Below are 51,825 nucleotides of genomic sequence, written 5' to 3'. Positions count from 1 at the left end.
CAATTATTGATTCTAATTATATAATTCTTGACTCTAATTCTGCAATACGTTTTTTGTCGGAGTTCAATTTATAATGCTTTGATACAAAGGAAACAAACACAATTTAAAAGCACTAAAAATCAAACATATAATTGTTACCTAGTAACTAACAAATGTTAACAAGAACGTTCTTTTTCCTAAAAGCAAAGATAGAATTGTTAATAACTAGCTCTTTTTTGAAATCTAGGCTGAATAGTTACGATTATAGTTGATAAAAGCAGCAAAATCAAGAAAAAGAGAAAGTCTGTTAGATAGTTTAAATTGTGGCGTAAAACCTATGCTTAAATGAGTAATAAGGTCACCACCGTTATCAGTAGGCTCAATTACATTTAAAGAAGAAAATCCTCCACCTACGTGTACTAAAACGTTAAAACGATCTGTCCAGTTTTGAAAATCTAAAACATTACCTAAATTCACCACACCTTCTATAGAAGCTCTATAAAGATTTGATTGAAAAGGTAAACTAGTACCTGTTTCAGAAAAACTATTGTAGCCTAAACCTAAACGCAAACCAAATTTTTCATTAAACATATAGCGAACGCCAAAACTAGCTTGAAACAAAATATCGGCATTATAACCATCACTTAAGGGCGCACCTATTTCATAAATTCCTGCACCTAAATCTATTGACCAATGGTCAAAATTCTCTTTTCCTGTATTGTTTTCCTGTGCATTTAGTTGGTAAGAATAACAACATACCAGTACTAATCCTAAAAGTAATTTCTTCATAATTTTCATTCCCCAATGAGTTTTACTAATCTATAACAGATTAACGATATTTTTAGAATATAATAACGAAAGATTATTCCAATAGTTTCTTTTACTCGTTAAAAAGTAATAGGTGGTAGTTGTATTGTTTTTTTAATTCAGTTCTGTAAAATACTTGTAAAAGTAAGGAATAGTTTCGATACCTTTTAAATAATTCCAAACTCCAAAATGTTCGTTTGGAGAGTGTATCGCGTCAGAATTTAATCCAAATCCCATTAAAATAGTTTTACTTTTTAATTCTTGTTCAAAAAGAGCTACTATAGGAATACTACCTCCACTTCTTTGTGGAATTGGTGTTTTGCCAAACGTAGTTTCATAAGCCTTACTTGCCGCTTGATAGGCAATAGTATCAATTGGGGTAACATATCCTTGCCCTCCGTGATGCGGTGTTACTTTTACTTTTACAGATTTTGGTGCAATATTCTCAAAATGAGTTTTAAATAATTCTGTAATTTCTCTCCAATCTTGATGAGGTACCAAACGCATAGAAATTTTTGCGTAGGCTGTGCTTGCAATTACTGTTTTTGCACCTTCTCCGATATAACCTCCCCAAATTCCGTTTACATCTAAAGTGGGTCTTATAGAATTGCGTTCATTTGTAGAGTATCCTTTTTCGCCAGCTTCTGCATCAATATCTAGTGCTTTTTTATAATTTTCTAAATTAAAAGGAGCTTTTGCCATTTCTGCTCTTTCTTCTTTTGATAATTCTTGAACTGCATCGTAAAAACCAGGAATCGTAATATGATTATTTTCATCGTGCAAAGAAGCAATCATTTTTGATAAAATATTGATAGGATTTGCAACTGTGCCCCCATACAAGCCAGAATGTAAATCTCTATTGGGTCCTGTAACCTCTACCTCAACATAACTTAAACCACGCAAACCAGTTGTAATTGACGGAATGTCATTGGCAATCATACCAGTATCTGAAATTAAGATGACATCATTTGCCAGTTTTTCTTTATTTCTAGGTACAAACCAAGCTAAACTTTCTGAACCAACTTCTTCTTCACCTTCAATCATAAACTTTACGTTACAAGGTAAATTTCCGGTGGATGTCATATATTCAAGCGCTTTTAAATGCATGTACATTTGTCCTTTATCATCACAAGAACCACGGGCAAAAATTGCGCCTTCAGGATGAATATCTGTTTTTTTAATGATCGGTTCAAACGGAGGTGAAGTCCATAATTCTATAGGATCGGCGGGTTGCACATCATAATGCCCGTATACTAAAATTGTAGGCAGATTTTTATCGATTATTTTTTCTCCATAAATAATTGGGTATCCTGGAGTTTCGCACATTTCAACTTTATCACATCCTGCTTTTTTAAGACTTTCTAAAACAAAATCTGCCGTTAATAAGACCTCTTTTTTAAAAGCTTTGTCTGCACTAACAGACGGAATTTTTAATAATTCTATTAATTCGTCTAAAAATCGTTGCTTATGTTCTCTTATGTACGTTTTTATGGTATTCATGGGTTGTTTTTTAATTTACATCAAAAATAGAAAAATAATAATGAACTGCTTTGTAGTTTCTGATGATTGTTTATATTTGCAAACCAAAAAGACAGAGTTATCTGTTAATTAAGCAGGCGTGGTGGAATTGGTAGACACGCTAGACTTAGGATCTAGTGCCGCGAGGTGTGAGAGTTCGAGTCTCTCCGCCTGTACAAAAAGCTTCTCATCACAGAGAAGCTTTTTTTTTCTCATAAATTCGCTTATCTTGTTAAAAATTACGTTTATGAAAGCTATTGTTTGCAACAAATTCGGGACACCAGATACTTTACAATATCAAGAAATAGAAAATCCAGCACCTAAAAAAGAAGACGTTTTAATTGCTGTAAAAGCTTGCAGTGTAAATTTTCCGGACACCTTAATAGTTCAAGGGAAATATCAGTTTAAACCAGCATTTCCTTTTTCTCCAGGGAGTGATGTTGCAGGAATCGTAGAAAAGGTTGGCGAAGCTGTAAAACATTTTAAAGTAGGTGATGAAGTTGTAGGCTTTATTCCTTTTGGAGGTTTTGCAGAAAAAGCGATTGTAAAAGCGAAAGACTGTTTTCCTAAACCTAAAGGAATGTCTATGGTCAACGCCTCTGCTTTTTTATTGGCGTATGGCACTTCTTATCATGCTTTAAAAGACAGAGCCAATTTACAAAAAGGAGAAACAATTTTAATTTTAGGCGCTTCTGGTGGTGTTGGTTTAACCGCTTTAGAGTTATCAAAATTAATGGGTGCAAAAGTAATCGCTGCTGCATCAACAAAAGAGAAACTAGATTTGTGTAAACAATTCGGTGCCGATGAGGTGATCAATTATACCGAAGAAAATTTAAAAGATAAAGTTAAGGAATTGACGAATGGTAACGGTGTCGATGTTATTTACGACCCTGTTGGTGGTCATTTTTCTGAATTAGCTTTAAGAGCAATTGGCTGGAAAGGTAGGCATTTAGTGATTGGTTTTGCAAATGGCGAAATTCCTAAAATACCCATTAATTTAACCTTGTTAAAAGGAGCAAGTATTGTGGGTGTTTTTTGGGGCGCATTTGCTCAAAAAGAGCCGAAAAAGAGCTTCGATAACATACAGCAATTATTAACTTGGTTTGCAAAAGGTGATTTAAAACCACATATCGATACAATTTACGCGCTAAAAGACGCACCAAAAGCGCTAGAAGCGATGATGAATAGAAAAACGAAAGGCAAAATTGTAATTAATATGGAACTTTAACTTTTAGATTTTAGAATAATTTTCTCAAAATCGACTGTTTTTTCGGCATTTAAAAATAAGTTTTGAGCTTCTACAGGCGGTATTGTTAGTTTTCTTTTTGTTAAATCTATCCAAGCTCCATACACTTTTATAATCGCAGCTAACTTTCCTGCTTCATTAAAAACTTCATGTGTAATTTTCCAACGTTCATTATTTGCAGAAAGTCCGGATAGTTTCATGTTTACGCTAATGTTTTCTCCTAAGTGAATTTCTTTTCTAAAAGACGTTTCTTCCGTAAAAAGAATCGGTCCAAGATTATGTTTGGTCAACTCAACAATAGAAAAGTTTTGTTCGGCAAAATAGCGCACTCTTACTTCGGCAGCATATTCATTATATGCCGTGTGGCGCATGTGTCTGTTTGGGTCAAAATCTGACCATTTTGTAGGGAATGTTATTTGGTAGCTCATGGTGTAAAATTAAAAAAAGCCTGCTATATTTAAAAAATATAGTAGGCTTTTATTGATGTTTATAAGTAAACTTTAATTTTTAATCATTTTAGATTTTTCTCTTAACTTTAGTTCACTTAAAACAGCTAAAGCTTCAGAAACGTACATATCTTTCGATAGGTTTTTATGCCAAGCAACTCTTTTGTCTTCTAAATCTTTATTACTAGAAAATAAAGATTGCTCGTATTTAGGAGATTCAAACGTTAAGCTTGATTTGTAATCGAACACAGATTTAAATTTATCTGCTTCTTTTTCTCTTTCATCACTTTGCTTTAAAAACTTTTTATAATTTAAAGAGTAAGAAGTGTCTTCTTGATTCTTTTTTAACCATTTTGCATATTCATTTACCAATTTAAAGTTGGTATCAGCCGCAATTCTTTCTTTACTCTTGTAAATAACGTCGTTAAAGTTCGCATACGAATTAGTCTGAGTATATTTTGCTTGAGGTACTTTATCCCAAGCCAAAGCGCCTTCTAAATCGCGTTCACCAAACTTCATATAACTAAACCTACTTGGCATTGCAATATCAGAATAAACGCCTTCTTTTTGTGTAGAACCACCATTTACTCTATAAAATTTTTGAATGGTCATTTTTAAATATCCTAAATCTTGCTCGTACTTCGGATAAAACTGATTGATTGGTAAAATATTTTGCACAGTTCCTTTTCCGTAGGTTTGATTACCGCCTAAAATAACCGCTCTATTATAATCTTGCATTGCTGCTGCAAAAATTTCTGATGCAGAAGCAGAAAATTCATTCACCAAAACCACAACAGATCCTTCCCATTGCACTTGCGGATCAATATCATTTTTAACAACCGGATTTTCGCCTCTATATTTTACTTGTACAATTGGGCCTTGATTGATAAACAATCCTGATATTTCGATAGCCGTTTTTAAAGAGCCGCCACCATTATTTCTTAAATCAACAATTAAACCAACAACACCCTCACTTTTTAATCGTTCAATTTCTTTCTCCATGTCTTTGGCAGAATCTCGATAATTATTATCGGTAAAATCGATATAAAAACTAGGTAAATCGATGATTGCATATTTTTTGCCATTCTTTTCAACAATACTAGATTTTACAAAAGTTTCATCTAGCTGAACTACATCTCTTATAATAGAAATTATTTTTGTAGAACCATCCATTTTTTTCTTTACGGTTAATCTTACTTCCGTACCTTTTTTTCCTTTGATAAATTTAATAGCATCTGTTAAGCGCATTCCTACAATATCTAAAGGTTCTTCATCTCCTTGTGCCACTCTTAAAATAATGTCACCAGCTTCTAATTCTCCTTGTTTAGATGCAGGACCGCCGGCTACCAAATCAGAAACATGCGTGTAAATTCCTTTTTCTTGTAAACGTGCGCCAATTCCCTCTAGTTTTCCAGACATGGTTTGGTCAAAATTCTCTTTTTTTGTAGGATCCATATACATGGTATGAGGATCAAAAGCACCTACCACAGAATTTAAAAAGGTAGAAAACCAATCATCATTTTCTAGTCTTTCTATTCTCATATACAATTCATTCATGTTCTCTAGCACCTCTTTTCTAGCTGCTATTTCAAGAGCTGTAAAAGATTTAACTTTATATTTTTTATCTTTTTTAAGTTTTTCTTCTTGCAAATCAGTTTGCTCTTGTATTCTTCCTAGCGTTTGTAATTTTAGTTGTTTTCTCCAATAATCAATCAACTCGCTATCGTTTTTTGCAAAAGGCAATTTTGTGTAATCTATATTAACGGATTCATCCTTATCAAATTGAAAAGGTTGCGCTAATAAATCTCCATAATATGATTTTGCATTTCTAATTTTACTTAAAAATCGATTATAAACCAATTGATAAAAAGATAAATCGTCTTGTAATAATTGATTATCAATTTGATATTTATATTGCGAAAACTTTTTTAAATCTTCTTGTGTAAAATAGCGCTTACTCGGGTCTAAAGCATCAATAAAAGAAGTGTAAACTAATTCAGAAAAATCATCATTTAAATCTTTTGCAACATAATGACCTCTGGTTAAAATGTTTTTTAAAACATATACTAATACTTTATCTTTTTCAGGATCAATGTTTGGGTTATCCTTTTGGTTTTGTGCATTAAAACTAAAACTCGTTAACAATAAAACAATTGCTAAAAAACTGATACTAAACTTATAGTTTGTTTTCATAAATTTACTGTTGTTATTTGTATTTTATAATAACCAATGGGCTAAAATTGTGCCATAAATTAAATTCTTACAATTTTACGAATAATTAGTCTTTTTTATTCTTTACAAAATGTTAAAAAGAAAATCGCATAAAATAAATTATATTTGCTTTAAAGATATAAAATTCATTCTTAAAATTGAATATTTGAGCTAAATTGATGCTAAAAATCAATTTTAGGATGTAAACTTAAATTTAAAAATCGAATGCAAGAAAGACCTTTAATTTTAGTGACAAATGACGATGGCATTACAGCTCCAGGAATCAGAGCGCTTATTAAAATAATGAATAAAATTGGAGATGTCGTTGTGGTAGCTCCCGATAGTCCGCAAAGCGGAATGGGGCACGCAATTACAGTAGATAATGTGTTAACATGCAATCCTATAACTATTGACGACGGACCTCAATTAGAGTATACCTGTTCTGGAACGCCAGCAGATTGTGTAAAAATGGCAATTAGTGAAATTTTAAATAAAAGACCAGATTTATGCGTTTCTGGTATTAATCATGGAGCAAATTCATCTATTAATGTAATTTATTCCGGAACTATGAGTGCCGCAATTGAGGCAGGTATAGAAGGGATTCCTGCAATTGGTTTTTCGTTATTAGATTTTAAATGGCACGCAGATTTTAAGCCCTCTGAAGATTTTATAAAAAAAATTACTTTAAATACCTTATCCAATGGTTTGCCAGAAGGGATTGTTTTGAACGTAAACATTCCTAATCTAAAAAAAGAAGAAATTAAAGGAACTAAAATTTGTAGACAAGCCATGGGCGTTTGGAAAGAGATTTTCGATAAACGTAAAAGTCCTTTTGGTAAGGAGTATTATTGGCTTTCTGGTGAGTTTGTAAACAACGATAAAGGGCAAGATACAGATGTATATGCGTTAGAAAATGGTTACATTTCTATTGTGCCGGTTCAGTTTGATTTAACGGCGCATCATATGATTCAAAAATTGAATTCTTGGGAACTGTAAAAAAAGATATTTTAATAGGCATTTTAATTTCCTTATTTGCAACTGCGGCTGGTTGTTTTTTATATGTAGAGTACTTTTCTAGATTCGGATTTAGGGAAACCATACAAATGATAGAAGACGGAGACTTGTATGGTAAGATTTTATCTATTGCTGCAATTCCTAATTTATTTGTATTTTTTATTTTTATCAAAAAAAAACAAGATAATAGAGCAAAAGGAGTCTTATTAATGACGATTGCAATTGCTTTAACAACCTTAATTTTAAAGTTTATTTAATGAAATATTACATTATTGCAGGTGAAGCTTCTGGAGATTTACATGGTTCTAATTTAATGAAAGCGCTTTATAAAGAAGATGCAGCCTCAGATATTCGTTTTTGGGGTGGAGATTTAATGCAGAAAGCAGGCGGTACGCTTGTAAGTCATTATAAAGATAGAGCTTTTATGGGCTTTTTTGAGGTTTTACGAAACTTGAATAAGGTTTTGGTGTTTATTAAATTTTGTAAAAAAGATATCGAACAATTTCAGCCAGATGTTGTTATTTTTATCGATAACTCTGGTTTTAATTTACGCATTGCAAAATGGGCAAAGCAAAAAGGATTTTCAACTAATTATTATATTTCTCCGCAAGTTTGGGCCAGTAGGCCAGGTAGATTAAAAGGGATTAAAAGAGATGTTGATAAAATGTTTGTAATTCTTCCTTTTGAAAAAGAATTTTATGAAAAATATGAATACGAAGTAACTTTTGTAGGGCATCCTTTAATTGATGCCATTGCTGATAGAAAACAAGTAGGCGAATATAAATTTCGAGAGGAGTTTAAGTTAGGTAAGCAACCTATAATTGCATTATTACCGGGAAGTAGAAAACAAGAAATTATAAAAATGCTTTCTGTAATGTTGTCTCTCGTTGATGATTTTTCAGCATATAAGTTTGTAATCGCAGGTGCGCCAAGTCAAGATTTTTCTTTTTATGAACGCATTATTGGTGATAAAAAAGTGAATTTTATTGATAACAGAACGTATGACTTATTGTCGGTTTCAACAGCTGCCTTGGTAACTTCTGGCACGGCAACTTTAGAAGCTGCTTTGTTTAAAATACCGCAGGTTGTTTGTTATAAAGCAGGCTCGATCTCGTATCAAATAGCAAAAAGAATTATTACGCTAAAATTTATTTCTTTGGTTAACTTAATTCTGGATCGGGAAGTGGTTACCGAGTTAATTCAGAATGATTTTAACAGATCGACGTTAAAAGAAGAACTCACTAAAATTTTGGATGATACCCATCGAAAAAAAATGTTTTTAGCTTATTTTGAGTTAGAGAAAAAGTTAGGAGGAAAAGGAGCCTCCCAAAAAACAGCAAAATTAATTGTGAAAGGGGTAACGGAGTAAAGGGTATGAAAAAAGGTTTGGTGATCTTGTTTTTTTCTTTGATTTTAGGTGGCTGTGCTTCCTCTAAAGAAAGGAGCAACAAACAGGTTTCTAAAACAGATAAAATCGTTGCAAACGCATTAAAATACAAAGGCGTAAAATATAAATTTGGTGGCACAACCAAAAGAGGAATGGATTGTTCTGGGGTAATCTTTGTTGCCTTTGGCAAAGAAAATGTTCTATTGCCAAGAGTTTCTAGAGACATGGCAAAAAGAGGAAAAAAAGTCTCTTTGCGCAAAGCTAAAAAAGGCGATTTATTATTTTTTAAAACTCAAAAAAGTAAACGAAAAATTAATCATGTGGGTTTAATTATGGCGGTAAAAAACGGACAGATTTGGTTTATACATGCCACGAGTTCTAAAGGCGTAATTGTTTCTTCTCTGTCACAGAAATACTGGAAAAAAGCGTTTGTAAAAGCAACTTCGATTCTTTAAAAAGTTTTATTTTATTTGAGTATCTTTAGCTGGCTATGAAAAAGTTACTCGAATATTTGCCACTGCATTTAGTTGTATTTTTAATTGTAGGAATTCTGCTGCAGTTTTATGCAAGTTTTTGGCAGTTTGGTTTTTTAAATTTATTACTATTATTGCTATCAATAACCTTCTTGTTATGGTGGGTTCCGAGTAAAATCATCAGAACTTTATTGTCTTTTTTATTGTTTTTTTTTGTAGGGATTTCCGCCGTTTTTGTAAACAATAATGCAAACTATAAAAATCATTATAAAGTCTATTTACATGATACTGCTAGTGTTACTTTAAAAGTAATAAAGGTTTTAAAATCGGGTGCTTATAACGATAAATTTCAGGCTGATGTTATACAAGTTGATGGTGTAAAAACAAGAGGCAGCATCTTATTAAATATTTATAAAGATAGTATTTCTAATCATCTTAAGGTTGATGAAATTTTGTACACAAAATCACTTTTTACAGAATTAAGTCCGCCATTAAATCCGCATCAATTCGATTATAAACTTTATTTAGCAAAGCAAGGAATACATCAACAAGTCTTTTTAGAAAAAAGAGACTATAAAAGTTTAGGATTTAATCGTTTTTCTTTGGTTGGTTTTTCAGCTAAATTTAGAGATAAAATTGAAGAAGCACTTTTAAAATATCATTTTAAAACAAATGAACTGGCCGTAATTAATGCATTGTTATTAGGGCAGAGACAAGATATATCTAAAGACTTAATTAATGATTATTCTAAAGCAGGCGCCATTCATATTTTAGCCGTTTCAGGCTTGCATGTTGGTATTATCTTACTCATTTTATCTTTTATATTTAAGCCAGTAGAGCGTTTTAAGCACGGAAAATTTATAAAATCGATTTTAATTATTTTAATTCTTTGGATGTTTGCTTTTATTGCCGGCTTGTCTGCCTCTGTGGTTCGGGCAGTTACCATGTTTACTTTTTTAGCAATCGGCAACGCCTTTCAACGAAAAAAAGTAACAGAATTTTCTTTGATTGCTTCGATGTTTTTGCTTTTATTAATAAAGCCTCTATTTTTATTTGATGTTGGTTTTCAAATGAGTTATTTGGCTGTTTTTGGTATTGTTTGGATACAACCAAAACTGTATAAAATATATACGCCTACCTATAAAATTGAAAATAAAATTTGGCAATTAATAACGGTTTCTATCGCTGCGCAGATGGGTGTTGTACCTTTAAGTTTGTATTATTTTCATCAGTTTCCGGGGTTGTTTATGCTTTCTAATTTAATTATAATTCCTTGTTTGGGAACTATTTTAATTGGCGGAATTCTGATAATTTTTATGGCATTATTAGGAGTTTTACCGCAATTTTTAGCTTCAATGTATGGGTTTGTTATTTCGGTAATGAACGGTTTTGTCAGTTGGATTTCTAGACAAGAATATTTTTTATTCAAAGATATTTCTGTGTCCTTTTTAATGATGATGGCAGCTTATGTACTGATTGTTTTAGGGGTAAGTTTTTGGATAAAAATGTCTCCTAAAAAAGGAATCTACTTTTTAGGAGCTGTGTTGCTTTTTCAAGGCGTTTTTCTATTTGAAAATTATCAAAAAAACACTAAAAAAGAGTTTGTTGTTTTTCATAAAGGTATTGCTTCTGTTTTTGGCTTCAGAAATGGAGCCGCTGTAAAAATCTATCATAATTTAGATATTATAAAAACAAAGCATTTACATATAATTCAAACCTATGCAGTTGGCGAAAATGTAAAGCCAAATTTTGTTGCAGAAATTCCAGCTTTTTTTAGGGTTAGAAAAAAGAATATTTTGGTGATTGATAGCTTGGGTGTGTATCCTGTTCATGGTTTAGAAAAACCAATCGTTATTTTACAGCATTCTCCTAAAATAAATTTAGAACGATTGATTAAAACACTAAATCCAAGTCAAATTATTGCAGACGGTTCTAATTACAAAAGCTATGTAAAAAGATGGGAAATAGGATCTAAAAAACTAAAAGTCCCTTTTCACTATACTGGTGAAAAGGGATCGTTTAGGTATTAAATATTTTGAAAACTAACTTTTAAATTTCGGCTCAAACGTTTTATAATAGGCATCAAAGGTTTCTTGAGTTTTTAACTCTTTATGTTTGTCTGTGAAAAATAATTTAAGGTAAAACTCTAATTGCTGGGGTTCATAAAAACCTTTTAACGGAATTATAAAGTCTCCTGTTTCACTTAAAAAAGCAATGGTTGGGTATGCGTTTACGCCCATATAGTTTGCAAATTCGTGTGCACTATTTCTAGTTTGTGCTTTTGCTGCATCGTAATTAGGATTCTTAAAAGTTTTTTCTTGATAATGTACAGTTTCATTCCCTTCACCATTAAATTTAACGGCGTAATAATGCTCATTAACATAGCTAGCTACATCGTTATTCTGAAACGTTTTTTTATCTAATAATTTACACGGTCCACACCAATTTGTGTAAATATCGATCATTATTTTTTTAGGATTTTCTTTTTGAAGTTCTAAAGCCTCGTTTAAAGAAACCCAATTAATTTTTTGTGCCGTTATGTTGCTGCTTAAAAAAGCTAAAATTGCCAGTGCTATAAAAGTTCTCTTCATGTTATATGGAGTACAAATGATGTGCCAAATTTATAAATTATTGGATGGCGCGCATTAATTCGGTATCAAACGGAAAAAACAAAACCCCATAAATTTAAGTTTATGAGGTTTGGTTTGATGTTGTTTAATGTACTTTGCCCATTAGTTTTTTCATTAAAGGCGAGAATATAATAATGATTAATCCAGCACCCACCGCATATTTCGAAATAAGTAAGAAACCATCTGTGTAAATAGCTAAGGTATCTAAACCACCAACATTGGCATCCGTACTTTCTACAGCTAGTTGTTTGCCTATGAAACCTACAATTTGAAAAGCATATGCAGATGATAAGAACCAAATTCCCATCATAAATGCGACTATTTTTTTAGGTGATAAATCTGTGATTTTTGACAAACCAACGGGCGACATAAATAACTCTCCGATAGACAAAATTAAATACATAACTAATAAGTATGCAAAAGGAACCATACCGTTTTCATCGGCATTACCTTTACTTAAAGCTAAAATATAAAAACTAGCTCCTGCTAATAATAAACCTAACCCAAATTTGTAGGGCGTTCTAGGGTTTAAGTTTTTCTTTGATAAATATCCCCATAACAATGAAATAGGAATTGCAAGAATGATGATAAACATCGAGTTTAACGAGTTTGTTTGAGCAGCGGTCATAATACCATCTAAAGAAACGTTTCTAGATGCAAACAATGTAATTACACTTCCTGATAGTTCATGAAAACCCCAGAACATGGTCATAAAAAATGTAATTAAAACTGCCATAAACAATTTTTTACGTTCCTCTAAAGTAGCTTTTAACATGATGCTTCCTAAATAGATAACAATTGTAATTCCGATTATTTTAAAAATTAACCCTACAATGGTTTCATCTCCTAAAAATGAATCTCCTCCCATAATAGCTTCGTAAGAAGATAAAATGTAGGCAATTACGGGTACAAAAAGTATGGCAATTATTGGAATCAATGTCTTTTGCGGAATTCCGATAACTGGTTTTTCGTATATTTCTTTGCTTGGAGGTAAACCTTTATCACCAAAAACATTCTTTTTTATACCGCTCCAAAAGAAAATTAATCCAGCCATCATGCCTATTCCTGCCAAACCAAATCCGTAATGATAGCCATATTTTACGGCTAACCATCCACATAATAATGGAGCAACCCAGCCGCCTATATTTATACCCATATAGAATATAGTAAATCCAGAATCTTTTCTTACATCGCCATCTTTATATAAAGCTCCAACAAAGGTTGATATGTTGGGTTTAAAAAACCCGTTACCAACAATAATAAAGGCCAAGGCTAAAAAGAAAGCAATATCATTTTCAACTGCTAAAACAAAATGACCAATAGACATTAGAATTCCGCCTAAAAAAATAGAACTTCGCATTCCTAATATTTTATCAGAAATTTGACCACCAATTACAGTAGAAGCATACACTAAAGAACCATAAGATGCATAAACAGCTGCTGTGGCATAATCTCTATTAGATAATGATTTAAAAATTTCTTCAACCATGTAAAGCGTTAGCAACGCTCGCATACCATAGAAACTAAAACGCTCCCATAATTCTGCAAAGAATAAATAAAATAACCCTTTTGGATGTCCAAATAGTTGCGGGTCTTCTGCAGTTGCATTCACTCCTTTGTCTAACATAATTATTCTTTTGTTTTAGTTGATTATTTTGATTTATTAATTAGATGCTCTTCTACAAAATTTGTCATTTTTGTGTATAAATTTAAGCGCATATTTTTTCCTTTTACAATGGAATGTGTTCTATCTGGCACAATAAACATATCAAACTGTTTATTGGCTTCAATTAAAGCGTTAATCATTCTATAACTGTTTTGAACATGCACATTATCATCACCAGTGCCATGCACTAATAGGTAATTTCCTTCTAATTTTTCTGCATAATTTACAGGAGAATTTTCATCATAACCAGCAGGGTTTTCTTGCGGAGTTCTTAAAAAACGTTCTGTGTAAACAGAATCATAAAACCGCCAAGAAGTTACAGGTGCCACTGCAATTGCTGTTGTAAAAATATCACTTCCTTTTAAAAGCGAATTTGTACTCATATGCCCACCAAAAGACCAACCCCAAATACCGATATTGTTTTCATCGATATAAGAACGCTCTGCCAATTTTTTAGCGGAAGCAATTTGATCTTCAGTTTCAAATTTTACCAAATTTAAATAGGTAGATTTTTTAAAATCAGCACCTTTTAAGCCTGTTCCACGACCATCAACACACACTATAATCATTCCTTTTTGCGCTAACATATTGTGCCAATAATCATTAGAGTCATTCCAGCTATTGCTTACTTTTTGAGATCCAGGACCCGAGTATTGAAACATTAACATTGGGTACTTCTTGTTTTCGTCAAAATCTACAGGTTTAAGCATCCACATGTTTAAATCATTTCCATTAATAGTAATTGTAGAAAACTCTTTAGAACTCATGGCATACATTGATAATTTATCTTTAAGTGCTGCATTGTCTTCAATTACTTTAAGCATTTCACCTTCTGCAGTGTATAGCGAATAAACTGGCGGAATTGCTGATGAAGAAAACGTGTTGATAAAGTAGTTTAAGTTGGTGCTAAAAGCCGCACTATTTTGACCTTCTTTATTGCTTAATAATTTTTTAGTTTCACCATTTAAGCCAACGGAATAAACGCCTCTATTGGTAGAGCCGTTTTCTACAGATTGGTAATAAATAGTTTTCTTTTCTTGATTAAATCCGTAATATTTAGTTACTTCCCAATTTCCTTTTGTAATTTGATTGATTAAATTACCATTAAAATCATAGTGATAAATATGATTAAATCCATCATTTTCACTGGTCCAAATAAAAGAATTATCCGCTAAAAAAGTAAGATTGTCAGTAACATTTATATAAGCTTTGTCTGTTTCGTTAAAAAGTAAAGTAGCAGTGTTTTTTAAAGCATTTACTTTATGGAGGTTTAAACTATTTTGATGACGATTTAACGTCGTTGCTACAAGAACAGCATCGTCGTTAGACCATTTTATTCTTGGGATATATTCATAATCGCCTAGACTAATTTTTTTCGTGTTTTGAGAATCAACAGTGTACATGTGCAGTGTAACATCAGCATTTTTTTCTCCTGCTTTTGGGTATTTGAATACCTGTTGATCAGGATAATTTTCTTTACCCACAATATCCATAGAAAAAGTAGGAACATCCGTTTCATCAAAACGTAAAAAAGCCAAGTATTTGCTATCGTTGCTCCATTCAAAAGCTCTTACAAAACCAAACTCTTCTTCGTAAACCCAATCTGTAATTCCGTTTATAATATGATTCTTTTTTCCGTCTTTAGTTACTTGCGTAATTTTATTTCTAGAAAAATCTTTGATAAAAATATTATTGTCTTTAGCGTAGGCAACTTTTTGGTTATCCGGAGAAAAAATAGGCTCTTGAATATCTTTTTCTATTAAAGTTACTTTTTTAGAAGCAATATCATAAGCATAAAAGGTGCCCGTAAAAGAATGTCTATAAATCTTCTTAAAATCGGTTCCTAGAATTATTTTAGTTTCATCATTGTTAAAACTATAAGAAGAAATAGATTCGATTTTTTCTAAATCTTTACTATTTACAATGGTGGCAACTTTTTCTAAAGTAGCATAACTATAAGTATCTACAGTGGTTGCTCCAGATTCTTTATCAATATTTAAAAGCGAATAGAAATTGCCATTCATAGAATTTAAAGCATTCATTTTTTCAGGAGAAAAAGTTTTATCCCAAATTTCTTCAAGTGTGATTTCTTTAGTTTTTGTCAATTTGTTGTTAGAAGTGTTTTCTTTACAGCCTACAATAAGTAAGACGGTTGCTATAATGATGAGGTTTTTCATTTGAGACTTTATATTTTATAAAAAGTTTTCCAAGTTTACGAAAATAATGTGAAAAAATAGGTTTTATTAATCGAAGTTTTAAATCTAGAATTTTAAATATTGAAGAAATATTTTGTTTTTATCATTTTTTAGCAAAAAAAAATCTCGATAACATTTTAAGATTATCGAGATTGTAATTTATTTAAAAGAATTATTTTTTATTTTCATTTTCTTTTGTTGCTTTTGCATCATCGGTGCCGATGATTAAAGGGGTTTTGCCATCTGTAATAATAGTTTTAGCATTGGCAGATCTTGCCAATTCTCTAAACGCTTCAATAGCTTTTAATTTTAAAATATCTGGTGTTAAACCTTCTGCAATAATTAGTTGTGCATCTCTTTCTCCTTTGGCACTAATAATTTTTCTTTCTGCTTCTAACAATTCTTGCTCTAAAACAAATTTTAATCGCATTGCATCTTGTTCGGCCTGTAACTTTCTTTCAATAGAATTTGCTAAACCTCTTGGTAATTGAATTCTTTTCATCAGAACAGCAATTAACTGGATACCATCTGCTTGGCCCTCTGCTTGCTTTTCAAGATTCACTTTCATCTTCGCTAAAATTTCAGTCTCAATGTCTGCTCTTTTTCCGGAGTGCATGTCTTTCGCAAAAAACTTTGCACACACATCTGAAGCTGCAGATCTAAATACACTTGTGATTATTGATTCGTAATCTTGTCCTAAATTCTCAAGAACAGAGGCAACTTTGTTTGCTTCTAATCGATATAAAATTGAGATTTCAGAATTTACACTTAAGCCCTCTTTACTTGGCAAGCTCAGTACTAATTTTATGTTACTAGTTTTTGTAGATTCTTTAAGAACTTTACTTATAAAAGGATTGTAAAGAACAGTTCCTTGGGTTTTTACTTCTTTAGATAATTTACCTAAAGTTTGTTTAATACCTACTTCTCCCGGTCTCACAACTGCGCAACTAGAAAGTAAAAACATTCCTAAAATTGCTATTAAACTTACATTTTTCATATTTGGTTACTTTAACTATTATTTGTAATCAAAGATAAATTATTAGCTATTTAAAAAATATAGTTCACTATTAAATTTAATTATGATAAACATTAAATGTTTTTATTAAATCGTTACTATTTGTGTTTTTGTAGTGAATTTTTTAAGGATAATTTAAGAGAAAATAGTTATTTTATATTTGGGCAGGTTAGACGTTATTTAAATCTTTTGTATTGGGTTCGTTTATTAAAATCTATAGTACAATTAAAGCTAATTTTTTACAGATTACTTTATATTTGTGTCTTAAAGAAAATAAAAAGAGAGATGTCTAAAATTATTTCTGGTTTTTCTAAATTGACAAAAGAAGAAAAATTGAATTGGTTGGCAGAAAATTATTTTGAAAATAATTTAAGTGCAATCGAAATTATAAAGCAGTATTGGAATAATGATGAAAAATTACAACAACTTCATGACGATTTTATAGAGAATACCATCACCAATTTTTATTTGCCTTTTGGTGTTGCACCCAATTTTGTAATTAATAATAGAGCCTATGTAATTCCTATGGTTATTGAAGAAAGTTCTGTGGTGGCTGCAGCTTCTTTAGTGGGTAAGTTTTGGAGCACAAGAGGCGGTTTTAAAACAACGGTAATAGGTACTACAAAAATTGGTCAAGTCCATTTTATGTATTCTGGCAAGTATAATGATTTAGAAGATTATTTTAATAAAAATAAAACTGAATTATTTGCGGCTACAGCTTCCATTACAAAGAATATGGAGAAGCGTGGTGGCGGAATTTTAGATATCAAGTTGGTCGATAAAACAGCTAAATTAGCCAACTACTATCAATTGAATGCAACTTTTGAAACGAAAGATTCTATGGGCGCAAACTTTATCAATTCTTGTTTAGAAGCGATCGCAAAAAAGTTTGAAACAGCCGATATCGAAATTGTAATGAGCATCTTGTCTAATTTTGTGCCAGAATGTTTGGTACGAGCAGAAGTGAGTTGTAAAATAGATGATTTAGGAGGCGATAATCCGCAGAAATTTGCAGAGAAATTTTATCAAGCAGTAAAAATTGCAGAAATAGAGCCTTACCGAGCGGTTACGCACAATAAAGGAATTATGAACGGAATTGATGCCGTAGTTTTGGCAACTGGCAATGATTTTAGAGCTATCGAGGCTGGTGCCCATGCGTATGCTTCGCGTTCTGGCTCGTATTCTAGCCTTTCTCATTGTTCTATTGAGGGTGGTGTTTTTAAATTCTGGATAGAGCTGCCGTTAGCATTAGGAACCGTTGGCGGATTAACAGCTTTACATCCGATGGCGAAAATTTCTTTACAAATGCTGCAAAAACCATCCGCAAGAGTGCTAATGCAAATTATAGCAGCAGCAGGTTTAGCACAAAATTTCGCGGCCTTAAGAGCGCTTACAACTAAAGGAATTCAGTTTGGACACATGAAAATGCATCTGCAAAATATTTTGAATCAGTTTGATGCCACACAAGAAGAAAAAGAAATTATTACAACTTATTTTGATAAAAGAACAGTGACGCACTCTGCGGTTGTTGAGAAAATAAATACCTTAAGAAAGCCAAAAGTAAACTGGGTAGATTTTTTAAATTTTAATACAATTAAAGAAACATTGTCTTCTTTGGATAAAAATTCGAAACCTGTTTTTGGCACGATGAATGCGCAACAAATGATAGAGCATTTAAGCGCGGTAACACAAATAGCCAGCGGAAATTGGAACGTTGATGTGTATGTTTCTGATGAAAAAACAGCAAGAAGAAAACCATTTTTAAATACTGAAAATGAATTGCAAACGGGTTTTAGAGCTTCTTTTTTGTCTGATGAACCAATTGATCTAAAATTTAGTTCGCTTCATTTGGCAACTGACGATTTACTGCACCAACTAGAAGTATTTGTAAAAGTTTTTACAGACGATAAAAATAGAACGATTGTGCATCCATTTTTTGGGGAGTTAGATTTTGAAGCATGGAAGAAATTTCAAGTAAAACATTTTACGCATCATTTTAAACAATTTGGTTTGTTGTAATTGAATAGCAATGGGTTTCAACCCGTTGTTAATTGATAAATAGCAATGGGTTTCAACCCGTTGTTAATTGATGAATAGCAATGGGTTTCAACCCGTTGTTAATTGATAAATAGCAATGGGTTTCAACCCGTTGTTAATTGATAAATAGCAATGGGTTTCAACCCGTTGTTAATTGATAAACAGCAATGGGTTTCAACCCATTGTTAATTGATGAAAAAAAATCATGTCATTTATAAAGGTTTACATACATTTTGTTTGGAGTACCAAAAATAGAGTTCCGTTTTTGGAAACAAAAGAATTGAGACAAAAGGTATGGAAGCACATAAAAAAAAACGGTAAAGAAAAAGGTATTCATATAGATTTTGTAAACGGATATTCAGATCATTGTCATTGTTTAGTTTCTCTGGGATCGGATCAAACGATACAAAAGCTGATGCAATTGATTAAAGGAGAATCTTCTTTTTGGATTAATCAACAAGGATTAACAAAAGAAAAATTTCAATGGCAAACGGAATATTTTGCTGTTTCTGTATCAGAATCGATTGTTGAGAAGGTTAGAAATTATATTAGAAATCAAGAAAGGCATCATGCTAAAAAATCTTTTCAGGAAGAATATGAAGATTTTATATTGAAATATGATTTTAAAAAATTTGATGATAAATAATTTTATCATCATCATCATCATCATCATCATGCTAAAGCATGATGCAATTGAACAGGATTCGATTCATGGAATTTAATTCATAAAATGAATTAAATGCAATTCATCAATAGCAATGGGTTTTAACCTATTGAACATATGGATTTTATATTGAAATATGATTTTAAAAAATTTGATGATAAATAAAATTCATCAATAGCAATGGGCTTCAGCCCATTGAATGCATAAAAATTCAATGGGTTGAAACCCATTGAATAAATGGTATATTAAATTCAAAAAAATAAATGAATTTTTATTCAAACGGAAAATTATTATTAACAGGAGAATATCTAGTTTTAGATGGCGCCCAATCTTTGGCAGTACCTACAAAATTTGGTCAAGATTTAATTGTTGAGAGCATACAGGAACCGCAATTAATCTGGGGAAGTTTTACAAATACAGGAGAATGTTGGTTTGAGGCTGTTTTTGATTTGCCAAAATTAAGGTTGGTAAATTGTTCTTTTAACGCTGATAAAGAAGGAAGCGCAGCGTTTATCGCAGAAACCTTGTTAGAGATTTTAACCGAAGCCAAAAATTTAAATCCTATTTTTTTAAATTCTAAAAATGGATATGTTGTCAAAACAAAACTAACGTTTCCTAGAGATTGGGGATTAGGGAGTTCATCAACCTTAATAAACTCTATTGCTTCTTGGGCAAAAGTAGATGCTTTTAAATTACTTTGGAACTCTTTTAAAGGTAGCGGATATGATATTGCTTGTGCACAAAATGACACGTCTATTTTTTATAAAATTGAAAATAAAAAGCCTATTATTGAGCCCGTTAAGTTCAGCCCAAGTTTTAAAGAAAAGTTGTTTTTTGTGCATTTAAATCAGAAACAAGATTCTAAAGAAGGAATTGCGAAATTTAGAGAAAGTGGTGATAGTTTTCAAAAAGAAATTGAAGCAGTTTCAACGATTTCAGAGGAGTTTTTAAAAGCGAAATCAATTCAAGATTTTGACAAGCTAATTTTTGAACATGAAAAAATTATCAGTTCTATTATCAAACTAAAACCGGTAAAAGAAAAATTATTTCCAGATTATTTTGGAGAAGTAAAAAGTTTAGGAGCTTGGGGTGGAGACTTTGTTTTAGCAACAGGAAATTCAGATACCCTTGGGTATTTTAAAAAGAAAGGATTTGAAACGGTATTAAAATATTCAGAGATAATTTTATAAAAACGTAAGACCTCACAGGTTTTTAAAACCTGTGAGGTCTAAAACAAAAATATGAGCAAAATAATCATAATTGGGGGCGGAGCAGCAGGGTATTTTACAGCGATAAACGCCAAAGAAAAGAACCCAGATTTAGAGATTACGATTCTAGAAAAAGGGAAAGACGTCTTACAAAAAGTAAGAATTTCTGGAGGGGGAAGATGCAATGTTACACATGCGTGTTTTGAACCGAAAGAATTGGTTAAATTTTATCCTAGAGGAGAAAAAGAATTGTTAGGGCCTTTTCATCAATTTACGACAGGAGATACTTTTGAGTGGTTTGATGACCGGGGAGTTCCTTTAAAAATAGAGCGCGATAATCGTGTTTTTCCTGAAGCTAATAAAAGTCAGGCAATTATAGATTGTTTTCAAAATTCTATTGATACGTTGGGGATTAAAGTACTTACAAATCACGGAGTAAATTCGATACATCAAAAAGACGGAAAGTGGATTATCAACACAAAAGAGCAAATTTTTGAAGCTGATAAGGTAGTCATTGCCGCAGGAAGCTCTAAAAGAGTTTGGGAATTATGCGAGACTTTAGACCATTCAATAATTAATCCTGTTCCTTCTTTGTTTACCTTTAATATTAATGACAAACGTTTGGTAGATTTATTAGGCACGTCTGTACCCAATGCTACTGTTCAGATTGTAGGTACAAAATTAGAAGCTTCGGGACCTTTGTTAATTACACATTGGGGAATGAGCGGGCCAGCAGTTTTAAAGTTATCTGCTTTTGGAGCAAGAATTTTAGCAGAGAAAAAATATCAATATAATGTAGAAGTAAATTGGTTGTCTAGACCAACGGATAAAGTATTAAATGTTTTACTAAATTTAAAAAAGAAAGAACCACGTAAAACAGTGATTTTAAAATCGCCATTTGCAGAAATTTCTAAAAGATTGTGGGAACGTTTTGTACTATTTTCTGATATTTCTAAAATCCAAAATTGGGCAGATTTAAATACTACGCAACTAGATAAGTTAGCAAATCAGTTAACAAAAGGAATTTATAACGCTAACGGAAGAACCACCTTTAAAGACGAATTTGTAACTGCTGGTGGCATTGATTTAAAGGAAATCAACTTTAAAAATTTTGAAAGTAAAAAACATAAAAACCTCTTTTTTGTTGGTGAAGTTTTAAATATTGATGCCGTAACTGGCGGATTTAATTTTCAGAATGCTTGGACAGGTGGTTATATTTGTGCGCAGGCTTTGGCAGAGGAATAAAGTAAATAAAACGTCATTGCGAGGTACGAAGCAATCTGTTAGTGCGTCAACAAGATTGGTTCGTTCCTCACAAAAACGAACCAAAAACGAACAACCAACAACTAAAAACTAATCATGGCATTAACAGAATCAAACGAATTTAAAATAGGCACAAAAGCTCCATATTTTAATTTAATGAATACAATTGATGATACTTTTTATTCTTTAAATCAATTAAAAGGAGAAAAAGGAACTGTAATTATGTTTATTTGTAATCATTGTCCGTTTGTAATTCATGTAAATAATGAGTTGATAAAAATGGCAAATGAATATCAGCAAAAAGGAATCAATTTTATAGCAATAAGTTCTAATGAAATTGAAAATTATCCGCAAGATGCACCTAAATTTATGAAAGAAATAGCGGCGAATTTAAGCTATCCTTTTGCGTATTTGTTTGATGAAACACAAAAAGTAGCCAAAGAGTATGATGCAGCTTGCACCCCAGATTTCTATGTTTTTGATGCTGATTTAAAATCGGTTTATCACGGACAGTTAGATAATTCTCGACCAGGAAACGGAAAACCAGTTACAGGGTTTGATTTGAGAAACTCTCTAGATAATTTATTAGAAAATAAAACAGTTTTAGAAAACCAAAAACCGAGTGTTGGTTGCGGTATTAAGTGGAGGTAAATTTCGGAATTCGGTAAGGCATTATTTATAATGAATCTCATTGGTTAGCAAAAAAAATCGGTAAAAGAGAATTATAAGGTGTGGGTTGGTAGGATTTTCCGAGTATTTAGTAAAAATTTAGAAATTAATTACATACCTCTTAATTTTGTCTATCATTAAAGCTCTTTATCCAATCAATAGAAAATTTTATAAAATCCCCAATAGGCATTTCTTCGATTTCAGCTTCACTGTATTTTGGCAATAAACTTATTGTTTAGGTCGGCAATAAACTGGTTATAAGCAATCCATATTTCGCTTTGGCCAACTATAGTATCATTAGGAAAGTTTGCTGAAAACCAATTTCTAACTTTAGTAATTAGTGTTTTTGGATCATCATTATGATTTTCTATGTCTTGATCTACAATATCAGAAATTACCTTTTGATAGTGATCTCTTTCTGTTTCTAAAATTAAAATCCGTTTTGTTTTTAATCTTGTACTACCATATTCTGAAGCTCCAATATCTAATCCTAGCTCATATGGCATATTGAATCTAGGAAGTTCGCCACTAGCCATTGCTTTACTTCGAGATAAGTCATGAATACCATATTTACAAGATTTTATTATATTTTTAATTTTGTTTACTCTGATAGAAGAAGAAGATAGGGTTTGAGATAGCTTTGGTGTAAAACCTAGGTATATTAGTTCAAAAACTAGAGCTTTAAGTAGAGACCTAAACTCATCATCAAAAGGCAATTTATAAAAACATTATCGTTAAAAGCCATGACGGTATTAAATTACTTTGCCAATGAAACTCTATTTTCAATCTGTCTAGTTTCTTTATGTATTATAACCTCTCCTTCAATTTTATGCGCAGTTGAAGTAGCAAATTCAATAGCTCCTAATTTGGTCTCAAAAACTTTTGTTGCTCTTACGTTTCCGTCGGCTACAACAGTCCATTTTTCAGCATTACCAATAATTACATGGTATTTTCGAGTATTTACTGGTTTAGCAGAAACAGCGACTCTAGTACCTAGTTTTTTAGTATATATTCCTGCTTTTCTTATTTTCACCGAAACTACTTCTCTTTTTGTTGTTATTATTTTTGCCATATTTTAAAGATGTTATTTTTATATTTAATTAACAGTGTTCTGTTAAGATTATTTAACATTTAATACTTAATACTTAACACTTAATGCTAATATGATGTTATTTTGATAATTTATATAAATTTTAACATAATAGAAAATAAGTTTAGAAACGAGGTAAACTGTTTAACTTCTTTAATTATTTGATTAAGAGGCATAGGAATATTTTAATTCATAACTGTGCGTGTAAATTTAAAAACTGCTTTAAAAGTATCATGAGCGTACATCATTTTGTATGATTTTTATTTATAAATTGTTGTGGTCGAAAACGTCCAATTACTGTCGTTTTTATACTTTTTTTGAAGATTAGGCGAATCCATGCTAATATAAATTAATGCAGCAGCCAGCATTGCCAATAAAAGAGCAGAAGGGTTTACCAGTAAACCACTAAATAAGGCATAAATGGCAAAGCCTGTGCCTAAATAAACGAAAAAGGTACTAGTTAAAATAGCGATGAATAAAGAGTCTCTTTTTATTTCTAAAATGTTATGTAGTCTAATAAGGTTATTTTTTATGACAATCGTATTGTCGTTTTTTACTTTAAAACGACCCGAGATCTCCTGTCCGTTTATTGTTTTTATTTTTACTCTTTTATTTTCTTTAATTTCTTTTTCTTTTTTAGAGCTGGTATTTGTGATTTTTATAGCTTTATTTTGAGAAAATATCTGGGTAATAAAAAATAGACTAAAAAACAGAATTGCAACTTTTTTCATTCCTTTTATTTAATTCACCCAATAAATGTAGGGCAATAATTTCATTTGTTATAAATGAATGCTCAATTATTTTTGATTTTGTGACTTGAATTCAGCGATCCTTTTGTTTGTATTTAGTAGCAGATATAATCTTAAAGGTGATGCATAAATCAGAAATAGCAGTATGTCAGAATTTTCTTAAAATACGCCGAGTTATCAATGAATTATAGCGCGCGCATAGTCGTATAGTTTTCGATATTAAAATTAAATTTTTGACATAAATTTAATTTTAAAAACTAAAAATGAAAAAAGAAAAATAATGTTACTATCGTATAATTCCTTTGTCTTTAAAGAGGTGTTATAAAGTTTAAACAAAAATTACTTGACAAGCAGGATACTTTATTTGTTAATAAACTTTTTTAATGAATTTATTTTTCACTAGAAATCGAATCAAATTTAGAAGACGACTTATCAATTATGGAGTCAAGCTTTCTCATTTTATCGTCCTTCATGTTTATTATAGAATCAAGAGAAGGTACTTTACTAAATTCTTTGTTTACAAGCGAATCTAGCTTTAGTGTTTTTTCATTTAACACTTTAAGTTTATCCTCAACTTTTTTGGTAATATCACCACAAGATGTAAATAATGCAATAGTCACCATTAATAGAATGCTTTTTTTCAATAGATTTTCCATAATTTACATATATTTCAAACACAAAGATATGCCTTTTTTCTATTTGAATAGTCTTTCTGTCTGCCCTGAAAGCTTGCTTTTAAATGAATATAGCAGAGTTTTAACAATTGCTATTTAGAGTTAGTAAATCAAAGATTTTTTATTTTTAGAATCCATATAAAATAAGCAATTTTACTCTTTTGATATTTTACCTCAATTTTATATTATGAGGTTATAAAAAAAATACCTTTCTTATTTTTCGTTAGGTAGGTTTGGGGTAAAAAGTTTTAAAACCGATTTCTTTACTGTAATTAGCAATACTTTTAAGCTTTTAAAATCCAACTTCCTCAAACACTATTCTTGAGCACCATGGCTTTTTGCCGATTCTATCCAATGTTCAGAAATCTCTTTTGTGTCAGCTCCTAAACCTCTTGCTAAATGCAATGCTACTCCGATGATTAAAACAGAGGCTTCATAAAGTTCTTTAAATGTTTGTAAGCTGCCAAAGTTTTGCTGTGCTTTTAAAAGTAGCAAATCATTGTGTTTTTGAGCAAAAGTGCTAGGGTTTTTTGAGTCTATCGTTATTTCGGGGATCATTAAGCAGTCGATCCATTCTTTTCCTATTCTTTCTGCTAAAAGCGCTGGAGGCTCTTTGCCTAATTCGCGCCAAGTAGCTAGTGTTTTCCTATCTCCGGTTGCAGCTAATCCTGAATCTAGCAATAGTTCAAAACCGATATCCGCTATATTTTGCATGATACTTAAATATTCATCTTGTGCTTTTTCGAATGCTTCTGCTTCTTGGTCTTTCAAATATTCACCGACACTTAATTTGGGTAAATTTAAAACTTCGGCGCAATCGGTTAAACAAGGAAAGGTAGTTCCTTCGTAAATATACTGTGCCTTATCAAATTGTATTTGACGCCCTAACGGGTACAAACGACACGCTAATGGTCGCCCCATATGCACACTACATCCAAAACCATCTACATATTGGCTGCATGCTTTTTGTCCTTTTTTATCGGGTTTACCATCAAAAATTAATTGAACACCACCAAATTCGCAATACAAATCACGAAATTCTCTCGGAGTAATTTTCTTTTCTTTGCTAAAACATAAAATTTCCCAAGGATTTAACATAACAGCTTTACCAAAACAGCAAGTTCCAGCTCTAGTGCAGGTAAGTGGTAATATACTTTTAGAATTGAGTTTAGTTGTTTGCATGTTTTGGACTTTTTAAGTTTCTCTCTTAAATATTTAATCAATAAGAATAAAAGAGAGAATTAATGTTCGTTTAAAGGATGAAATATTCATCTTGACAATCATGTTAATCTATTTCTACTAAAAATAAAGTTTAGTGTAATTGACTAATAGCATTCATAAACTAGGTTAGAAATAAATAATTTTAAAAAAATAAAGGAAATTAGCCAACTTCACCACGATGAGGTTTTAAAGCATCTCTGTAAATTTTCATATCTGTTTCATCCACAGTAATAAAAGCGGAGACTAACATCGGGTTTTTTTCTTGAATGTCAATTTCATGAAAAGTTAGGTTTTCAACCCTTGCAAAATCTTTTAAATGAATGGTGTGATGTTTTGCAGTTTCTTTGGCATCAGGACCTCTAAAGTCCCATAATAATTTTATTTTTTTAGGCATATTTTATTTTTAATGATTGATGAAAATAAATAAATGGCCACTTTTAAAAGTGATGTTAATATTTTCTTGAATGGCTTTATTTCTTGTGCCAATACGTTCGCCAAATGTTAAATCTTCTTTGTTTAATTGATATTCCAGTCCTGTTGTACTAATTTTATTCGCTTTTGGAAACGGAACCAAAGAAATAATTTTGTCTTTACAATTTGTGATTTCTGTTTTTTTATCAGCCAAAAAATAACGACTATGATTGTCAAAAAAAGTAAGATTTAATTTATTTTTCCATTGCATTGCAGTGTGCAAATTCCCTAAAAAATGATCTTGTTCTTTTCCGCTGGCTCCAAAAACATCAATTTCAGCAAAACCTTTATCAAAAAGTAGTTGTAGTATTTTATCAAAATCTGTAAAATCTTGATTTGGCGTATGAATTACTTCAATGGAGTCAGGAATATTTTTTATCGAATCAAAATCACCAGAAATAAAATGAGGAACAATACTGTTCTGCTCTAAATACTGGTAAGCGCCGTCAGTTGCGCAAATAAGATTATATTTTGATATATCTGGAAGCGTTCGTGGTGCTTCTCCGTTTAACAATAAAAAAACTTTTTTGGTTTTCATAAAGAACAAAAATACAAACAAAAAAGCATCATTTCTAAAATTTAGAAAGATGCTTTTTTGCACCTGACGAATAAAAAAAAGTGTTTTATTTTTTTATCCAAGTTAAAGTAATGGTAAACATTTTTCCAAGTAAAAAAATAACCATTCCAAAAGTAGGCGAGAGCAAGCCAACTTTAAAGCCACCAGCTAAAATTTCTGGAGACATATTCCCGCTATTTGCAGAAATTACTTCTAAAGCTCCCAAAAGACCAATCACAAAACCTAAAACGCCAAACACAAAAGCAAATAAGCTTAAAGAGTTGATGAGTTTGTGCGCTTTTTCTGTGTTGTTTTTGAATCCCTTTACAAATAAAATAACAATGACCATTAATAAGAGTACTAACGGAACCATAAAGAGTGGTCCACCTTCTAAAATAAAATTCATAATTTCTGTTTTCAAGATTATGATGCTAAAGTATTTGTTATATCAAATCGAAAATTATTTTAGCGACCAATAACCAATCCTGGTTGGGTTTTAACAAATATCGCGTTTTTAAGAGATCCTCAATAAAAATGGTTAAAACACTTGTTAATTTTGCATTCCGTCTATTTTTATGGCAAACAAATTAAAAAAACAGTTTATTTGTAAGATGAACAAAGCGGTATTAAAAACTTTAAAGAAACTTCCTTTGCACCTTGTTTTTTGGGGAATAGTTTGGTTTTTCTTTTCTAGTTTTTTTAGCGTGGGTTCTAATAATGAAAACTTTATATTTTGGTTTTCTACTATTTTAAGTGTCATCGCAATTGCTGCTTCTTATGTTTTTGCCTATTATTTAATTCCTAATTTTTTAATCGCGAAAAAACATAAACAGTTTGTGCTTTATACTTTTTATGCAAGTGTATTTATAGTTTGTGCGGTTTTAATGACTGTTGTTTTTGGGTTTGTATTTTTCTATAATTTAGAGTTTCAACAAATGCCGGCTTTAACCAAAAACTCGGGTGTTATTTTGGTGTGTGTTTTGTTGATTATTGCACTTACAAGTGCATTCAAAATTTTAAAAGACAATTACAAGTCTTTGGATGAAAAGAAAACATTAGAGAACAAATTTCTACAGACACAATTGCAATTAAAGGAGCAAGAATTAAAGTTTTTGAAGATGCAAATTCATCCTCATTTTTTGTTTAATACACTGAATACTTTGTACGGATTTACTTTAAAAAAATCTGAAAAAGCGCCAGAAATGATTTTAAAATTATCTAGCTTGTTAGATTATATTTTATATCAAGTAGATAAACCATTCGTTCTTTTACAAGACGAAATTAATCATATTGAAGATTATGTTTCTCTAGAGAAATTTAGGTTTCAAGAAGGTTTACAAGTAACTTTTCATACATATTTAATGGACGAAAAGTTTGAAGTTCCGCCGATGCTATTATTGCCTTTCGTAGAAAATGCTTTTAAACACGGAACACAGATTGATGGAGTTATAAATGTAAACATCAATTTAAAAGTGGATGAAAAAGAACTGAATTTTACGATTGAAAATTTCTCAAAAAATAAAGAGACTTCTAAAAAAGGAATTGGGTTAGCTACTATTAAAAAAAGATTGGAAATGTTGTACCAAAAAAAATATCTTTTAGAAATTTTACAGGAAGAAGCGTTGTTTAGAGTCAATTTAAAAATCCCCATAAAAAAATGAGGAATAAACTAAAATGTGTTGTTGTTGATGATGAACCAATGGCAAGAGAAATCATCGAAACGTATATTGCTAAAACGCCCAATTTAGAATTGATAGCGAGCTGTAAAAATGCGGGGGAAGCTATTCTGTTAGCGCAAGAAAACGAAGTAGATTTATTTTTTCTCGATATTCATATGCCCGAAATTTCAGGTTTAAGCTTGGCGAAAATCATCCATAAAAAATCACAAATAATTTTTACAACCGCTTATAGAGCCTATGCAATTGATGGTTTTAATTTAAATGTGGTCGACTATTTGCTAAAACCCATTGCTTTTGATCGTTTTTTACAAGCTGTTCAAAAAGTTGTTGTTTCAGAAATTTCAGAAAACAAGAACGATTTTATGTTTGTTAGATCAGACAGAAAAATGGTAAAGATTGATTTTAACTCCATTTTATACCTAGAAAGTTTAAGCGATTATCTAAAGATTTTTACAGCAGAAAAGACCATTGTAATTCGAGAAACCATTAGTAGTTTAGAAGAAAAATTGCCTCCTAAAAATTTTATCAGAATTCATAGATCTTTTATCGTTTCGCTTAAAAATATTAGTTCTTACACCAATGAATTTATAGAAATTAATCAAAAAGCCTTGCCAATAAGCAGAAGCTATAAAGAATCCGTTTTACAAAAATTAGCAAAAGTGTAGGGTAAACTTTATCTTTGGTCTAAAATTTTTAGACTTTGAATACAGAACAGTTTTTAGTGAAATCACAATTAAAAAAGGTTGATACAGCTAGTTTTACATGGCAAACGCCAAGTAATATTGCGCTTGTAAAATATTGGGGAAAGAGCAATCCTCAAATTCCTAAAAACGCTTCTATTAGCTTTACTCTAAACAATTGTCATACGATCACTACGGTAGATTTTGTGCGTAAGCAGCATTCTAAACTAGATTCAGAATCTCAAAAGGTAGTTGCTTTTAATTTGTTTTTTGAAGGCAAACAAAAAGATGAATTCAAACCTAAAATAGCAGATTTTTTTGATCGAATACAAGCGTATTGTCCTTATATAATTGAGTATGAGATGACGATTAATTCAGAAAATTCTTTTCCGCATTCAAGCGGTATTGCATCTTCTGCAAGTGGTTTAAGTGCTATTGCGATGTGTTTAATGAGTTTAGAAAAAGAACTATCCGCGGAATTATCGACAGAATTTATCCATAAAAAAGCCTCTTTTTTGGCAAGATTAGGGTCGGGAAGCGCCAGTAGAAGTATCGAAGGACCTTTGGTTGTTTGGGGAAAGCATCCTGAAATAGAAGGAAGTTCAGATTTGTTTGGTGTGCAATTTCCACACAAAGTGCATGCAGTCTTTGAGAACTACCAAGATGTAATTTTATTGGTTGATAAAGGCGAAAAACAGGTTTCGAGTACTGTTGGTCACAAATTAATGCATGAGCATCCGTATGCAGAAAATCGTTTTAAACAGGCAAATGAAAATTTGGGAAAAATGTCAAAAATTTTGCAAGAAGGCAATACAAAAGATTTTATCAATTTAGTAGAAAGTGAAGCATTAACATTGCACGCAATGATGATGACAAGCAACCCTTATTTTATTTTGATGAAACCTAATACACTCGAAATTATCAACAAAATTTGGGAATATAGAGCTGCAGAAAATAGTGCTATTTGTTTTACCTTGGATGCAGGTGCAAATGTGCATGTGTTGTTTCCAGAGCGTGAAAAGAAAAAAGTTAATAAATTCATAAAGAAAGAGTTATCGGGGTATTGTGATAATAATCAGTATATTTACGATTCGGTTGGTTTCGGAGCGAAAAGGATTTTAAAGTAACCAATTAAATCAATCAAAAGAACTTATGAAAAAGTCAGTTTTTTTATCTGTGATTGCGGTTTGGTTTTTAACCATGGCATCAACCGTACAAGATATTATTTGGTTAGATAAAGACTTAGAGAAAACTAGTCAATCAGAAGCAATTTATTATAAAGTTGGTTTTAATTTAGAAGGCGAAGTCACGTATTATTACAAAAGTAAAGCCGTTTATCGGAAAGTCTTTTATGCCAATAAAAAAGAGGATGGTAAGTTTTATGAATATTATGCATCTGGTGAGCTAAAAGTAGCTGGTAGATATGAGAACGGTTTGCAAGAAGGTAACTGGAAAATATACGATAAAAACGGCAAGATTAAACAAAAAGGGAAGTATACCAAAGGCGAAAAAGTAGGTGTTTGGAAAACTTTTTATAAAAACAATTAACGAATACTGATTAATTTATTATTCGTATTTTTGTACTACAATTGTGAACAATATGAAAGGACCACTTTTTTACGCTAAAATTTTGCTTTTCGGAGAATACGGAATTATTAAAGATTCAAAAGGATTAGCAATTCCGTTTAACGCATATCGAGGGGCTTTAAAAACTTCTGAAAATTTAGAAGGTATAGCGTTAAAATCTAACGAAAATTTACAAAAATTTTACAAGTATATTTCAGGATTAAATTCAGATTTAATCTCTTTTGACTTGGTTAGTTTTAAAGCCGATTTAGAAAAAGGAATGTATTTTGATTCTTCTATACCACAAGGGTATGGTGTAGGAAGTTCTGGTGCTTTGGTAGCGTCTATTTATGACCATTATGCAGAAGATAAAATTACAATTTTAGAGAATTTAACAAGAGATAAATTGTTGAAGTTGAAAGAGATTTTTTCATTGATGGAGTCTTTTTTCCACGGAAAAAGTTCAGGTTTAGATCCTTTAAACAGTTATTTAAGTTTACCAATTTTAATAAATTCTAGAGAAAATATAGAGCCAGCCGGTATTCCGTCTCAAAAGCAAGGCAAAGGTGCTGTGTTTCTATTAGATTCAGAGCAAATTGGTGAAACGGAACCGATGGTTAACATTTTCATGAATAAAATGAAGAATGAAGGATTCAGAAATATGTTAAGTGGTGAGTTTTCTAAACATACAGATGCTTGTATCGAAGATTTTTTGTCAGGTGATGTAAAATCTCTTTTTGGAAATGTGAAAAATTTATCAAAAGTTGTCTTAAAAAACTTTAAGCCAATGATACCGGTAGCTTTTCATAAGGTTTGGGAAAAAGGTTTACAAACTAACGATTATTATTTAAAGCTTTGTGGTTCTGGTGGTGGAGGTTATTTTTTGGGTTTTACAGAAGACTATGAAAAAGCGCAAATAAGTTTAAAAGATTATAAATTAGAGCTAGTTTATAGGTTCTAAAAAATATCTTTGAATGAATCCCTCAAAAGCGAAGACTTTTTTTTATAAGATATTTAGCTTGTTATCTGTTGTAAGAGGGTATAACATTTTGGTATTAATACTTGCCCAATATCTTACTTCTATTTTTATTTTTTCTCCTGAAAAATCTATCAGAAACGTTGTTTTTGATGTTCATTTTCTATACATCGTTTTGGCCTCTGTTTGTGTTGTAGCTTCGGGGTATATTATTAATAATTTTTACGACGATAAAGTAGATAAAATTAATAGACCTTTAAAAACAGGTTTAGAAAATTTTGTAAAACAAGAAACAAAATTAAGACTTTATTTTTTTCTTAACTTTTTAGGGTTTATTTTCGGCTTTTTTGTTTCTTGGAAAGCAGCACTCTTTTTTGCAGTCTATATATTTGCTATTTGGTTTTACTCTCATAAATTAAAAAAATATCCTTTTACGGGCCTGTTTTCTGCAACAGCGTTAACTGTAATGCCTTTTTTTGCTATTTTTATTTATTATAAAAACTTCTCGGAAATAATTTTTATTCATGCAATTTTTTTGTTTTTTGTGATTATGGCTAGGGAATTAATTAAAGATTTACAGAATATGAAAGGAGCAATTGCGAATAATTATGATACTTTTCCGGTTGTTTATGGAGAAATAAAAACTAAAAAATTGTGTATTCTATTACTAATTTTAACAATAGTTCCTTCTTTTTATTTATTCAGTTATCCTGAATTAAGTTACATGAAATATTACTTTTATTTAGCTTTTATAACACTTTTAGTAGTTGCTTTTTATCTCTGGAAATCAACAGAAAGAAACCAATATCGTCTATTGCACAACGTTTTAAAATTACTCCTTTTAATAGGTGTTCTTAGTTTGGTTTTTATAGATACTTCTTTAATATTAGAAAAAGTAATTGATCGATTGAATTAATTTTCAATTTAAGTATCTTTGCAAAAATTTTTATAATGAATTCAAAAGATAACTCGTCGCGAAGACGACAAGAAGGTAAAAAAAGTACACCTCTAAGCAGAAAGCCAGCAAGTAAAAAGCCAGCAAACAAAAACAAAAAATCTGTAAAAAAGGAATTTAAAAAGATTACACCCACAAAACCCTCTGATATTACAACGGGAATCCGTTTAAACAAATATATTGCCAATTCAGGAATTTGCTCAAGAAGAGAAGCAGATACGTATATAGAACATGGTAGTGTTGAGGTAAACGGAAAATTGGTCACAGAAATGGGCTATAAAGTACAGGCTGATGATGTTGTTCGTTTTGACGGAACTTCCATTTCTCCTGAACAAAAGAAATATGTTCTTTTAAATAAGCCAAAGAATTATATTACAACCATGGATGATGATCGTGGTAGAAAAACAGTGATGGAGTTGATTTCAAACGCAACAAAAGAAAGAATTTACCCTGTTGGTAGGTTAGATAGAAATACGACTGGGTTGTTATTGTTTACAAATGATGGTGATTTGGCCAAGAAACTTACACATCCTAAACATAATGTGCGTAAACTTTATCATGCTTCTTTAGATAGAAAACTAGATTTAAAAGATTTAGAAAAATTGCGAGGAGACGTTGTTATTGAAGGTAGAAAAGTTTTTATTGACGCAGTTTCTTATGTAGACGGGGAGCCTAAATCTGAAATTGGAATTGAGATTCACTCAGGAAGAAATAGAATTGTTCGTAAAATATTTGAACATTTAGGGTACAAAGTAAACAAATTAGATCGGGTGATTTTTGCCGAGTTAACCAAGAAAAATCTACCAAGAGGAAGATGGAGAGAGTTAACAAATTTAGAAGTTACTAATCTTCAGATGATGAAATAAATTACAAATCCAGCCTTTTAGCTGGATTTTTTTATGGGCTAAATAGTGATGTTTTTTTTAAAAATTAGAATACACGCTTTCATAAAGAAGGGTTATCAAGCATAAGTCAGAATTTCTCCCTCAAAAAATCTTAAATTGTCTTCGCAATAGAATTTTAAAGTTTCTAAATGGTAATTCTCGTAAAAACGGAATAACAACCTTTTCTGAAACCATATTGTAGAGGTGCCGTTAGTTTATTAACAAGACCATATCCTCGTTTCCAACCCTATTTTTTTCAATCGAAAAGTAAAGAGAAATTTGATGCTTCAGAAATTAAAGCCGTTTAAATTTCTATAGGATCAGATATTAAAAAAGAAGATTTCAATAATCCACAAGTAGCACTCATCGATAGAATACAATTATAATAAATGCAAGTTTTAAAATACAAACTTCTGCTCCTAACTTTTATGCTGACAAGCAGTTGTCATTAAAAAGAGATTCAAGTTTTAAATAAGATAAATTTTAATGAACATTGGTTTTTTACAATTCCTAAAGCTGTTGAATTAGCTGATAAAAACTATTTACAAACTGTCGATTTTAGGAATTTGGATTTGGTAATCTTGCCCCGTACACCAAAAATAGAGTCTAAAACTGTTTGCAAACAATGGCAAGGTATATCTTGGTATTCTAAAAAAATTTACGCTTTCCGAAGAAATGTAAGATAAAAAGTTGTTTCTAGAATTTAAGCTGCTATGAATATTGCAGAGGTTTGGATTAATCATAAAAAACGCATTAAATATCAAGGTGGTTATTTACCTATTGTGATTGATTTTATAGAAATCGCATTGTTTAGTGGCGAAAATACCATGCATGTAAAACCGAACAATAAAGACAATCCTTTTACTAGGCCAAAACCACTTAAAAATTTAGATTTTAATACTTATGGCAGAATTTATAGAAATGTTTGGTTGGTTGCTAAAAACCCATTGCATATTACAGATCCTTTTTTTACTAATAAAGTAGCAAGTGGAGGTGTTTTTGTGGTCTACCCCAAAGTTTTGAAAGAGGAAGTAACGATAAAAATTCAAACGCATCTTAAAAATGAAAACGATGCTAAAGAATCTTTTTTGATAAAAAAAACACCTTGTTAAAAAACGAGAATAAAATCATTTTTATCGCAAGTGAAATGTATCAACTTGATAAAAATGAAGACAAACAATTCACTTCAAATTTACTTCTTAAAAACCCAGATTTATGGTCGCCAGAGTCGCCTAATTTATATCATTTAAAAACAGAAATTCTCTATAACGGAAAAATTAAAGACAAAGAAATTACACGAATCGGAACTAAAACCATCTAATTTATGGATCAATATTTTTATTTGAATGATAAAAAAACGTTTTTATGCGGTTTAAATCGACATCAAGAATATCCTTTTTGTTGTTTATGGACTTTCAGATAACGTAAATTATAGAGATGCAAATAAAAATAAAAGAAGCAGGTTTTGATTATGTGCGTTTATCACATTATCCGCAAAGTCCGATTTTTACGGAAGCCTGTGATGAATTGGGTTTAATTACAATTGATGCAATTTTAGGATGGCAATATTTTAGTGAAGACAAAAAGTTTCAAAAACACGTTTTTCAAACCGCTACAGATTTAATTAAAAAAATTAGAAATTATGCCTCTGTAATTGCTTGGGAAGTTTTTTTAAACGAATCTTGGATGCCGGAATCCTTTATAGATTTTTTGACTACAATCGTCAGAAAATAATATTTAGGAAACCAAGGTTTTACAGCAGGTTGGCAATCTTATGGCTATGAACTTTATTTACAAGCGCGCCAGCATAGATTGCAACATTATGATGAAAAACTAAAAAACCTTATAATGTTTCTGAACATGGAGATTGGGAATATTATGCGATGAATGCCGGTTTATAGCAAGATAGTTGGGTAATTTATTTCAAACTGAACGCTCTCGTCGGTAGATAAGAAATGCTGGTAAAAAAGCGTTGTTACAGCAAGCTACCGATATTCAAGAAGCACATAACGATAATTTAGGTACGCCTGCTTTTGCAGATAGATTGGGTAATGTTTGATTATAATAGAGGTTATGCAGATGATTTAGAAGCATCCGGAATTATGAATCTTTTTAGAATTACTAAACCTTCTTATTATTGTTATCAAAGTCAAAGAGATGCTAATCATCCGAAAGAAAAACCAATGGTTTATATTGCAAATCAATGGAAAAAAGACAGTCCTTTAGCCGTTCGAGTTTTTAGTAATTGTGATGAAGTCGAATTATTTTTAAACGGTAAAAGTTTAGGTCGACAAAACCAAATCAAGATGCAATGTCTAACAATTTAAAAAATCCTCCTTTTACTTTTACAATTCCGAAATATGTTTCTGGGAAATTGGAGGCAAAAGCATTTATCAATACTTAAACCGTTGCAAATCATATATTCTGCAGTCCAAAAAAACCATCAAAAGTAAAAATTGAAATAGATTTTAGTAGAAAAAAATTAGATACGATACATAACGATCTTGTTTTTGTATATGCAAGTATTCTAGATAAAAACGGAACATTAATTACTGACGTTGCTGATAAAATTCAGTCTGATTTACTGGGCGTAGGCGAATTGATCGGAGAAAATCCTTTTAAAATTGAAGCAGGAATTGCAACGATTTTACTAAAAATAAATAAACAAACAGAAGAAATCGAGATTTCTGCTAAAATGATTGATTTGAAATTAAAATCAACCTTTAAAATAAAATAAATATGGCGTATTTTAAAAATAATTTATCAGTCTTGCCCTTATTTTTTTTTATCATGTATGCTTTTGTTTTTTATCTCCTGTGATGAAAAAGTAGATAGTTCAAATTCAGAACCAACTGAAGTCAATTTTATAATTGATAAGATAAAAGAACGGACAAAAATAGAAATATTAGTTTGTGCGCATAGAGCGTATCACCAATTTGTTCAGGAAAACTCCATGGCTTTTATAGAAAAAGCGATAGCGATTGGTGGGCAGACCCGGGGCAACAAACAAAACCTGCTGCTTGGACTGGATATTCCGTTGCTCAATTAGAAACTGCAGTTGCGAATCATACAACGGCAATTTTATCAGCTTTACAAGCAAAAGGAATTACACCAAAATGGGTGCAAGTTGGCAATGAAACCAATGACGGAATGCTATGGTCCTCAAGAAAAGCGTTTACAGGAGGTTTTTCTAATTACGCTAAATTTATAAATGCGGGAATGAACACAGTAAAAAATTACGATTTAGGTATTAAAGCAATTTTACATATTACGTCTGGTAATGACAATGCTTTATTTCGATGGAACATAGATGGCTTAATCAATAATGGTTTAAATACTAGAAAGCTAGATATTGTAGGAATGTCTTTATATCCTGATGCAGGTAATTGGAAAACCATGGTTGATGATACCTATAATACCATGTTAGATGTAAAATCTCGTTATAATAAAGACGTAATGATGGCAGAAATTGGTTTTAGTAATAATCAAGCTAGTATCTCATATCAGCCTTTTACTTATATGAAACCTATATGATAGAAAAAACCAAACAAGCAGTAGGAGTAGGAGTTTTTACTGAGAACCAATTGCGCACGATAATTTTACTTCCTATTCTCAAGGAGCTTGGGATGCCGATGGAAGTTCGTTTATTGCGATGGATGCTTTTAAGGATAAAAGTACATTAAGTATAGAATATTTTGAAAAAATTCAACGAATCAGTTTTTTAAAGTTTTTTTGAATCCAAGCGCAGATAATACAACAATCAGTAGTTCAAAGAGTATTTTAGAGTCAATTAGTATGTATGATAGTATCGGGGGATTATCGAAAAGATAAAGGGAGAAGGATTTTCACAAACCTTGGACGCTTCAAATTTGAAAGCAGGAATTTATATTCTAAAAATAAATACTACCCAGTCTCTAAAGTTTCTAAAAAAGTAGTTATTAATTTTGGTCTGAAATCATCAATGTTTAAAAGTGAAGCATTTTTTTATGCTAATTGTTGTCTAAATAAGTAGCAGTTGTGATTAATTAATACGTAAAAAACAAAAATTGGTTGTAAATCAACAGTAAAAGAAAGATATTAGTTGAAAATTTTAAGACCAAAAATAAATAACCAACTATGAAATTATTTTTCAGCTTAATTTTAATCTTTTTTTTTATAATGACAAATGATGCTCAAATAAGGGATACTATCTATTTATGGCCGAATAAAGTACCTGGTCAAATTGCAGTAAAAAAAGAAGCTACACAAAGTTTAAATAGAAGTGGCAACGTTCTTCGATTAGCGGAAGTTACAAATCCTGCTATTATTGTTTTTGAACCAAAGGCCCCCAATAATAACGGTGTTGATATTATTGTTTGTCCTGGCGGCGGATATGGGATTCTCGCCATTGATTTAGAAGGCTATGGAATAACAGCATGGTTAAACGAACTTGGTTTTACTGCGTATGTATTGCAATACCGAGTGCCAAATAAACGAAAAGAAGCTTTATATGATCTTCAAAGAGCCATAAAAGTTATCCGAAGTAAAACTTCAAAAGCTGGTTTAAGTGAAACAAAATTAGGCGTTCTAGGGTTTTCGGCTGGCGGAAGTTTAAGCGCACGCGCAAGCACTCGGTTTGATGAGGAAACTTATCCTGAAACCGATGCTATTGATTCAATTTCAAGTCGCCCTGATTTTGCTTTGTTAATTTATCCTGCTTATTTAGACCAAGGAGAAAATAGAAGGCTAGCTCCAGAATTATTGGTAGATGGTCAAACACCACCAATGTTTATTTTTGCAACAGCTGATGATCAATACGGCAATAGTGCTCTAGTGATGGCAACTGCATTGAGAGACCACAAAGTGCCCGTTGAATTGCATCTATTGCCAAAAGGCGGACATGGATATGGTATTCGTTCTGGGAATATTGCCGCAGAAACTTGGCCTTCTTTAGCTGAAAATTGGTTGCAAAAGGAAATTTTAGATAAATAATACGGATGCTATAGAATAGATAAGATAGTTGGGCGTTTAAATGTTGTAACGAATATTAATTCTTGTTTAGATTAAGATATAGAAATTCAAAAATTGCTGTATTTTTGGAGACTTAACAATATGTATGAATTCAAATTTATCTAACACTATTTATTTATGAAACTCACTAAATTATTTTTGTTTTCTTTTTTAATCGTTTTATGTTCTTGTAAAACAAAAGAAACTCAAACAGCAATAAAAAACGAAACACCAAAAAATATAATCCTTTTAATTGCTGATGGTACCGGATTATCGCAAGTATCATCTGCCTTTTATTATAAAGAAACTGCTCCTAATTATGGACGATTTAAACATATTGGTTTAATCAAAACATCTTCATCAAGACAGGATGTTACCGATTCTGCAGCGGGTGCAACTGCCTTTGCCAGTGGCGTAAAAACGTATAATGGTGCTATTGGGGTTGCTGACGATTCAACCGATGTAGCAACAATAGTAGAACTTATAGCACCAAAGAAGATTAAAAGTGGTGTTATTTCAACATCCTCTATTGTACATGCAACACCGGCTAGTTTCTATGCACATGCCTTAAGTAGAGGTTTTTATGAAGATATTGCAGCAGATTTGGTGGTTTCTGATATTGATTTTTTTGCAGGTGGAGGAATAAAGTTCTTCAATAAACGAAAAGATGGTCAAGATTTATTTAAAAACTTAACAGCCAAAGAATTTACTATTGATACAACTGCATTAGGAGATTTTAATAGTATTAAAAACTATTCGAAAGCAGGGTATTTATTAGCGGCTGATGCAATGCTTCCCGTTGCAAAAGGACGTGGGGATTATCTTTCTAAAGCTACGGAATTAGGCATTCAGTTTTTAAACAAAGACAAGTCTAATTTCTTTTTAATGGTGGAAGGTTCTCAAGTAGATTGGGGCGGACATGCTAATGATAGTGATTATCTTATTTCTGAATTGATTGATTTTGATGATGCTGTTGGTAAAGCACTTGATTTTGCAGAGAGAGATGGTAATACGTTAGTAATTGTTACGGCCGATCATGAAACAGGAGGTTTTACGCTAGCGTCTAGCAAAAAAACGCGGGAAGATGGCACCGAATATAGCGATTACAGCGAAATAACCCCAACATTCTCTACAGGGGGTCATTCTGCAACTTTAATACCGGTTTTTGCTTATGGTCCTGGCGCAGAGGAGTTTTCGGGAGTGTATGAGAATACTGAAATATTTCATAAAATGTTAAAGGTTGCGGGTTGGAAAGAATAAAGGATACGCCTTGTTAAGTTTTAAAAGAAGTCGAGGATTCGCTTTAAGAATATTTTAGGGTGGAAAGCGCAATTTTTTGTTTTCAAAAAATAAAAAAGGATGTTTAGGGATATTTATTTTAGATGTTATGGCAATGTTTGGAATGAAAATACATGTTAAAAACCGTTTCTATTAATTTAGAAGCGGTTTTTTTATTAGCACCCCATCTAGCAACCTAAAAACAAAAAACCCTATAAACATTACGTTTAAAGGGTTTTTAAGTGGTACCTCCAGGAATCGAACCAGGGACACAAGGATTTTCAGTCCTTTGCTCTACCAACTGAGCTAAGGTACCATCGCGTTAGCGGATGCAAATATAGTATCTTTTTTGACATTTACTAACTAAATCTTAAAAAAATCTGTTGTATTTTTGAGTTTGAATAAAAATGAAGAATGAACTTAAGTATCGATGTTGGTAATACAAGAGTTAAAGCCGCTGTCTTTGAGATGGATATGCTTGTAGAGGTCTATGTGTTCGAGAAAAGTAGAATTATATCTGAAGTAAAAAAAATAATTAAAAAATATAAAGTTACCCAAGTAATCTTGTCAAGTGTTGTCTTAATACCCTTAAAAAAGGTTGAGAAACTTCAGAAGTTAACAGATTTTATAATGGTTTCATCAAAAATTAAAACGCCTTTTAAAAATTTATATGCAACACCCCATACTTTAGGCGTCGATAGAATTGCTTTAGTTTTTGGCGCAGTAATTAAATTTCCGAAAAAAAATGTTTTAATTATTGATGCAGGAACTTGTATTACTTTCGATTTTTTAAATAAAAATTCTGAATATTTAGGGGGTGCAATTTCTCCAGGTATAGAAATGAGATATAAATCGCTTCATTTATTTACCTCTAAATTGCCTTTATTAGCTATAAATAAACCGAATAATTTTATCGGTAATAGCACAAATGAGAGTATCGATTCAGGTGTTGTAAATGGTGTAATTCAAGAAATTGAGGGCGTAATTATGCAATACAAAAAGAAATATTTAGATTTAACAGTGGTTTTAACAGGAGGTAACACAAATTTCTTGTCAAAACAATTAAAAAGTAGCATATTTGCCAATCAAAATTTTCTCCTAGAAGGATTAAATGAAATATTGATTTTTAACAAAAACAAATGATTAGAAATATTGTAGTAATTATTTTACTATTTACTTCTGTGACTTTTACAGCACAAAGAACAAGCTCTTCACCTTACTCTTATTTTGGTATTGGAGATCAATTCAATTCTGCAACAGTAGAGCAAAGTGCAATGGGGGGCATCGGTGTAGCATTTAGTCACTATAAGTATTTAAATTTCACAAATCCAGCAGCCTACGCAGACTTGAGATACACAACGTACGCATTTGGAGTTTTAAATAACGATTTAACGATAAAAAGCGTCAATACAGAACAAAGTAGCATAACTACAAGTTTATCTTATGTGGCTTTGGCTTTTCCTATTGGTGATAAGGCTGGTTTTTCTTTTGGTATGCAACCAATATCTACCGTTGGGTATTCTTTATCTAACGCTCTTTTAGAGGATGATGGAAGTACCTCTCAAATTTCTTTATTTGAAGGTAGTGGGGGGGTCAATAGATTTTATGGTAGCTTTGGGATCAGGGTTTTAAAAAATATTTCTTTGGGTATTGAAGCAGATTTTAGTTTTGGTAATATAGAAAATAGCATTATCAATCAGAGAGGAGCCGTTGCCCTAGCAACAAAATATGAAGAAATTACACAGGTAAGAGGCGGCTCTGTTAAGTTGGGTGTGCAATATCAGAAAAATTTAAAAAATGAGTTGGTACTAAATGCAGGAGCAACTGTAAAGCTTGGTAATGATTTAGACGTTACGGGCAATGATTATTTGTATTCCCTAACTTTTTCAGGTGTGGGTACTGAATTTCCTAGAGACACAATTTCTGCTTCCGAAATTGATGGTAGATTTAATATGCCATTAAAATCAACATTTGGTGCAGGTATAGGGAAGGTTGATAAATGGTATGCGGGTTTAGAGTATGAGAATCAGGAGGCTATCACAACAACAGGGTTGTTAGCAAGTACAAACGGGGCTTACAGATACGGTAAATCAAACAGAATAGCTTTAGGTGGTTTTTATTTACCTAAAATAAATTCTATTTCAAGTTATTGGCAAAGAGTTACTTATAGGGCTGGAGTGCGTATGCAAGACACTGGTTTACTTGTGGATGGCGGTGGAAATGGTGCGAATTTTACAGAAATTAAAGACTTTGGCATATCTTTTGGTTTAGGTTTACCACTGAAGAGATTGTCTACAGTAAATATGGGTTTTGAGTTTGGTAAACGAGGAACCATAGAAAATAACTTAATAGAAGAAAATTATTTTAACTTTAGATTAAGTTTGTCTTTAACAGATACGAACTGGTTTATTAAGAGAAAAATTGATTAACAACATTAAAACTAACAAAATGAAGAAAATTACGTTTTTATTAGCAGCAGCTCTATTTTTTGTTTCTGCAAAAACAAATGCACAGGAGGACGCAAATAGAGAATGTTTAATCAAGTATAACTTGTTTAAAGGCGATTTTAAGTCAAAGAAATATGACGACGCTTACACAAACTGGATCTATTTGATGGATAATTGCCAAGACTTATCCGTAAACATCTATAAGTACGGTGGAACTTTGGCGCAAGATGTTAGAAAAGATCCAGCATTAGCTAAAAAAGTTTACACGCAAAGATTACAATATTTTCCACAAGATAATCCTGCAAAAGTGCATAGTGATTATGCTGAATACTTATTAGAAAATAAGTTAGTTTCTAATGATGATGTTTTCACAATTTTAGAAAAAGCATATAGCATAGACCCAACTAAAATGGGGATAAAAAACTTGTATATCTATTTTCAGGGAGTAACAGATAGGTTTAAAGATTCAAATCCTCAAAAAGTTTTTGATACCTATGATGATGTTGTAGAAAATGTAAACTTAAAGTTAGAAGGGTATGCCGCTAAATTGAAAAACTTATTAGCAGATTCTACTAAAGTTCTAGACAAAAGAGGAGAATATTTAGTGAAAACGTATACTACTAATTCTAAAGCTTTAGGAACTGTAGAAGGAGGTTTAGATAATATAATTTCTGTATTAGCAACGTGTGAGCGTTTAGTGCCGCTTTATAAAAGAGATTTCGAAGAAAATAAGAATAATGAAGTTTGGTTAAAAAGAGCAGTTTCTAGAATGTTTTATAAAGACTGCCAAGAAGATCCTTTATATGCAATTTTAGCTAAAGCCTATGCTGAAGCATCGCCATCGCCAGAGGCGTATTCGTTTCTTGCAAATGTTTTAGAAGATAACGGAGATTCTAGTGGTGCTGCCGCAATGAGACAAAAATCTTTTGATATTGAAACAGATCCATTAAAAAAGGCAAAGTATAAATTAAAGTTTGCAGAAGCTGCAAAGAATAGAGGGCAGTTATCGAAAGCAAGAAGTTTGGCTAGAGAAGCATTAAAATTCAACCCAAACTATGGTAAAGCATATTTACTAATTGGTAGATTATACCAATCTAGTGTAAACGATTGTGGTGGTAATGAATTTGAGAAAAGAATGGTCTATGCAGCAGCTTTAAGACAAGCAGAAAGAGCAGCCTATGTAGACCCAAGTATTTCTTCAATAGCCAGAAAGTATGTAGCATCTTATGAAGCTAACTTACCAAGTAAAAAAGTAATTTTTACAGAAGGTAGGGCTATCGGAGAGACTTATTCTATTAAATGCTGGATTGGAGAAACTGTAAAAGTTGCTTCAAGCGGAAAATAATGAGCATAACAAATCATATAATTATAAAAAGCATTGCCGTTCTTCTAGGAACTGCAATGCTTTTTTCTTGTGATAATAACACACAAAAAGCTAGAGATTTTTTGGCAGATAAAAACTTGCCGGTTGGTACAACAAAAAATGCGTTTCACGTCTATAAAGATTCTGGTAGAATTACATCGAAATTAATAACGCCAAAAATGTTAGATTTCAGTAATAGAACAGAACATCCTTATAGTGAGTTTCCTGACGGAATTAAAATTATCAATTTCGAAAATAAAGGCGCGGACTCTGTAACTATTATAGGAGATTTTGCACTTTCTTATGCAAAAACATCCATATCAGAAATTAAAGGAAACGTGGTTGTTATCAATCATTCAGATCATGCTAGATTGGAAACAGAACAATTATTTTGGGATGAAAAAACAAAATATTTTGTTTCAGAGAAAGCATTTAAACTTACTAAAGAAAATGACACTATCTTTGGTGTTGGTTTTGAGTCTAAAGATGATTTGTCAAAACATCTTACAAAAAAAACTACGGGTAAATTAGTAACTTCAGAAAATTAAACTATGAATAAACTTTGGAAATTTTTTCAGTACGGGTATTTAATGGTCGCTTTTATTTGCGTTATAGAAGGAATAGTTCGTTGGAATTCAGATAGAGAAAGATCTTATTTCTTTCTTGCTTTTGCTATTTTGATTACTTCAGTATTTTTCTTTAAAAGACATTTTAGAAAAAAAGTTGAAAAAAGAAACAATCAAAATAAATAGAACTTTAAATCATAATGGAGGTTGAACTCATCATTATAAGTATATCAATCCTGCTATCTGCATTTTTTTCAGGTATGGAGATTGCATTTGTTTCCGCAAACAAAATGCACATCGAATTAGAAAAGAAAAGAGAAGGTTTAATCCCTAAAATTCTTACTATAATTACTCAAAAATCATCAAAATTTATAACCACCATGTTAGTGGGTAATAACATTTCTTTGGTGGTGTATAGTATTTATATGGGAGAACTTCTAGTTGATGTTCTTCATTTAAACAATTTTAATAAGTTTCCGAACTTATTAATTCAAACAATTATTTCTACTATTATAATTTTGGTTACTGCAGAGTTTTTACCTAAAGCAATCTTTAGGGTTTATGCAAACGAAGTTTTAAAGATTTTCGCAGTACCAGCTTATATTTTTTATTATTTATTTCATTTTTTTTCTGAATTTATTTCTGCTATTTCTGATTTTTTTCTAAGAGTATTTTTTAAAACACATGCAGATGAGGAACAAACAGAATTTAGTAAAGAAGAGTTGGGCATCTACATTAATGAACAAATGGAAACGGGCAATGATGATGATGAAATGGATTCTGAAATTCAGATATTTCAAAATGCTTTAGAGTTTCAGAATGTAAAAGCAAGAGAAGTAATGGTGCCTCGAACAGAAATTGTGTCTGTAGAGATGCATGAAACGGTTACTAATTTAAAGAATACATTTATAGAAACCGGGCTTTCTAAAATTTTAGTGTACAAGACTTCTTTAGATGATGTTGTAGGGTATGTAAATGCGTTCGAATTGTTTAAAAAGCCTAAAACTATTAAATCGATATTGCTACCTTTAGAACTTGTGCCAGAATCTATGATGATTAATGATATACTAAATACACTTATGAAAAAACGCAAGAGTGTAGCGGTTGTGGTTGATGAGTATGGTGGAACTTCAGGAATGATTACCGTAGAAGATATTGTAGAGGAACTGTTTGGAGAAATAGAGGACGAGCATGATTCACAAGAATTTTTAGAAGAAAAAATAAGCGATTCTAAATTTAACTTTTCCGGAAGGTTAGAAATTGATTATTTAAATGAAGTTTATGATTTAAGTATACCAAAATCAGAAGCTTACGAAACTTTAGGTGGTTTCATTATAGAGCATACAGAAAATATTCCAGAAGAAAAAGAACTGATTGATATTCAAGATTTTGAAATCAAAATTCTAAAAATGAGTGGTGCAAAAATTGTAGAAGTTTCTTTTAAAATTTCTAATCAAGATGATTAAAAGGCTCAAGATTACTTGAACAACCATAATTAGCACGTAACATGCTACTAATAAGTAATAAATGGTTTGCAAGATTAAAACCAAAAACCGTATATTCGCGAACTGAAAACAAATTAATATAACATGGCAGTTTTATCAAAAATTAGAGAACGATCAATGTTCTTAATCATCATTATTGGATTAGCGCTTTTTGCTTTTGTATTAGATCCATCTACACTTGGTGATTTTTTTAATTCAAGCAAAGTAAATGAAATTGGTGAAATTGACGGGGAAGTGATTTCTAGACAAGAATTCGCAAATGAATTAGAAAATTATAAACAACAAACAAGCGGTAGAGTTTCTGAAATGCAAGCTGCAAAAACAGTTTGGGATAATATTGTTAGAAAAAAAATATACAAAAATCAACTAGAAGAAGCTGGTGTTACTATTGGTGAAGTAGATGTTTGGAACGAGGTTGTAAATGCTTCATTTGTGCAAAGTAATCCGCAATATCAAAACGAAGCAGGTTTATTTGACGAGTCAAAACTCAAGCAATTTTTAGCCACAGAAAAGGAGAATAAAACAGAATTGTGGTCTCAATGGTCTTCTTATATGAATCAAATTAGAGACAATGCAGAAACTTCTACATATAATAGCTTAGTAAGTGCTGGTTTAGGAGCTTCTTTAAAAGAAGGCGAAACAGCTTATATGATTGATAATACGAAGTTAAACGCACAATTTGTTTATGTTCCTTATACTTCAATCGCAGACAGTTTAGTAAAAATTAAAAAGTCTGAAGTTCAGTCTTATATAGATAGTCACAAAGAAGATTTTAGGGTAGAGGCTTCTAGAGATATTTCTTATGTTCAGTTTGATATTAATGCTACTGCAGCAGATGAAGAACTTATGAAAAGTGATGTAGAAAGTTTAATAGCAGATTTTAAAACGACAACAAATGATGAATTGTTTTTAGCAGAAAATGATTCTGATACTAGCTTAAACCAAAACTATCAATTTAAAAACTTTGTAAATCAAGAGGTTGCAGACAAAATCTTTGAAGGAAATAAAGGAGATGTAATTGGAGTGTACAAGGATAAAGAGTTTTTAAAAATCTCTAAAATTATTGATGTAGTAGAAATGCCAGATTCTGTAAGAGCAAGTCATATCTTAATTCCTTTTATGGGTTCACAAAGAGTTACACCCGATGTTACAAGAACAGAGGAAGAAGCAAAAAATTTAGCAGATAGTCTTTTAGCAGTAGTAAAGAGAAGAGGAAGTCAGTTTGGTGATTTAGCAAAAGAGTTTTCTTCGGACAAAGGTTCAGGTGCTAAAGAGGGTGATTTAGATTGGTTTAATTATCAAAGAATGACTCCTGCTTTCAGAGACTATGCTTTTACTGCTAAAAAAGGAGACATGGAAGTTGTACAGTCGCCTTTTGGTTTTCATATTATTAAAATTGATGATCAAAAGAATAATCAAAAAGTATTAAAATTAGCAACTTTTGGTAGAAAAATAGTTGCTTCTGAAGATACTGAAAATGCTGTTTTTAGACAAGCGGAAGAATTTGCTTTGGCAGTTTCTAAAGAAAATAAATTTTTTGATGCAGCTAAAGATGAAAATTACAAACCAAGACCTGTTGTTGGTCTTAAGTCTTTAGATGAAAATGTTCCTGGTTTAGGAAATCAAAGACAAATTGTTAGCTGGGCTTTTAACACAGATACAGACGTAAATTCTTTTAAGCGTTTTGATTTAGAAGGTAGTCATGTGGTGGCTTTTGTTACAGGCTCTGAAGAAAAAGGTTTAATGTCTGTTGCAAAGGCAATAAGTACAGTAAGACCTATTCTTATGAATGAAAAGAAAGCAGCTATTCTTTCAGAGAAATTAAAGGGTACTGATTTGCAGGAGATTGCCAAATCTAATAATACAAACGTAAGAACATCTAATAATGTTACTTTGAAAAGCCCAACGCTTTCTGGAGTTGGCGTAGAGCCTAAAGTAGTTGGTGCTATGTATAATGCAGCGTTAAATAAGGTATATAGTTCTGTGGAAGGTGATAGAGGTGTGTATGCATTTATGGTTACTAATAGAGAATTTCCAACAGCATTACCTAATTACGATGCAAACAGAAAACGAATTTCAGAAGCAAGAAAAGGCCAGACTTTTAAGCTGTATGAAGCAATTAAAAAGTCAGCAGATATAGAAGATAATAGAGCGGTTATGTATAGTAACTAATATTATTTTCCTACATTCATAAAAAATCCATTCAAAATTTTGAATGGATTTTTTATGTTTATATATCAGATTTGTATCGGATGTACAATTAACTTAAGGGTTTTTATACGGCTTATTTCTTTTATGTATCACCTGTATTTTAAGGCTACGAAGCTTTTTTTGTATTAAAGTAAGCTCATTGCAATGGCGTATTTTGGTTAGCGCTTATTAAAAATATCTTTAGTTTCATAAACCTCGCTATAATAAAGGATTCAACGAATTTTTTAAATGACACCCTGCTTTGTTAACATAATTTCATGAAGATAAAGTTGGCAATTTTATTTCAAGTTATGTTTGTTTGTCAAATAGTTAAGATCAAGTCTTGGTTCCCTGCCGGTACGTAGTTAGGCAGGTTAGCTCTAAAAGCAGAGCAATCATCGCAAAAGAATGATTTTAAAAGATGAAAATAATTTTTTGTATGCAGAGCTGAAGGAATTCAATTTTTTTAAAATAAGAATCTATATTTTAATCTAGTTGCTTATATCCATATTAAAAATCATTGTTTTTTAATGCCTAAATAAAAGCAAGAGTAGTCAAAATATTCTGCAGCTTTTTAAATCCCCTATTTTTATCAATAGAATAATACCAATATAACGCGATCAAGTTCTGAAAAAGTATAAGCCCAAAGTAACTTTTTGAACTTGTTAAAGCATATTAGAATACTATTCAAAAAATAGTTGATAGGTTTAAATTGACATTTTTAGGGTACTTGTTCCAAAAAAAATATTGAAATCGAAAAGTTTATGAATTAACCAACATACAAGAATTAACTTTTAGCAAACAATAGAAAAATAGCGGGCAAGAAAAAACCTCTTTGATTTCTCAAAAAGGTTTTAAAAAATAATGTTAAGATGCTATTTTTATCCCTTCATAGAGATTAAAAATTCCTCGTTATTTTTAGAGAATTTAATTCTGTCATTAATAAATTCCATAGCTTCAATAGGGTTCATGTCTGCAAGATATTTACGTAAAACCCACATTCTTTGAACAGTTTTGCTATCTAATAATAAATCATCTCGTCTTGTAGACGATTTTATTAAATCGATTGCAGGATAAATACGTCGGTTAGAAATATTTCTGTCTAACTGTAATTCCATGTTTCCTGTACCTTTGAATTCTTCGAAGATCACTTCATCCATTTTAGAACCAGTATCTGTAAGGGCAGTTGCTATAATGGTTAAAGAACCACCGTTTTCAATATTTCTTGCCGCTCCAAAGAAACGTTTTGGTTTGTGCAGTGCGTTGGCATCGATACCACCAGAAAGTATTTTTCCTGATGCAGGTGCAACGGTATTATAAGCTCTTGCTAAACGAGTAATTGAGTCTAAAAGTATTACTACATCATGACCACATTCTACCAATCTTTTCGCCTTTTCTAAAACAATATTTGCAACACGTACATGTTTATCAGCAGGTTCGTCAAAAGTAGAAGCAACTACCTCTCCACGAACGCTACGCTGCATATCGGTAACTTCTTCCGGACGTTCATCAATTAATAAAACAATTTGATATACTTCTGGATGGTTAGTGGCAATAGCTTTTGCAATATCTTTAAGCAACATTGTTTTACCCGTTTTTGGTTGGGCTACAATCATACCGCGCTGTCCTTTTCCTAAAGGAGAGAATAAGTCGATAATCCTTGTTGATAAAGAACTACCTTTTTCAGCTAAATTGAATTTCTCTTCAGGAAACAGCGGTGTTAAATGCTCAAAAGAAACACGATCTCTAACAATATTAGGGTTTAGTCCGTTTATTTTTGATACTCTAATTAACGGAAAATACTTTTCACCTTCTTTAGGTGGTCTTACGTTTCCTCTAACTGTATCTCCTGTTTTTAAACCAAATAACTTAATTTGAGATTGAGAAACATAAATATCATCTGGTGACGATAGGTAGTTATAATCAGATGAACGCAAAAAGCCGTAACCATCTGGCATCATTTCTAAAACACCTTCACTTTCAATAATTCCATCAAATTCAAAGTCAGGGTCTCTATATCTATTCGTAGACTTGTTTCCGTTACTTCGACTATTGTTGGTCTTACTTGGTTGATTGGTATTTTTAGTTTTCTGCTGATTTGGATTTCGTTGTTGAGGACTAGTACTAGCTCTTGGCGTGTTTTTAGCAACAGGTTTCGGCTCTCTAGCTTCCTTTGCTTCGGATTTTAGTTCGCTAGGCTTGCTTTTCTTAACCGGTGTAGCTTTATTCTTAATATCCTCTGGAACTGTTTTTTCTATAATTTCAGTTTTTTCTTCCTCTTCCTTTACCTCTTTTTTAGCAACTCTTTTTACAGGAGTTCTGTTAATAGGAGGTCTTTTTTCTTGAACTATATTTTCTTGAGGATTTTGATCAGAATCAGATGGCTTTGTAACCTCTTTCTCTCTAGTAGGCTCATTTTGGGTCTTTTTTACAAGCCTTTTTCTCTTGGGTTTTGCTACTTCAGGCTTAACTTCGGTAACGACTTCTTTCGCAGAAGAAGGGTTATCGGCTTGAGTATCTAATATTTGGTAAACTAAATCTAATTTTTTTAATTGACTAGTCTTGGTAAGACCTATGGACTTTGCAACAACTTGCAAGTCAGCAAGGGTTTTTGCTTTTAGTTCAGAAATTTCGAACATTTATATATTTATTAAGTTATGATAAATCTTAAATTTTTAAGACATTTAAAAATTGATTCTTTGCTTTTTTCTATTGTATATAGTACTATACAATATGTTTTGTGTGGTTCTTATGTTACAAATATATACTTTTTTTAACTTCCTAGCCTTATTTTTTAAAAAAGAAATTCTATTTTTGTCATACAATAAGTAAATATGATTCAAAGAATACAAACCATATATCTAATTTTAGCTTCTATAGTGTCTGGAGGCTTAATTTTTGTATTTAATTTATGGAATACAATTAAACAGCAAATTTTTGTTGTAGATTTGTTTTCTAGAGAAATACTTACATTAAAAGTAATTCCTTTTATGTTCATTGCGTCCGCAGTTTTATCAATAATGGCAATTTTTTTATTTAATAATAGAAAATTGCAATTTGTACTTGGACGCATTATAATTTTGATCAATCTCTTTTTATTAGGATTATTGATTTATGTATCACTAACATTATCTGGAGAAACTTCGGTTTCGGAGAAAGGTATTGGGATGTTCTTACCAATTTTAGCGATTTTGTTTATTGTTTTGGCAAATAAAGCTATTAAAAAGGATGAAGATCTCGTAAAATCTGTCGATAGATTGCGATAAAACTAACAAGTAGTATATTAGTGCGAAGAAAACCGAGAACATGTTCTCGGTTTTTTATTTTTATGAGCATTCAAGAATATTTAAAATAGTTGTAACTATTCAGCCTAGATTTCAAAAAAGAGCTAGTTATTAACAATTCTATCTTTGCTTTTAGGAAAAAGAACTTTCTTGTTAACATTTGTTAGTTACTAGGTAACAATTACATGTTTGATTTTTAGTGCTTTTAAATTGTGTTTGTTTCCTTTGTATCAAACCATTAGAAATTGAACTCCGACAAAAAACGTATTGCAGA

Annotated in this window: 52 protein-coding genes, 2 tRNA genes and 1 pseudogene; 37 read left to right on the top strand and 18 right to left on the bottom strand. The window is 31.4% G+C overall.

Annotated elements, in window-relative coordinates; all coding sequences use genetic code 11:
• Positions 1-222: 222 nt before the first annotated feature.
• Complete coding sequence (locus tag ES044_RS11555) at positions 223-768, bottom strand: outer membrane beta-barrel protein (protein ID WP_223813553.1); 546 nt, start codon at positions 766-768, stop codon at positions 223-225.
• 132 nt (positions 769-900) lie between these two features.
• The gene (locus tag ES044_RS11550) at positions 901-2,286 is read right to left on the bottom strand and encodes a dipeptidase (RefSeq protein ID WP_147119465.1); all 1,386 of its coding nucleotides are present in this window, start codon (positions 2,284-2,286) and stop codon (positions 901-903) included.
• A 112-nt stretch (positions 2,287-2,398) separates the two neighbouring features.
• Between ES044_RS11550 and ES044_RS11545 the strand changes: the two genes are divergently transcribed.
• Together ES044_RS11545 and ES044_RS11540 are read left to right on the top strand one after the other, a co-directional pair.
• A tRNA-Leu gene (locus ES044_RS11545) sits at positions 2,399-2,480 on the top strand.
• Between the two features lie 71 nt (positions 2,481-2,551).
• Positions 2,552-3,532, top strand: a complete 981-nt coding sequence (locus tag ES044_RS11540; RefSeq protein WP_147119464.1) for an NADPH:quinone oxidoreductase family protein — start codon at positions 2,552-2,554, stop codon at positions 3,530-3,532.
• Here ES044_RS11540 and ES044_RS11535 read toward each other — a convergent pair.
• Together ES044_RS11535 and ES044_RS11530 are read right to left on the bottom strand one after the other, a co-directional pair.
• Positions 3,529-3,978, bottom strand: a complete 450-nt coding sequence (locus ES044_RS11535; RefSeq protein ID WP_147119463.1) for an acyl-CoA thioesterase — start codon at positions 3,976-3,978, stop codon at positions 3,529-3,531. The two genes, ES044_RS11540 and ES044_RS11535, sit on opposite strands and share 4 nt — an antisense overlap.
• A 72-nt stretch (positions 3,979-4,050) precedes the next feature.
• Entirely contained in the window at positions 4,051-6,189 is a 2,139-nt protein-coding gene (locus ES044_RS11530) for a carboxy terminal-processing peptidase (protein ID WP_147119462.1), read from the bottom strand.
• 243 nt (positions 6,190-6,432) lie between these two features.
• Between ES044_RS11530 and surE the strand changes: the two genes are divergently transcribed.
• The 5 genes from surE to ES044_RS11505 are packed head-to-tail and all read left to right on the top strand — an operon-like array spanning position 6,433 to position 11,111.
• A complete protein-coding gene (surE, locus tag ES044_RS11525; protein ID WP_147119461.1) occupies positions 6,433-7,203 on the top strand; it encodes a 5'/3'-nucleotidase SurE in 771 nt (256 codons plus the stop codon).
• On the top strand, positions 7,191-7,478 hold the full coding sequence (locus ES044_RS11520; protein WP_147187172.1) for a hypothetical protein: 288 nt from the start codon (positions 7,191-7,193) through the stop codon (positions 7,476-7,478). Before surE ends, ES044_RS11520 begins: the two co-directional genes overlap by 13 nt.
• Entirely contained in the window at positions 7,478-8,590 is a 1,113-nt protein-coding gene (lpxB, locus tag ES044_RS11515; RefSeq protein WP_147187171.1) for a lipid-A-disaccharide synthase, read from the top strand. The genes ES044_RS11520 and lpxB overlap by 1 nt, the downstream gene beginning before the upstream one ends.
• A 5-nt stretch (positions 8,591-8,595) precedes the next feature.
• Positions 8,596-9,063 carry a C40 family peptidase gene (locus tag ES044_RS11510; protein WP_147119458.1) on the top strand — a complete coding sequence of 156 codons (468 nt, stop codon included), beginning with the start codon at positions 8,596-8,598 and terminating at the stop codon, positions 9,061-9,063.
• A 35-nt stretch (positions 9,064-9,098) separates the two neighbouring features.
• Positions 9,099-11,111, top strand: a complete 2,013-nt coding sequence (locus ES044_RS11505; RefSeq protein ID WP_147119457.1) for a ComEC/Rec2 family competence protein — start codon at positions 9,099-9,101, stop codon at positions 11,109-11,111.
• A 12-nt stretch (positions 11,112-11,123) separates the two neighbouring features.
• Here the strand turns inward: ES044_RS11505 and ES044_RS11500 are convergent, their stop codons facing one another.
• The 4 genes from ES044_RS11500 to ES044_RS11485 form a co-directional block, all read right to left on the bottom strand.
• The gene (locus ES044_RS11500; protein WP_147119456.1) at positions 11,124-11,672 is read right to left on the bottom strand and encodes a thioredoxin family protein; all 549 of its coding nucleotides are present in this window, start codon (positions 11,670-11,672) and stop codon (positions 11,124-11,126) included.
• A 124-nt stretch (positions 11,673-11,796) separates the two neighbouring features.
• Positions 11,797-13,338: a peptide MFS transporter gene (locus ES044_RS11495; RefSeq protein ID WP_147119455.1), complete on the bottom strand. Its 1,542-nt coding sequence runs from the start codon at positions 13,336-13,338 to the stop codon at positions 11,797-11,799.
• Between the two features lie 23 nt (positions 13,339-13,361).
• Positions 13,362-15,554, bottom strand: coding sequence for a S9 family peptidase (locus ES044_RS11490; RefSeq protein ID WP_147119454.1), 2,193 nt, complete (start codon positions 15,552-15,554; stop codon positions 13,362-13,364).
• Positions 15,555-15,744: 190 nt separating this feature from the next.
• On the bottom strand, positions 15,745-16,569 hold the full coding sequence (locus ES044_RS11485; RefSeq protein WP_147119453.1) for a prohibitin family protein: 825 nt from the start codon (positions 16,567-16,569) through the stop codon (positions 15,745-15,747).
• 174 nt (positions 16,570-16,743) lie between these two features.
• Between ES044_RS11485 and ES044_RS11480 the strand changes: the two are divergent.
• From ES044_RS11480 to ES044_RS11460, 5 genes and pseudogenes are all read left to right on the top strand, one after another.
• Positions 16,744-18,141, top strand: a pseudogene (locus tag ES044_RS11480) (hydroxymethylglutaryl-CoA reductase, degradative); the annotation flags it as partial.
• 688 nt (positions 18,142-18,829) lie between these two features.
• Positions 18,830-19,270, top strand: coding sequence for an IS200/IS605 family transposase (tnpA, locus tag ES044_RS11475; protein WP_147119451.1), 441 nt, complete (start codon positions 18,830-18,832; stop codon positions 19,268-19,270).
• 281 nt (positions 19,271-19,551) lie between these two features.
• On the top strand, positions 19,552-20,478 hold the full coding sequence (locus tag ES044_RS11470) for a GYDIA family GHMP kinase (RefSeq protein ID WP_147119450.1): 927 nt from the start codon (positions 19,552-19,554) through the stop codon (positions 20,476-20,478).
• A gap of 51 nt (positions 20,479-20,529) precedes the next feature.
• The gene (locus ES044_RS11465; protein WP_147119449.1) at positions 20,530-21,741 is read left to right on the top strand and encodes an NAD(P)/FAD-dependent oxidoreductase; all 1,212 of its coding nucleotides are present in this window, start codon (positions 20,530-20,532) and stop codon (positions 21,739-21,741) included.
• A gap of 114 nt (positions 21,742-21,855) precedes the next feature.
• Complete coding sequence (locus tag ES044_RS11460; RefSeq protein ID WP_147119448.1) at positions 21,856-22,410, top strand: thioredoxin family protein; 555 nt, start codon at positions 21,856-21,858, stop codon at positions 22,408-22,410.
• A 224-nt stretch (positions 22,411-22,634) separates the two neighbouring features.
• Here ES044_RS11460 and ES044_RS11455 read toward each other — a convergent pair whose 3' ends face one another.
• The 8 genes from ES044_RS11455 to ES044_RS11420 form a co-directional block, all read right to left on the bottom strand.
• Positions 22,635-23,144 (bottom strand): hypothetical protein, encoded by a 510-nt coding sequence (locus ES044_RS11455; protein WP_147119447.1) that lies wholly within the window; start codon positions 23,142-23,144, stop codon positions 22,635-22,637.
• Between the two features lie 41 nt (positions 23,145-23,185).
• Positions 23,186-23,500 carry a DUF2188 domain-containing protein gene (locus ES044_RS11450; RefSeq protein WP_147119446.1) on the bottom strand — a complete coding sequence of 105 codons (315 nt, stop codon included), beginning with the start codon at positions 23,498-23,500 and terminating at the stop codon, positions 23,186-23,188.
• Between the two features lie 278 nt (positions 23,501-23,778).
• On the bottom strand, positions 23,779-24,249 hold the full coding sequence (locus ES044_RS11445) for a hypothetical protein (RefSeq protein WP_147119445.1): 471 nt from the start codon (positions 24,247-24,249) through the stop codon (positions 23,779-23,781).
• A 407-nt stretch (positions 24,250-24,656) separates the two neighbouring features.
• Positions 24,657-24,890: a hypothetical protein gene (locus ES044_RS11440; RefSeq protein ID WP_147119444.1), complete on the bottom strand. Its 234-nt coding sequence runs from the start codon at positions 24,888-24,890 to the stop codon at positions 24,657-24,659.
• A 366-nt stretch (positions 24,891-25,256) separates the two neighbouring features.
• Positions 25,257-26,123, bottom strand: coding sequence for a YkgJ family cysteine cluster protein (locus tag ES044_RS11435; RefSeq protein WP_147119443.1), 867 nt, complete (start codon positions 26,121-26,123; stop codon positions 25,257-25,259).
• Between the two features lie 199 nt (positions 26,124-26,322).
• Positions 26,323-26,556, bottom strand: a complete 234-nt coding sequence (locus tag ES044_RS11430; RefSeq protein ID WP_147119442.1) for a hypothetical protein — start codon at positions 26,554-26,556, stop codon at positions 26,323-26,325.
• A gap of 9 nt (positions 26,557-26,565) precedes the next feature.
• Positions 26,566-27,171: a thiamine diphosphokinase gene (locus tag ES044_RS11425; protein WP_147119441.1), complete on the bottom strand. Its 606-nt coding sequence runs from the start codon at positions 27,169-27,171 to the stop codon at positions 26,566-26,568.
• An 85-nt stretch (positions 27,172-27,256) separates the two neighbouring features.
• The gene (locus tag ES044_RS11420) at positions 27,257-27,595 is read right to left on the bottom strand and encodes a MotA/TolQ/ExbB proton channel family protein (RefSeq protein WP_147119440.1); all 339 of its coding nucleotides are present in this window, start codon (positions 27,593-27,595) and stop codon (positions 27,257-27,259) included.
• Between the two features lie 169 nt (positions 27,596-27,764).
• Here ES044_RS11420 and ES044_RS11415 point away from each other — a divergent pair, with 169 nt between their 5' ends.
• From ES044_RS11415 to ES044_RS11345, 17 genes are all read left to right on the top strand, one after another.
• The gene (locus ES044_RS11415; protein WP_147119439.1) at positions 27,765-28,850 is read left to right on the top strand and encodes a sensor histidine kinase; all 1,086 of its coding nucleotides are present in this window, start codon (positions 27,765-27,767) and stop codon (positions 28,848-28,850) included.
• On the top strand, positions 28,847-29,533 hold the full coding sequence (locus ES044_RS11410) for a LytR/AlgR family response regulator transcription factor (protein ID WP_147119438.1): 687 nt from the start codon (positions 28,847-28,849) through the stop codon (positions 29,531-29,533). The genes ES044_RS11415 and ES044_RS11410 overlap by 4 nt, the downstream gene beginning before the upstream one ends.
• 35 nt (positions 29,534-29,568) lie before the next feature.
• A complete protein-coding gene (locus ES044_RS11405) occupies positions 29,569-30,675 on the top strand; it encodes a diphosphomevalonate/mevalonate 3,5-bisphosphate decarboxylase family protein (protein ID WP_147119437.1) in 1,107 nt (368 codons plus the stop codon).
• A 25-nt stretch (positions 30,676-30,700) separates the two neighbouring features.
• The gene (locus ES044_RS11400; protein WP_147119436.1) at positions 30,701-31,096 is read left to right on the top strand and encodes a toxin-antitoxin system YwqK family antitoxin; all 396 of its coding nucleotides are present in this window, start codon (positions 30,701-30,703) and stop codon (positions 31,094-31,096) included.
• Between the two features lie 52 nt (positions 31,097-31,148).
• Positions 31,149-32,075 (top strand): mevalonate kinase, encoded by a 927-nt coding sequence (locus ES044_RS11395; RefSeq protein WP_147119435.1) that lies wholly within the window; start codon positions 31,149-31,151, stop codon positions 32,073-32,075.
• A 13-nt stretch (positions 32,076-32,088) separates the two neighbouring features.
• Entirely contained in the window at positions 32,089-33,006 is a 918-nt protein-coding gene (locus ES044_RS11390) for a geranylgeranylglycerol-phosphate geranylgeranyltransferase (RefSeq protein ID WP_147119434.1), read from the top strand.
• Between the two features lie 35 nt (positions 33,007-33,041).
• The gene (locus ES044_RS11385) at positions 33,042-33,911 is read left to right on the top strand and encodes a pseudouridine synthase (protein ID WP_147119433.1); all 870 of its coding nucleotides are present in this window, start codon (positions 33,042-33,044) and stop codon (positions 33,909-33,911) included.
• 731 nt (positions 33,912-34,642) lie between these two features.
• Entirely contained in the window at positions 34,643-35,041 is a 399-nt protein-coding gene (locus tag ES044_RS11380; protein WP_147119432.1) for a hypothetical protein, read from the top strand.
• Positions 35,035-35,250 (top strand): hypothetical protein, encoded by a 216-nt coding sequence (locus ES044_RS11375; RefSeq protein WP_147119431.1) that lies wholly within the window; start codon positions 35,035-35,037, stop codon positions 35,248-35,250. The genes ES044_RS11380 and ES044_RS11375 overlap by 7 nt, the downstream gene beginning before the upstream one ends.
• A 116-nt stretch (positions 35,251-35,366) precedes the next feature.
• Entirely contained in the window at positions 35,367-35,663 is a 297-nt protein-coding gene (locus ES044_RS11370) for a glycoside hydrolase family 2 TIM barrel-domain containing protein (protein WP_147119430.1), read from the top strand.
• Between the two features lie 317 nt (positions 35,664-35,980).
• The gene (locus tag ES044_RS11365; protein WP_147119429.1) at positions 35,981-36,256 is read left to right on the top strand and encodes a DUF4982 domain-containing protein; all 276 of its coding nucleotides are present in this window, start codon (positions 35,981-35,983) and stop codon (positions 36,254-36,256) included.
• A gap of 92 nt (positions 36,257-36,348) precedes the next feature.
• Positions 36,349-36,666, top strand: coding sequence for a hypothetical protein (locus ES044_RS18565; RefSeq protein ID WP_189663275.1), 318 nt, complete (start codon positions 36,349-36,351; stop codon positions 36,664-36,666).
• A gap of 57 nt (positions 36,667-36,723) precedes the next feature.
• Positions 36,724-36,978: a hypothetical protein gene (locus ES044_RS11360; protein WP_147119428.1), complete on the top strand. Its 255-nt coding sequence runs from the start codon at positions 36,724-36,726 to the stop codon at positions 36,976-36,978.
• A complete protein-coding gene (locus tag ES044_RS11355; RefSeq protein ID WP_147119427.1) occupies positions 36,864-37,463 on the top strand; it encodes a glycosyl hydrolase 53 family protein in 600 nt (199 codons plus the stop codon). The genes ES044_RS11360 and ES044_RS11355 overlap by 115 nt, the downstream gene beginning before the upstream one ends.
• A 320-nt stretch (positions 37,464-37,783) precedes the next feature.
• Positions 37,784-37,864 carry a hypothetical protein gene (locus tag ES044_RS19510; RefSeq protein ID WP_410524687.1) on the top strand — a complete coding sequence of 27 codons (81 nt, stop codon included), beginning with the start codon at positions 37,784-37,786 and terminating at the stop codon, positions 37,862-37,864.
• A 181-nt stretch (positions 37,865-38,045) separates the two neighbouring features.
• Complete coding sequence (locus ES044_RS11350) at positions 38,046-38,900, top strand: alpha/beta hydrolase (protein WP_223269189.1); 855 nt, start codon at positions 38,046-38,048, stop codon at positions 38,898-38,900.
• A gap of 156 nt (positions 38,901-39,056) precedes the next feature.
• Positions 39,057-40,178 (top strand): alkaline phosphatase, encoded by a 1,122-nt coding sequence (locus tag ES044_RS11345; protein WP_147119426.1) that lies wholly within the window; start codon positions 39,057-39,059, stop codon positions 40,176-40,178.
• Positions 40,179-40,439: 261 nt separating this feature from the next.
• Here ES044_RS11345 and ES044_RS11340 read toward each other — a convergent pair.
• A tRNA-Phe gene (locus tag ES044_RS11340) sits at positions 40,440-40,512 on the bottom strand.
• Between the two features lie 98 nt (positions 40,513-40,610).
• Here ES044_RS11340 and ES044_RS11335 point away from each other — a divergent pair.
• The 7 genes from ES044_RS11335 to ES044_RS11305 all read left to right on the top strand — a co-directional run bounded on the left by ES044_RS11335 (position 40,611) and on the right by ES044_RS11305 (position 48,249).
• On the top strand, positions 40,611-41,339 hold the full coding sequence (locus tag ES044_RS11335; RefSeq protein WP_147119425.1) for a type III pantothenate kinase: 729 nt from the start codon (positions 40,611-40,613) through the stop codon (positions 41,337-41,339).
• Positions 41,336-42,625: a hypothetical protein gene (locus ES044_RS11330; RefSeq protein ID WP_147187169.1), complete on the top strand. Its 1,290-nt coding sequence runs from the start codon at positions 41,336-41,338 to the stop codon at positions 42,623-42,625. Before ES044_RS11335 ends, ES044_RS11330 begins: the two co-directional genes overlap by 4 nt.
• 19 nt (positions 42,626-42,644) lie before the next feature.
• Positions 42,645-43,988, top strand: coding sequence for a tetratricopeptide repeat protein (locus ES044_RS11325; RefSeq protein ID WP_147119423.1), 1,344 nt, complete (start codon positions 42,645-42,647; stop codon positions 43,986-43,988).
• Complete coding sequence (gene lptC, locus ES044_RS11320) at positions 43,988-44,554, top strand: LPS export ABC transporter periplasmic protein LptC (protein ID WP_147119422.1); 567 nt, start codon at positions 43,988-43,990, stop codon at positions 44,552-44,554. The genes ES044_RS11325 and lptC overlap by 1 nt, the downstream gene beginning before the upstream one ends.
• A gap of 3 nt (positions 44,555-44,557) precedes the next feature.
• Complete coding sequence (locus ES044_RS18920; protein ID WP_147119421.1) at positions 44,558-44,758, top strand: hypothetical protein; 201 nt, start codon at positions 44,558-44,560, stop codon at positions 44,756-44,758.
• Positions 44,759-44,772: 14 nt separating this feature from the next.
• Positions 44,773-46,038: a hemolysin family protein gene (locus ES044_RS11310; protein WP_147119420.1), complete on the top strand. Its 1,266-nt coding sequence runs from the start codon at positions 44,773-44,775 to the stop codon at positions 46,036-46,038.
• 123 nt (positions 46,039-46,161) lie between these two features.
• A complete protein-coding gene (locus ES044_RS11305) occupies positions 46,162-48,249 on the top strand; it encodes a peptidylprolyl isomerase (protein WP_147119419.1) in 2,088 nt (695 codons plus the stop codon).
• Positions 48,250-49,148: 899 nt separating this feature from the next.
• Here ES044_RS11305 and rho read toward each other — a convergent pair.
• Positions 49,149-50,906 (bottom strand): transcription termination factor Rho, encoded by a 1,758-nt coding sequence (rho, locus tag ES044_RS11300; RefSeq protein WP_147119418.1) that lies wholly within the window; start codon positions 50,904-50,906, stop codon positions 49,149-49,151.
• A gap of 195 nt (positions 50,907-51,101) precedes the next feature.
• On the opposite strand from rho, the gene ES044_RS11295 reads away from it, so the two are divergent.
• A complete protein-coding gene (locus ES044_RS11295; protein ID WP_147119417.1) occupies positions 51,102-51,533 on the top strand; it encodes a DUF4293 domain-containing protein in 432 nt (143 codons plus the stop codon).
• Positions 51,534-51,825 lie beyond the last annotated feature (292 nt).

Origin of the sequence: Polaribacter sp. IC066 (assembly GCF_007997085.1) — a bacterium.
Classification (GTDB): Bacteria; Bacteroidota; Bacteroidia; order Flavobacteriales; family Flavobacteriaceae; genus Polaribacter.
The sequence above is the reverse complement of the archived record's forward strand: the minus strand, read 5'-3'. Positions and strand labels throughout refer to the sequence as shown.

Bases quoted from the DNA above. Each gene is read 5' to 3' on its own strand.
- ES044_RS11295 (WP_147119417.1), top strand. From the start codon at position 51,102: ATGATTCAAAGAATACAAACCATATATCTAATTTTAGCTTCTATAGTG.
- lpxB (WP_147187171.1), top strand. From the start codon at position 7,478: ATGAAATATTACATTATTGCAGGTGAAGCTTCTGGAGATTTACATGGT.
- ES044_RS11465 (WP_147119449.1), top strand. From the start codon at position 20,530: ATGAGCAAAATAATCATAATTGGGGGCGGAGCAGCAGGGTATTTTACA.
- ES044_RS11435 (WP_147119443.1), bottom strand. From the start codon at position 26,123: ATGCAAACAACTAAACTCAATTCTAAAAGTATATTACCACTTACCTGC.
- ES044_RS11470 (WP_147119450.1), top strand. From the start codon at position 19,552: ATGAATTTTTATTCAAACGGAAAATTATTATTAACAGGAGAATATCTA.
- ES044_RS11385 (WP_147119433.1), top strand. From the start codon at position 33,042: ATGAATTCAAAAGATAACTCGTCGCGAAGACGACAAGAAGGTAAAAAA.
- ES044_RS11535 (WP_147119463.1), bottom strand. From the start codon at position 3,978: ATGAGCTACCAAATAACATTCCCTACAAAATGGTCAGATTTTGACCCA.
- ES044_RS11495 (WP_147119455.1), bottom strand. From the start codon at position 13,338: ATGTTAGACAAAGGAGTGAATGCAACTGCAGAAGACCCGCAACTATTT.
- ES044_RS11485 (WP_147119453.1), bottom strand. From the start codon at position 16,569: ATGAAAAATGTAAGTTTAATAGCAATTTTAGGAATGTTTTTACTTTCT.
- ES044_RS11510 (WP_147119458.1), top strand. From the start codon at position 8,596: ATGAAAAAAGGTTTGGTGATCTTGTTTTTTTCTTTGATTTTAGGTGGC.
- ES044_RS11500 (WP_147119456.1), bottom strand. From the start codon at position 11,672: ATGAAGAGAACTTTTATAGCACTGGCAATTTTAGCTTTTTTAAGCAGC.
- tnpA (WP_147119451.1), top strand. From the start codon at position 18,830: ATGTCATTTATAAAGGTTTACATACATTTTGTTTGGAGTACCAAAAAT.
- ES044_RS11440 (WP_147119444.1), bottom strand. From the start codon at position 24,890: ATGGTGACTATTGCATTATTTACATCTTGTGGTGATATTACCAAAAAA.
- ES044_RS11305 (WP_147119419.1), top strand. From the start codon at position 46,162: ATGGCAGTTTTATCAAAAATTAGAGAACGATCAATGTTCTTAATCATC.
- ES044_RS11390 (WP_147119434.1), top strand. From the start codon at position 32,089: ATGAATCCCTCAAAAGCGAAGACTTTTTTTTATAAGATATTTAGCTTG.
- ES044_RS11530 (WP_147119462.1), bottom strand. From the start codon at position 6,189: ATGAAAACAAACTATAAGTTTAGTATCAGTTTTTTAGCAATTGTTTTA.
- ES044_RS11555 (WP_223813553.1), bottom strand. From the start codon at position 768: ATGAAGAAATTACTTTTAGGATTAGTACTGGTATGTTGTTATTCTTAC.
- ES044_RS11415 (WP_147119439.1), top strand. From the start codon at position 27,765: ATGGCAAACAAATTAAAAAAACAGTTTATTTGTAAGATGAACAAAGCG.
- ES044_RS11400 (WP_147119436.1), top strand. From the start codon at position 30,701: ATGAAAAAGTCAGTTTTTTTATCTGTGATTGCGGTTTGGTTTTTAACC.
- ES044_RS11445 (WP_147119445.1), bottom strand. From the start codon at position 24,249: ATGAAAAAAGTTGCAATTCTGTTTTTTAGTCTATTTTTTATTACCCAG.
- ES044_RS11380 (WP_147119432.1), top strand. From the start codon at position 34,643: ATGAATATTGCAGAGGTTTGGATTAATCATAAAAAACGCATTAAATAT.
- lptC (WP_147119422.1), top strand. From the start codon at position 43,988: ATGAGCATAACAAATCATATAATTATAAAAAGCATTGCCGTTCTTCTA.
- ES044_RS11330 (WP_147187169.1), top strand. From the start codon at position 41,336: ATGATTAGAAATATTGTAGTAATTATTTTACTATTTACTTCTGTGACT.
- ES044_RS11430 (WP_147119442.1), bottom strand. From the start codon at position 26,556: ATGCCTAAAAAAATAAAATTATTATGGGACTTTAGAGGTCCTGATGCC.
- ES044_RS11360 (WP_147119428.1), top strand. From the start codon at position 36,724: ATGCTTTTGTTTTTTATCTCCTGTGATGAAAAAGTAGATAGTTCAAAT.
- rho (WP_147119418.1), bottom strand. From the start codon at position 50,906: ATGTTCGAAATTTCTGAACTAAAAGCAAAAACCCTTGCTGACTTGCAA.
- ES044_RS18920 (WP_147119421.1), top strand. From the start codon at position 44,558: ATGAATAAACTTTGGAAATTTTTTCAGTACGGGTATTTAATGGTCGCT.
- ES044_RS11395 (WP_147119435.1), top strand. From the start codon at position 31,149: ATGAAAGGACCACTTTTTTACGCTAAAATTTTGCTTTTCGGAGAATAC.
- ES044_RS11540 (WP_147119464.1), top strand. From the start codon at position 2,552: ATGAAAGCTATTGTTTGCAACAAATTCGGGACACCAGATACTTTACAA.
- ES044_RS11490 (WP_147119454.1), bottom strand. From the start codon at position 15,554: ATGAAAAACCTCATCATTATAGCAACCGTCTTACTTATTGTAGGCTGT.
- ES044_RS11370 (WP_147119430.1), top strand. From the start codon at position 35,367: ATGCAAATAAAAATAAAAGAAGCAGGTTTTGATTATGTGCGTTTATCA.
- ES044_RS11505 (WP_147119457.1), top strand. From the start codon at position 9,099: ATGAAAAAGTTACTCGAATATTTGCCACTGCATTTAGTTGTATTTTTA.
- ES044_RS11410 (WP_147119438.1), top strand. From the start codon at position 28,847: ATGAGGAATAAACTAAAATGTGTTGTTGTTGATGATGAACCAATGGCA.
- ES044_RS11345 (WP_147119426.1), top strand. From the start codon at position 39,057: ATGAAACTCACTAAATTATTTTTGTTTTCTTTTTTAATCGTTTTATGT.
- ES044_RS11420 (WP_147119440.1), bottom strand. From the start codon at position 27,595: ATGAATTTTATTTTAGAAGGTGGACCACTCTTTATGGTTCCGTTAGTA.
- ES044_RS11425 (WP_147119441.1), bottom strand. From the start codon at position 27,171: ATGAAAACCAAAAAAGTTTTTTTATTGTTAAACGGAGAAGCACCACGA.
- ES044_RS11365 (WP_147119429.1), top strand. From the start codon at position 35,981: ATGTTTGATTATAATAGAGGTTATGCAGATGATTTAGAAGCATCCGGA.
- ES044_RS11350 (WP_223269189.1), top strand. From the start codon at position 38,046: ATGAAATTATTTTTCAGCTTAATTTTAATCTTTTTTTTTATAATGACA.
- ES044_RS11310 (WP_147119420.1), top strand. From the start codon at position 44,773: ATGGAGGTTGAACTCATCATTATAAGTATATCAATCCTGCTATCTGCA.
- ES044_RS11460 (WP_147119448.1), top strand. From the start codon at position 21,856: ATGGCATTAACAGAATCAAACGAATTTAAAATAGGCACAAAAGCTCCA.
- surE (WP_147119461.1), top strand. From the start codon at position 6,433: ATGCAAGAAAGACCTTTAATTTTAGTGACAAATGACGATGGCATTACA.
- ES044_RS11550 (WP_147119465.1), bottom strand. From the start codon at position 2,286: ATGAATACCATAAAAACGTACATAAGAGAACATAAGCAACGATTTTTA.
- ES044_RS11335 (WP_147119425.1), top strand. From the start codon at position 40,611: ATGAACTTAAGTATCGATGTTGGTAATACAAGAGTTAAAGCCGCTGTC.
- ES044_RS11450 (WP_147119446.1), bottom strand. From the start codon at position 23,500: ATGGCAAAAATAATAACAACAAAAAGAGAAGTAGTTTCGGTGAAAATA.
- ES044_RS11325 (WP_147119423.1), top strand. From the start codon at position 42,645: ATGAAGAAAATTACGTTTTTATTAGCAGCAGCTCTATTTTTTGTTTCT.